The sequence below is a fragment of the Aliiroseovarius sp. genome (assembly GCF_030148435.1).
GTDB lineage: Bacteria > Pseudomonadota > Alphaproteobacteria > Rhodobacterales > Rhodobacteraceae > JASBTN01.
Window position 1 is genome coordinate 55162 of record NZ_JASBTN010000079.1, and the last position, 54922, is coordinate 110083.

Here is a 54922-nt window from a genome sequence, read left to right on the forward strand (position 1 = left end):
GGCGAGGATGATCAACAGGGTGGAAGGGGGAATGATCTGCCCCAATGTTCCGGCCGTACAGACGATGCCCGAGGCAACCCTTGGGGCATAGCCCGAGCGCAACATGGTCGGCAGGGCGATCATGCCCATGGCGACGACCGTGGCCCCGACAATTCCCGTCGAAGCTGCCAGAAGTGCTCCGACCAGCACGACCGAAATGCCGAGCCCCCCCTTGAGCTGGCCGAACAGGCGCCCCATCGTATCCAGAAGGTTTTCCGCGATCTGGCTCTTTTCCAGCACCGCCCCCATCAGGACAAAGAGCGGGATGGCAATCAGCACCTGGTTGCTCAGCAGGCCGAACACGCGCTGGCTCATGGCGCCGAGCAGCGTGATGTCCATGACCCCCAGCACCCAGCCGAGATAGGCAAAGATGATCGCAACACCCGCGATGCTGAACGACACCGGGAACCCCAAGAGGATAGCCCCCATGAGAGCCGCGAACATGATCAGGTCCAGATTCTCGCTCATTATCGGGTTTCCTCGCGCAGCAGCCGCACCAGAAAGGCGACGGATTGCAGCAGAACCAGAATGCAGAAGGCCGGGATAAGGGACTTCAACAGGAAGACCGCCTTGATCCCGCCCACGGAAAGAGGGCCTTCGAGGATGCTCCACGAGCTGCGAACCGACGGCCATGACCAGTACAGCAGGGCAACCATCGACGGGATGAGCAGGCAGAGGTGGCCGAAGATGTCGATGCGGCGCCGGGCCAGTTGGCTTAGCCGCGCATAGAACACGTCGACACGCACATGTTTGTCGACCAGCAGCGTATAACCGGCCGCCAGCATGAACAGCGTCGCATGCATGTAAAGAACGGTTTCCTGCACGGCGATGGAATTGACGCCAAACACGTACCTCCCGACCACGATCGAGAACTGGACAAGAACCATTGCCAGAGCGAGCCAGCGCACTGCCATGGCAACCGTTTGGTTTATCAGGTCGAACAGACGCGCTATTGCCGCCACTGGTTATCCTCCCCTGCCGCAACGCCCGGCAGCGCGACCCGAAGGCCGCGCTGCCAGTTTTTTCAGTAGCCCAATACGCCGGCGCGGGCGTTCATCTGGCCATTGTCCGCAAAGGTCATGTAGCCGCCGATGGAATCGCGATAGGCGACGAAGCTCTCGGTGATGCGACGCACGAGCTCGTCATCATCCTGACGCAGATCTTCAATCACTTCGGCGGCGGCCTTGCCCATTGCCGTGATGACATCCTCGGGGAACATCCTGACCTGGACACCATGCTCTTCCACCAGCGTTTTCAGCGCGAGCGCGTGCTTGGTGGTGTATTCGGTCCAGACCGGGTTGTAGAGGCTTTCGCAGGCCAGTTGGACAACCTGTTTCAGATCGTCGGGCAGTTCATTGAACTTGTCCTGATTGACCCCGGCTTCCTCTGCCGAGGAGGGTTCGCCGACGCCGGGCCAGTAGTAGTTCTTGGCCACCTGGTAGTAACCCAGGGCGCTGTCGGTCCACGGGCCGATGAACTCCCCGGCGTCCAGCGCGCCGGTTTGCAGCGCCTGGAACATGGCCGGGCCGCTCATGGCTTCGGCCGCCATCCCCAGTTTCGCGGCCATTTCCGACGCCAGGCCGGTGGTGCGGAACTTGAGGCCTTTCAGGTCCTGGGCCGAGTTGATCTCATTGCGGAACCAACCGCCCCATTGCGGGCCGGAGTTGCCGCAAAGGAACGGCTTGATACCGAAGCGACCATACATCTCGTCGTAGAGAGCCTGCCCGCCGCCATGCTGCATCCAGCCGAACTGTTCATCCGCCCGCAGGCCAAAGGGCTGCGAGCCGAACAGCAGGATGCCCTTGGATTTCGAGCCCCAATAGGCGGGAACCGCGTGGTAAAGCTCGGCGGTGCCCTCGCTGACCGCGTCAAAGACGCCCCGGCCGGGAACCAGTTCGCCCGCGGCATAGAGTTTCACCTCGATCCGCCCGCCCGACAGGGTGGTGATCCGGTCGGCCAGCATTTGTGCGGCAACGCCGGGCCCGGGCAGGTTCTTCGGCCATGCCGTGACCATTTTCCACTGGTGTTTGCCTTGTGCGAGGGCCGGGGTGGCCAGCGCGGCGGCGGTGGCACCAAGTGCCCCCGTTTTCAAAAACTGTCTTCTTTCCACTGATCTGTTCTCCCTTTCAGATAAGTTAGCCAAGGATTGCCGGCAGCCGCAGCCCGTGTTCCCGGGCGCAGTCCAGCGCGATGTCATAGCCGGCGTCAGCATGGCGCCAGACGCCGCTGGCCGGGTCGTTCCACAGGACGCGTTCCAGCCGTTTGGCCGCCTCGGGCGTGCCATCGGCGCAGATCACCACGCCCGCGTGTTGCGAAAAGCCCATGCCGACGCCGCCGCCGTGGTGCAGGCTGACCCAGGTGGCGCCGCTCGCGGTGTTGACCAGCGCATTGAGAAGCGGCCAGTCGGACACGGCGTCCGATCCGTCGCGCATCGCTTCGGTCTCGCGGTTGGGGCTTGCCACGGACCCGCTGTCCAGATGGTCGCGCCCGATCACCACCGGGGCCTTCAGCTCCCCTGAGGCCACCATTTCGTTGAACATCAGGCCGGCCCGGTGCCGATCGCCCAGGCCAATCCAGCAGATCCGCGCGGGCAGGCCCTGGAATGCGATCCGGTCGCGCGCCATGTCGAGCCAGTTGTGAAGATGCGTGTTCTCGGGGAACAGCTTCTTCATCGCCGCGTCGGTCTTGTAGATGTCCTCGGGATCACCCGAGAGGGCCACCCAGCGGAACGGGCCGACCCCTCTGCAGAAGAGCGGGCGGATATAGGCGGGAACGAAACCGGGGAAGGCAAAGGCGTTTTCCAGACCCTCTTCCAATGCCATCGGACGGAGGTTGTTGCCGTAATCCACGGTGGGCACGCCGGCCTCGTGGAAGGCGACCATCGCCTCGACCTGAACGCGCATGGAGGCGCGCGCCGCCCTTTCGACCTCTTTCGGGGCCGTTTCGGCCTTGGCGCGCCATTCGGCCACGGTCCAGCCCTGCGGCAGGTAGCCGTTGACCGGGTCATGCGCCGAGGTCTGGTCGGTCACGATACCGGGGCGCACGCCGCGCTGGTAGATTTCCGGGAAGATGTCTGCCGCATTGCCGATCAGCGCCACGGATTTCGCCTCGCCCGCCCTGGTCCAGCGCGCGATCATCTCCAGCGCTTCGTCAAGCGAGTGGGTCTTTTCATCGACATATCGTGTGCGCAGACGGAAATCGGCGGATTTCTCGTCACACTCCACGGCCAGGCAGCAGGCCCCGGCCATGACGGCGGCAAGCGGCTGTGCGCCGCCCATGCCGCCAAGACCGCCCGTGAGGATCCAGCGCCCTTTCAGGTCGCCGTCATAGTGCTGACGACCGGCTTCGGCGAAGGTCTCATAGGTTCCCTGCACGATGCCCTGCGAGCCGATGTAGATCCAGGACCCGGCGGTCATCTGACCATACATCATCAGGCCCTTCCGATCGAGCTCGTTGAAATGGTCCCAATTGGCCCAATGCGGCACGAGGTTGGAGTTCGCGATCAGAACGCGCGGCGCGTCGGAATGGGTCTTTACAACGGCAACCGGCTTGCCGGATTGCACCACCAGGGTCTCGTCCTCTTCCAGCGTCTTCAGCGTGTCGGCGATCAGGTCGAAGTCCTTCCAGGTGCGCGCCGCCCGTCCTATGCCGCCATAGACCACCAGCTCGTGCGGGTTCTCGGCCACATCCGGATGCAGGTTGTTCATCATCATCCGAAGCGGCGCCTCGGTCATCCAGCTCTTGGCGTTCAATTCCGGGCCGGTGGGGGGATAAACGTCACGGGTGTTCTTGCGGGGATCAGTCACATCGGGGCTCCTTATCGGACCAGCGCATCGGAAAGCGCGAGGCGGTTCAGGTATTGAAGAATGGTCTTGAGGTGCGGGCGCAGGCGCGCGGCACGCTCTTCGAGATAGCTCCAGGGGGGCGCTTCCTGCATGTAGGTGGACTGGGAAAGCTCCATCTGGATCGCATGGATGCCCGTCTCGGGCCGCCCGTAGTGGCGCGTGGTCCAGCCGCCCCTGAACCGGCCATTCGTCACCGAAGCAAAGCCGTCGGCATGTGTGCAGACAGCGACGGCGGCCACTTCGACCTCGGCCGCGCAGCTCGCGCCCAGATTGGTGCCGATGTTGAAGTCCGGCAGTGTGCCGTCGAACAGGAACGGGATGTGCGAGCGGATGGAATGGCAGTCGAACAGGATCGCGACACCATGTTTGTCCCGCACCCGCTCAAGTTCCGCGCGCAGCGCTGCATGGTAGGGGGCGTGATAGGCGCGGCGGCGGGCTTCGACCTCCTCCGCCGTGGGCTCCAGGCCTGCGGTCCAGATCTCCTGCCCGTCAAAATCGGTCAGGGGCACAAGCGTGGTGGTGTTCTGCCCGGGGTAGAGCGAGACCCCCTCAGGATCCCGGTTCGCGTCAATCACATATCGGTGGATGTTGGATTTCACCACCGTCGCCCCGTCGAGCAACCCGTCATAAAGCCGGGTGATATGCCAGTCGGTATCTGCAAGTTTCCGCCCGTTCGCATTCAGACGAACGCGGACGTCATCGGGTACGAAAGTCCCCCCGTGCGGCTGGCCCAGAACGATCGGGCCATCGCCACGAACCACCTCGCAGACATTCATGGTTTCAGCTCCGGCAGGGGGGTGTCGCAGGCGGTGGTCAGCGCGCCGCTGGCCACCAATCCGGCAGCGGCTTCAAGGTCGGGCGCCATATAGCGATCCGGTCCAAGCGTTTCGACATCGCGCCGCAGCCGTGCCAGCACCGCCCGCAGTGGCTGGCTGGTCGCAAGCGGCGCGCGGAACTCCACCCCCTGCGCCGCGCAGAGCAGTTCGACGCCCAGAATGCGGCTGAGGTTGCGGGTCATCTGCATCAGGCGCCGGGCGCCATGGGCGGCCATCGAAACGTGATCCTCCTGATTGGCCGATGTCGGTGTCGAATCCGTCACGCAGGGGTTGGCCAGATGCTTGTTTTCGCTCATCAGCGCAGCCGTGGTGACTTCGGCGATCATCAGCCCGGAGTTGAGCCCCGGATCGGGCGTCAGGAACAGCGGCAGGTCATGGCTCAGGGTCGGGTCCACCATCAGGGCTATGCGGCGCTGTGCAATGGCGCCGATTTCCGAGATCGCCAGCGCGATCATGTCCGCAGCGAAACCCACGGGTTCGGCATGGAAATTGCCGCCCGAAACGATCAGCCCTGCCTCGGACAGCACCAGCGGGTTGTCGGTGGCGGCATTGGCCTCGATCTCGAGCGTTGCCGCGGCCTGGCGCAACACGTCCATCGCTGCGCCCGTCACCTGTGGCTGGCAGCGGATGCAATAGGGATCCTGCACACGGGTGTCGCCGTCGCGGTGGCTCTCGCGGATTTCACTGCCTGCCAGAATGGCGCGCATTGCCGCTGCGGCCTCAATCTGGCCGGGCTGGCCGCGAAGCGTGTGGATTTCCGGCTGTAACGGTGCGGTCGAGCCCATGACAGCGTCCGTCGACAGGGCCGAGATCACCAGTGCGTTCCGCGCCGCATGCCAGGCTTCGAAGAGGCCGGCCAGGGCGAAGGCGGTCGAGAACTGGGTGCCGTTGATGAAGGCCAGGCCTTCCTTCGGGCCAAGCCGGAGCGGGGCAAGCCCGGCCTTCGCCAGCGCGTCCGCGCCGGGAAGTACCGCGCCGTCATATTCTGCTTCTCCTTCGCCGATGACTACGGCCGTCATATGGGCCAGAGGGGCCAGATCCCCGGATGCACCAACCGAGCCTTGCGCCGGAATGACCGGGGTGACACCTCGTGCCAGCATCTCTTGCAGCAGGTCCACGAAGTCCCAGCGCACCCCGCTGGCACCCCGCCCGAAGCTCAGCAATTTCAGGGACATCACCAGCCGGGCCATCCGCCGTGCAATCGGTTCGCCCACACCACAGCAATGCGACAGGATCAGGTTGCGCTGAAGCGTTGCGGTATCTTCGGGGGCGATCTTCAGACTGGCGAGTTTCCCGAACCCGGTGTTGACGCCATAGACGGCGGTCTTTCCGGCTGCGGCTGTGGCAATCCGGCTTGCGGCCTCGTCCACCGCAGTCTTGCAGGCGGGATCGAGCTTTACCGGGGTCTGGGTCCAATAGATGTCTGCCAATTGTCCAAGCGTGACGGCGCCGGGAGTGAGAGTCAGGACGCTCATGTGCGACCTCCGAAAATGCGCTTGTGAAGGGGGTTGAAACCGATGCGATAGGCCAGTTCGGCTGGATGTTCGACATCCCAGACCGCGAGGTCCGCGCGTTTGTCCACCTCGATCGTGCCGCAATCGGTCAGGCCGAGGGCGCGGGCGGCGTTGCGGGTCACGCCGGCCAGCGCCTCTTCCGGCGTCATCTGAAACAGCGTGCAGCCCATGTTCATGGTCAGAAGAAGCGAGGTCAGCGGAGAGGAGCCCGGATTGGCATCCGTGGCCAACGCGATCGGTACACCCTGCCGACGCAGGGCAGGGATCGGCGGCTTCCGGGTTTCGCGCAGGGTATAGAAAGCGCCGGGCAGGATAACGGCGGTGGTGCCGGCCTTTGCCATTGCCGTTACGCCCTCGTCGTCCAGGTATTCTATGTGGTCGGCCGACAAGGCCCCGTAGCTGGCGGCGAGTTTCGCCCCGCCAAGGTTTGACAGCTGCTCTGCGTGCAGCTTGACCGGCAGGCCCAGGTCTCTGGCCACATCGAATACCCGCGCGATCTGGTCGGGCTGAAACGCGATTCCCTCACAGAACCCGTCTACCGCATCGACCAGCCCCTCCGCGTGGGCGGCGCGCAGCGTGGGGATACAGACCTCGTCGATATAGGCGTCATCGCGCCCGGCATATTCCGCAGGCACCGCGTGTGCGCCAAGGAAGGTGGTCACGATCCGCACCGGCCGCACATCGGTGATCCGGCGCGCGGTGCGCAGCATCTTCAACTCGGTGTCCCGGTCCAGACCGTAGCCCGACTTGACCTCGATGGTGGTTGTGCCTTCCGCGATCAGGCTATCGGCCAGTTTCACCGCGGAATTCAGCAACACCTCTTGCGAGGCTTCCCGCGTTTTGGTCACGGTCGAGACGATCCCTCCGCCCGCCCGCGCGATCTCTTCATAAGAGGCCCCTTTCAGGCGCATCTCGAATTCCCGCGCGCGGTTGCCACCGTGCACGATATGTGTGTGACAGTCGATCAGGGAGGGTGTGACCAGCCGGCCTTCCAAAGACCGCGCAGGCAATCCGGCAAACCGGGACGGGCAATCCGACGCCCTCCCGGCCCATGAAATCCTGTCACCTTCGATCACAATGCAGGCGTCATGGATCAATCCATACTCCGTCGCGTCGGCGGCCATGGTCGCCACGGAGATGTCGGAAAGGCGGAAGGGCGGGGGCATCGTTTGTCCTTGAATATGTAGCTACATAAAGCTAATATGATGCTACATAATAAGTCAATGGACTCCTGTGATGCAAAAAATAGCCGCGAAACAGGCTCTTACCGAGGCCGGTTGGCAGGACAATGTCGAGATCGGTGTCGAGAAGGGCCGAATCTCTTACATCAAAGAGGCGGCAGGCCCTGCCGATGAGAGGGTTTCATTGGTTCTGCCAGCCCCTCTTAACCTGCACAGCCATGCCTTTCAGCGCGCCATGTCGGGTCTGACCGAAGCGCGGGGCCCGGATGGAAGCGACAGTTTCTGGAGCTGGCGGCGCCTGATGTACAGATTTCTGGATCAGCTCACCCCGGATCAGGTCCAGGCGATCGCCGCCCAGGTGTTCCTTGAGATGCTGGAAGCCGGATATGCCAGCGTTGCCGAGTTTCATTACCTTCATCATGATCGCGAAGGGAACCCCTACACAAACCTCGGCGAAATGTCCGGGCGGATCGTAGAGGCCGCAAAGGATGTGGGCATTGGCCTGACCCTGCTGCCGGTTCTGTACCAGTACGGCGGCTGTGATGCGCGACCGCTGAATGGCGGGCAGCGGCGGTTCGGCAACGACCCGGATCGGTTTCAGCGCCTGCATGAAGCTGCGGCGCGTACAGTCGCCTCCGGGCCTGCCGATTTTGATATCGGTGTGGCCCCCCATTCCCTGCGGGCGGTTGACGCCGAGGGGCTCGCCCGGTCGATCGCCTTGGGTGGCAATGGCCCAATTCACATGCATCTCGCGGAACAGGTTGCCGAGGTTGACGAGGTCATTGGCCACATGGGGGCCCGCCCCACCGAATGGCTGCTCGCCAATCAGGATGTCGATGCGCGGTGGTGCCTGATCCACGCGACCCAGATGACCGAAGCGGAAACCCGTGGTCTGGCAAAGACAGGCGCGGTGGCGGGTCTGTGTCCGATCACGGAATCCAGCCTCGGCGACGGGATTTTCAACGGCACCCAATATCTGGCGGACGGGGGGCGCATCGGGTTCGGATCGGATTCAAACGTGCATATTGCCCTGTTCGACGAACTCAGGACGCTGGAGTACTCGCAACGCCTGCGGGACCGCAGCCGGGCCGCACTGGCAAACCGGGACCATTCGACAGGCCGTGTGCTGTTTGACGCGGCAAATGCGGGGGGGGCGCAGGCCGGAGGACGGGAATGCGGTGTGCTTGCTCCCGGGATGCTGGCGGACATGGTCGGGCTTGATCTGGACAATGAATGGGGCGTCGGGCGCCGTGGGGACATGGCGCTGGATACGCTGATCTTCGGCGGGCATGGCCACGATTGCATCACGGATATCTGGAGCGCGGGGCGCCACGTCGTAAAAGGCGGTCGCCACGTCGCGCGGGACCGGATAACAATGGAGTTCGTCAAGGCGATGGGAGAGCTGGAGCAGGTGATATGAGCGCAGACCGGCTGTCTTGGAAAGATGTCAGGGATCGGATCCGCGATCAAATTCTCCAGCGCGCCTATGCGCCGGGTGACAAGCTGCCTCGCGATGCCGATATCGCGCAAGAGTTCGGGTGCGCCCGTTCGACCGTGCAACGGGCCATGCAGGATTTGTCTGACTCGGGCCTGATTGAACGCAAGCGCAAGGGGGGCACGCATGTCAGGGCCGACCCGGTGACGCGGGCGACACTCGACATTCCCATCACCCGGCTTGAAGTGGAGGAAACCGGCAGCGTCTACGGATATCAGCTGATTGACCGGCAGGTGCTGCCCGTTCCCCGGGAGATCGCCGCGAAGCTTGAACAGGTCGAAGCCAAGTCCATGCTGCGTGTTCAGGCGCTGCATCTTGCGGACCACAAACCGCATATCCTCGAAGATCGCTGGGTCAGTATCGAAACCGCACCGGAAATCCTCGATGTGGATCTTTCACGGGAAAGCGCCAATGAATGGTTGGTGCGCAACAAACCCTATACCCGGTTCGACCTGCGCATCTATGCCATCGCTGCCGACGCGCAAACGGCCAGGATGCTGGCCGCTGAACCCGGCGACGCATTGCTGGTCATCGACCGCACCACATGGGTCGGGGCGGACCCGATCACGACGGTTCGGTCGATCACCATTCCCGGCTACCAATTGCTGACCAAGAGCTGACCCTCAGTTTTGCACGGGAATGGGAGCAGGGGGCCCGTTTCGAAACGGCATTGCCCCGTGACCCGGATCCTTCAGAGGCATCGCCTCACGTTTGTTTGAACTTTGATCGAAATCAATGATCGAGCAGGGGTGTCGGACGAGGCTCGGTTTGTTGGTAAGGGAAAGTGCATTCAGTGCGTCCGCGAGATGCGTCATGTCCGATCTGCTCAACGGTGCTGGCAGCATTGTCAGCATCGGTCTTCCTGTCCGCTGCGCGTGAGGTCCATGGCGGTGGTGCGAGGATCGGGGCGATCACCGGGCCACGGCCCCGGGTCTTTGGCTTCGGGGGGCACGGAATGATCAATTTGTTTCGACTTTTGCAGAGCAGGCAGGCAAGCTCCGGATACGGTTCCAAGGCGTCATTCACATGAAGGTCTCGGCCATGCTCAATCTAGCCTGGAAAAACAGCATCCTGCGCCCTGGCCGCATGGTTCTGATCATCCTGTCCGTTGCCGCGGTGCTGGCCGAAATCCTGGTGTTGGAGGGGTTTCTGGCCGGCTCATATACACAGTTGCGGCAAACGGTGCTGCGCCGCGGTGGCGATGTCATGGTGGCCCAGTCGGGCGTCACGAACTTCCTCGCAACGCGTTCGATCCTGCCCCAGCAGGCCCGTGCCGCCGTCGAGGCCATCCCGGGCGTTGCCGGGACACATCCCCTGGCCGCGATCGGCCTGATTTACGAGGCCGGGGAACGGCGCTCGCCCATCATCGTCATGGTCTATGACGATGCGGGCGGTCCCTTTGCAATGGCCGCCGGCAAGCCGCCGGCCGAAGATGGCAGCATCGCAGTCGACCATGCATTGGCCGAAAAGTTCGGCTTGAGCACCGGCGACACGCTGACGCTGTCCGACTTCGAGTTTTCGATTTCCGGCATCACGCGCGGTGAATCGGCGCTGTTCACGCCATTCGCCTTCATGAATTTCGATACGCTGATCGATTTCTATTTCGAATCCGACGTGGCCTCGGACATTGCCGCATTCCCTCTGCTGAGCTTTCTTTCCGTTGACGCCGCACCGGGGACCGATCCCGCGGACCTTGCCGCGCGCATTACCGGTGAAGTCGCCGACGCGCAGGCGATGCTGCCGCGCGACCTGGCCCTGAACGACGAAGAAATGGGCCGCGAACTGTTGGGGCCGGTCCTGAACCTGCTTTTGGGTCTCAGCTACGGGATCGGCGCCATGGCGATCGGAATGTTCACCTTTGCGGCCGTGCGAAGCCGTCGCAGGTCGCTTGGGGTGATGCGCGCGCTTGGCTTCACGGCGCGGCACATCGCAACCGGCGTGGTTGCGGAAGCCGTGGTGACAGCCGTCGCTGCGATCCCCCTGGGGATCCTCATGGCCGTCGGCCTCGCCGCGCTGATCGAACGGGTCGCTCCGGTTTACCTGCTGGAAGTGCTGGAGCCGCGGGCGCTTTTGCAAACGGCTTTCGTCGCGGTGGCACTCGCTGTTCTCGGAGCTCTGGCGCCGCTTCGCATGCTGATGCGGCTCGACCCGGCTACGGCATTCAGGGAGTGAAGCGATGTTGAACTGGACCTTTCGCGAACTGATTTCCGCCCCGCAACAGCTTCTTGCCAGCGTCGCCGCGGTGGCTGGCGCCTTCGCGCTGGTCCTGTTCTTCGAAGGCGTCTTTGCCGGGGAATCCGACCAGATCGTTGCCCTGATCGAACGCACCGAAGGCGATGTCTGGGTCATGCAGAAAGGCGTCGGCAACATGCACATGGCGACGTCATTCGTTTCCGACTGGAAGATTGACGCCGTGGCGGATGTGGATGGCGTCGAAAAGGTCACGCCGATCCTGTATCTGAACTCGGCGATCGAGGCGGGCGGGCGCAACTGGTTCTCCTTCGTCGTGGGTCTGGAACCGGGCGACGGACGCGCGGGCCCGTGGCGGCACGCGGGGGGCGCGCAACTGCCCGGGGCAGGCACGGCCATCGTGCCGGACATCTTTGCCTCGGACGCGGGTCTGTCGATTGGCGACACGGTCCGGATCGCCGGTCGCGATTTCGCCGTGGCCGGTTTCTCGGGCGACACGTTCTCGATGGCAAATTCCATCACCTTTGTCACCATCGACGATCTTGCCGATACGATGTCGTCGATCGGCACCGTCAGCTACATGCTGGTCGATGCCGCGCCGGGGGTGGACCCGGCCATCCTGGCGAACCGGATCATGGGCGAGGTCGAGAAGGTCAACGCCTTGACACGTGCGGAATTCGCGGCACGTGACTATTCGATCGCCGTGCAGATGGGTTTGGAAATCGTCTGGATGATGACCCTCATCGGCGGGGCGCTGGCGATGCTGCTGACCGGTTTCATCGTCCATTCCCACATCTCCGAGCGCGAACGCGAACTGGCGGTCATGAAGGCGCTCGGGGTCCGCAACTCCGCGATCTACGGCTCCACGATGCTGCAGGCACTGGCCATTGGCGCCCTGGCCTTCCTGCTGGCGGTCGCCCTGATGCTCTTGGCCATACCGCTCACGCAGTGGCTGATGCCCAAGGTCAGCCTGGCCATGACCGGCGAGGCGCTGATCCGAACCGGATCGACCGCCTTGGTCGTCTCGCTGGTCGCCTCCGTCATCCCCGTCCGCCGGGTGCTGTCGGTCGATCCCGTAACCGCGTTTCAGCAATGAGGAAGCAGCCATGACAACACCGATCCTGAGCGCCCGGGACATCGTCAAGACCTTCGGCGAAGGGCACACGTTGGTGCGCGCCGTCGACGGTGTGTCGGTGGAGCTTCAGCCGGGCGAACTGGTGACGATCACCGGACCGTCCGGATCCGGGAAGACGACGCTGGTCTCGATCCTGGGCGCATTGCTGCGGCCCAGCTCGGGCGAGGTCCGTATCGATGGCGCGGATCTGTCCGCCCTGAGTGACGCCGAGTTGTCGCGTCTCCGGGCGCGGTCAATCGGATTCGTGTTCCAGTCTTTCAACTTGCTCGAGGCGCTGAGCGTTCGCGACAACGTGCTGTTTCCCGCGACTCTCGCGCCGGGTGGCACGCGGGCTGCCGAGGCGCGGGCCGACGCCCTGCTTGAGAAACTCGGCCTGACCGGGCGCCGGTCCGCGCTGCCGCGCACCCTGTCGGGTGGCGAAAAGCAGCGCGTGGCGATTGCGCGCGCGCTCATCAACGAACCCAAGCTGATCATCGCCGACGAACCCACCGGAAATCTGGACAGCAAAAGCGGGCAGCAGGTGGTCATGATCCTCCATGATGTGGCACGCGATCAGGGCAAGTCGGTCCTGATCGTCACCCATGACCAGCGGGTCGAGGAAGTGGCCGACCGTGTGCTCTGGCTCGAAGACGGCACGCTGCGCGATCGCAAGGCAGAGGTGCGCGACTGGGTGCGCGACCCTGTCTGCAACATGGCGCTCGACGCCTGGACATCGACCATTTTCGCCGATCATGGCGGGACGCGCTTCCACTTCTGTTCGGACCGCTGTCGCGAACGGTTCCTCGCAAAGCCCGATAAATACACCGGGCATGAATCGGGCACTGTCATCCCTCTTGAAAGGAGGCCGAAATGAAACCCTTTCTCCCGCTTCTCCTGGCCAGCCTTCTGGTGGTGCCGGTGTCGGTTTTCGCCGGCTCCGACGGCGCGGCGCGCGGCCTTGCCATAGCTCAGGAATCCGAACGCCGCGATACCGGCTGGCGCGACAGCACCGTGGACGTCACCATGATCCTGCAGGATCGTCGCGGCCAGACCCGCGAACGGATGCTGCGCCTGTCGATGCTGGAAAAACCCGGCAACGCCGGGGACAAGACCCTGACCATCTTTGATTCACCGCCCGACATGGCCGGCACGCTGTTCCTCAGCCACGCCGTTGTCGGAAATGACGACAACCTCTGGCTCTACCTGCCGTCCCTGAAACGGGTCAAACGCATCTCGTCCTCCAACAAGACCGGCGCGTTCTTCGGCAGCGAATTCGCCTACGAGGACATCTCGGCCCCGGAAATCGGCAAGTTCACCTACAATTATGTCGGTGACAAACCCTGCGGGCGGCTGACCTGTTTCGTCGTGGAACGGTTCCCCACCTACCGCAACTCCGGCTACAGCAAACTGGTAACATGGTTCGATACCGCCGAATACCGACCGCAGCGGATCGACTATGTCGACCGCTCCGGCAGGGCCCTCAAGGTGCTGACCTTTTCGGGATACAAGCGCTACGCCGGTCGGTACTGGCGGCCACAGACATTGACCATGCAGAACAACAAGACCGGCAGGACGACGATCCTGCGCTATGGAAACTACGCTTTCGGACGCGGCCTGTCGGATGCCTATTTCAGCCAGGGCAACCTGAGGAACATCCAATGACAAGAGGAACATGGTTCGCCTTGATCGCGGCGTTCGTGGCGGGACAGGCGGGGGCGCAGACATCCCTGAGCGGTTCGATCGCAGGCGAATTGCGCTATTTCCCTCAAAGCCCCGCTTTCGCCGGGCAGTCCGACGAACCTCTTCAGTTCTCCACCAGCTTCGAAGCCCGGATTTCCCACGACCTGGAAAACGGCAACAATCGGATCGTCGTCTCGCCGTTCCTGCGCTTTGGCGGCGACGGCCGCGATCATGTCGACCTGCGCGAGGCCTTCTGGCTGCACCAGCGCGACGGGTGGAGCCTGACGGTCGGCATCGACAAGGTGTTCTGGGGTGTCACCGAAAGCCGCCACCTGGTCAATATCATCAACCAGGACGACGCGCTTGAGGACATCGACGGCGAAGACAAGCTGGGCCAGCCCATGGTCAGCCTGTCATTCTACGGCGACTTCGGCGCCTTGAGTGTCTATGTGCTCCCATGGTTCCGCGAGCGCGAGTTTCTGGATTTCGGCGACCGGCTCGCAGGTCCGCTGCCGATCGGCCCCGCAACCTACGATTCCCCGGACGCGCGATCCCACGTCGACTATGCGCTGCGCTGGTCGCACTCGGTCGGGAGCGTCGATGTCGGTCTGTCCTACTTCAACGGAACCAGCCGCGAACCTCGGATGATCGCCACCGGCCCCACCCTGGTTCCGCACTACGACCAGATCAGCCAGGCCGGTCTTGACCTGCAACTCACCACCGGCGACTGGCTCTGGAAACTGGAGGCGATCCGGCGCAACGGGCATGGGCCCGGTTTCTGGGCCGCCACGGGCGGGTTCGAATGGACGACCCCCGGCTTTGCCGGAACTGGTGCCGACCTCGGGCTGATTGCCGAATACAGCCACGATGGCCGCGACCCGACCCTGGCGCCGGCCACTCTCTATGACGACGACCTGTTTCTCGGCGCGCGGCTTGCGCTGAATGATATCAGCGACACCAACCTCCTCGCCGGCGCCCTCCTGGACCGGGACACCGACGCGCGCGTGTTCCTGATCGAAGGCCAACGGCGGCTGGGCGACGACTGGCTTCTGTCGCTCGAAGGACGTTTCTTCGACGGCGCGACCGGGTCGGACCCGATCCTGGCCATCCAGAACGACGACTTCCTTTCGATAAGTCTGAAACGGTCATTCTAGGACTTCGGGCCCTCGGCCGACGTGTCGCGCGACAAGGGGCAGCACGGATAGCCGTCGCGTCCAACACCAAGAGCCGTCAAAAGTGTGTCGTCTTCAAGCAGCCCGTCCGCGTGCATCGCAAAAGCGGACTGAATTTGTAGCGGAAAACTGCGTGCGGACTGTGTACGATTTGTGTACAGATGCAGTTCGACTGCATGTTGTGGTCGATGCGCTGATTTTTGGGGAAAGATACAATATATTGGAGGCGAGTACCGGAATCGAACCGGTGTACACGGATTTGCAATCCGCTGCGTCACCACTCCGCCAACTCGCCGCCGAAGGGTGCAGGCGGTTTAGCCCATGGGCGGGGCGGGTGCAAGCCCTGATCGGCGCCGGGTTTGCCGGGATTATTAGTGGCAATCTTGCCGCAGGGCGGGGGGCGGATATTGCCGCTCCTCTCGATCTGTGGCAAGACGGGCTCGCTATAGCCACGGATGGATCGACCATGACTGATTTCGCCGCCCGCCGTACCATGATGGTGGACACGCAGGTGCGTCCCTCGGATGTGACCAAATACCCGATCATCGACGCCATGCTGTCGGTCCCGCGCGAGGCCTTCGTGCCGGATGACAAGCGCGATGTCGCTTATGCCGGGCGCAATGTCGATCTGGGCGCCGGCCGCGTCGAGATGGAGCCGCGCACGCTGGCCAAGATGCTCGATGCGCTGGATGTGCAGAATGACGAACTGGTGCTGAACGTCGGCTGCGGCCTGGGCTACGGTGCCGCGGTGCTGGCGCGCATCGCCGATTTCGTCGTCGCGGTTGAGGAAAACGAGGCGATGGCCGCGGAAGCCGAAGCCGCCCTGGCCGAAAACGGGATCGACAACGTGGCCGTGATGGCCGGCGCCCTGACCGAGGGCAACGCCAAGAACGGTCCCTATGACGTGGTGCTTCTCGGCGGCGCGGTCGAGATCATACCCGAGGCGCTGCTGGACCAGCTGAAGGACGGCGGGCGCATCGCGGCAATTTTTGCCGACGGAATGCTGGGCATCGTGCGTATCGGTTACAAGATCAACGGTGAGATCGCCTGGCGTTTCTCGTTCAACGCGGGCGCCCCGGTTCTGCCCGGATTTGAAGCCCATGAGGCCTTTGCTTTGTAAACAGGCATCCCTATATAGGGAAAATCGCATATAACAACCAGAGGGATAGCTGAAATGCTGGCAGGGCTGAAACGCAACTTCGTGAAAGGCGCTGCCACGGCCGCCCTTGTTCTGATGCCTATGAGCGCGCTGGCGGAAACGCTGACCGACGCGATGGTGTCGGCCTACAAGCATTCGGGGCTTCTGGAGCAGAACCGCGCGCTGCTGCGCGCCGCGGACGAGGATGTGGCGGTGGCCGTCGCGGGCCTGCGCCCGACGCTGAAATACATCGCGACGGCGACCTATTCCGACCCGACCAACGTCGTTGCCTCCGATGACACCCTGTCCGGCTCGATTACCCTGTCCTCCTCGCTGCTGCTCTATGATTTCGGCGCCAGCAAGCTGCGCATCGACATTGCCAAAGAGACCGTGCTGGCCACCCGCGATGCGCTGACAATGGTCGAACAGCAAATCCTGTTGCAGGCAATCGCGGCCTTCATGGACGTGCGCAAGGCGGCAGAATCGATCGCGCTGCAATCGAACAACGTGCGCCTGCTGACACAGGAGCTGCGCGCCGCCAATGACCGGTTCGACGTGGGCGAAGTGACCCAGACCGATGTGGCCCAAGCCCAGGCACGCCTGGCCGCCGCCCGGGCCGCCGAAGGGGCCGCCCGGGGCCAGATGGCAATCGCGCGCGAAGCCTACAAGGCGGCAACCGGCCGTTATCCGGGCAACCTGGCGACCCCGCCCCGTGCGCCGAAAACAGCCTCGACGCTGGAAGAGGCCAAGGCGATTGCCCGGCGCACCCATCCCGACATGCTGCGCGCCCAACGTCAGGTGACGATCGCGGAGCTTGGTGTGCAACTGGCGCTGGCCTCGATGAAACCTTCGGTCACGGCCTCGGCCAACCTGACCGGCGTGATCGGTTCTGCCTCGCCGATCGGATCGCGCGAGGACTTCCTGAGCAGAGGCGCGTCGGTGTCCGTCAGCGGTCCGATCTACCAGGGCGGCAAGCTCTCGGCGCTCTATCGCCAGGCGCTGGCCCAGGCCGAGTCGCAGCGCGCCAACCTGCATGTGGTGCGCCAGACCGTGGACCAGACTGTCGGCAATGCCTGGGCGCAGCTGGCCATTGCCACCGCCCAGATCGAAGCCACCGACCGCCAAATCCGCGCCAGCCGCGTGGCCCTGCGCGGCGCGCGGGAAGAAGCAAGCCTGGGCGCGCGCACCACGCTGGATGTGCTGAATGCCGAACAGGAACTGCTGGATGCCGAAGACGCCCGCATCAATGCCGGGGTGGACCAGTACCTTGCGGTCTACCAACTGCTCAACTCCATGGGCCTGCTGACCGCCGACCATCTGCGCCTGGGTGTCGTGACCTACGACCCCGAGGCCTATTTCAACACTGTTTCGACCGCGCCGGTGCGCCAGGTCAGCCCGCAGGGCGAAAAGCTGGATGCGGTGTTGAAGGCTTTGGGCAAGCAGTAAAATCCTTGGCCTACGCGTCAAGGCCCGGACCCGCTCCGGGCCTTTCCTTTGCCCTCTCGGCGGTCAAGTGACTGAAATAGCAAAAATTCGTGCCATCTGTTGTTCGAATCTCCACCGCCCGCTAAACTGACACCGAGGCGTAACGTAACAAGAAACAGGGGCAGGGCATGTCCGAAGCCGTGACCAATGCCGAGATTGAGGATGTCCTGTCCTCGATCCGCCGGTTGGTATCCGAAAGTGCGATGCCGGATCCGCAGGCCGCCGCGCCTGCACCCGAGCCGCCTGCACCCGAGCCGCGGGCGGAACCGCGTGACGAGGGACCGACCGTTGAACGACTGGTCCTGACCCCTGCATTCCGCGTGCATGAGGTTGCCGGGTCTGCCACCGATACAGACACCGATACCGACAACGATACTGGCCCTTCGACCGATCTTCAGACCGGTGCGAACCCCGTGTTGCTGTCCGATCCGGTGTGCGATCTCGTCACCCCGGAGGATCCGGAGGATCCGGAGGAAGCCGAGGATCCCGAGGTCGAAGAGGCCGCGCCGTCTGCGCCGTCCTGGTCCGGGGCCGAAGATCCCGCCGGGCGTTCCGAAGCCGATCCGATGGAAGCCGAAGCCGACACAAGCCTCGAAAGCCGTATTGCCGAGCTGGAAGCGGCGATCGGCGACGCCCCCGGCGACTGGGAACCCGATGGCAGCGAAGTGGAGCCAGAGGAGCCGCAGACCGTCGTTTTCGTACACGCCGCCTGGAGCGCGCGGGAAGAAGACGGACGGGAAGAAGACGAAGTCGAGGAAGCCGGGTTCGTCGAGGTCGACGAGCCGCCGGTCGACGAGGCCGAGGTCATTTCGCTCTCCCCCGCACCCGAGAGGCCGGCAGAAACCGATCCGGTTGCCGACGATCCTGTGGCCGACGACCCTGTGGCCGACCCGATTGAGGATACCACGTTCGAGGACACCCTGATCGAAAACGGTCCGGTGGAGAACGCGCCTGGAGCTGAGCTTGGAGCAGAGGATGCCGAGGCCCTGTTCGACGAAACATTCGACGAGGCGGTGATCGACGAAGACGTGCTGCGCGAGATGGTGCAGAAACTTGTCCGTGAAGAGCTTCAGGGCACGGTGGGTGAACGCATTACCCGCAATGTGCGCCGTCTGGTGCGCCGCGAAATCCAGCGCGCATTGACCCTGCGCGAGTTCGAATAGGCCAGGCTTCGGCCTGCCAGACCACGCCCGCGCCCGTCGCGGGCGTTTTCGTTTATACCGGGGGCGGCCGGTCGGCCGATTACCGTTGCTGACCCTCAGCGCGCGGCAGGGCGCGCGGCCTGCAAATCGGTCCGCTTTGCCTATGTCGCGAGCGACAGCAGCCGGTCGATGTCCAGATGGGCCTCCATATGGGCGGCCAGCGCGTCCAGTGTATCCTCGACCTGCTGATCGTGGCTGGCCCCGGCGTGTTCGGCCCCCAGCCCGGCCAGATAACCCGCCCGGAAGCGGTCTGCGCTGAACAGGCCATGCAGATAGGTGCCCTGCACAAGCCCATCTGCGCTGACAGCCCCCTCGGGCCGGTCGCCGACCGTAAGCCAGTTGCGCGCGCAATCCGGGCCCTGGGTGCGGCCGAGGTGGATCTCATAGCCCCTCACCGCATCGCCGGTTGGAACCCAGGTCGCCTCGGTCAGGGATAGGGTCTTGGCCGGTTCCAGCGTGGTGGTCACATCCAGCAGGCCAAGCCCACGGGTCGTGCCCGGCGCACCCTCCACACCCTCGGGATCGGCAATCTCGTGCCCCAGCATCTGATAGCCGCCGCAGATGCCCAGCACCCGGCCCCGCCGCCGCAGATGTGCCTTGAGATCAATGTCCCAGCCCTGCTGGCGGAAAAAGGCGAGGTCGGTGATGGTGGATTTCGACCCGGGGATCAGCACCAGCGCCGCATCGGCGGGCAGGGGGCGGCCCGGCGGCACAAGCTCGACCGTGACCTCGGGTTCGGCGGCCAGCGGGTCCAGATCGTCGAAATTGGAAATCCGCGCCAGTTGCGGCACCGCCACCTTGACCGCGCCGCCCGCGCGCGAGGCGATGTCCAGCACATCCTCGGCGGGCAGGCGCCAGCTGTCCCTGAACCAGGGCAGAACGCCCAGGGGCGCCCAGCCGGTGCGCCGGGCGATCTCGGCGTCGCCTGCCTCGAACAGGCGGGGATCGCCGCGGAACTTGTTGACCAGATAGCCCTTGATGCGCCCGGCGTCCTCGGGCGTCAGAACCGCCTGGGTGCCCACAAGCTGCGCGATCACGCCGCCCCGGTCGATGTCACCGGCCAGCACCACGGGCACGCCTGCCGCTTCGGCAAATCCCATGTTGGCAATGTCGCCGGGGCGCAGGTTGGTCTCGGCCGGGCTGCCCGCGCCTTCGACCAGAACCAGATCGGCGCCAGCTTTCAGCCGCTCGAAACTTTCCAGAACCTTCGGCAGCAGCCGCGCCTTCAGCTGCCCGTAGCCCATCGCGCCGGTGGTGCTGTAGCGCTGCCCCTGAACCACGACCTGGGCGCCGGTCTCGCTTTCCGGTTTCAACAGCACGGGGTTCATGTCGCTATGCGGCTCCAGCCTGCAAGCCATCGCCTGCAAGGCCTGGGCGCGGCCGATTTCACCGCCATCTGCGGTCACGGCGGCATTGTTCGACATGTTCTGCGGCTTGAACGGTGCGACCTTCAGTCCGCGGTTCACGCAGGCCCGTGCCAGCCCCGCCACCAGCATCGACTTGCCGACATTCGAGCCGGTGCCCTGAATCATGAGTGCTTTCGTCATGCCCGTCTTGTCCGGCGGATCGGTGCCGCGTGCAAGTCCGTTTGCGACGCCCCGGAACCGTTGCGTCACGCCCCGGTCACAGAGCCGGGGTTTGGTGCATGTGATCGAGCTGACGGGCCGTGCGGCTTTCCACCCCGGGCCAAGAAAAAAACGCGCCCGGGAGGGGCGCGTTCTTTTGCTCCGTCACCGCCGGCGGGCGGTGCGGGTATATCTTACGCGGCTTCGGCCTGGGCCCGGCGTTCGCTTTCCTCGCGGCTCAGTGCCACCGAGGTGCGCACACCTTTCGAGACGAAGTCCATCAGCCCCGAAACCACGCGTTCGTTCGGGTCGATGCCGGCACAGCTCAGCACCTCGCGGCCGTCACGCGAGCGCGCCCAGCGGGCGATCTGCTCGGGACCATTGCCGTATTTCTTGTCATCGGCGATCGCATCGTCCAGGGCGGCCAGCACCACGGCGGCAAACAATTTGCGCGCGCGGTTGCCCTGTTCGTTGTTGAATGCGGTGCCGTCCACAGAGTCCAACATTCGGCTTCCTTTGGTTCTTATTGCTCTTGCGCTTTACGGCGTGCGGGCCAATATGGCTTTTTCCGCGTGATTCGGTATCCCTCCTGACGCATGGCTGTCATGCATTTGCAGCATGGCTGGGCGCGGTTTTGCACAGCATTTGGTCAACTTGTCAGGCGAGGCCTCACAAGATATAGGGACGACCGATACTGGTTCAACCTTTCAGGGTGGTAAAGACATGCCCAAGATCAACGGCAACGAAATTCGTCCCGGCAACGTGCTGGAACACAACGACGGCCTCTGGGCCGCAGTCAAGGTCGATCACGTGAAGCCCGGCAAGGGCGGCGCCTTCGCGCAGGTCGAACTGAAGAACCTGCGCAACGGCTCCAAGCTGAACGAACGCTTCCGCTCGGCGGACAAGGTCGAGCGCGTGCGTCTGGAGCAGAAGGACCAGCAGTTCCTCTACGAAGATGACGGCATGCTGATCTTCATGGACACCGAGACCTACGAGCAGAACCAGATCCCGGCCGATCTGCTGGGCGAACGCCGCCCCTTTCTGCAGGACGGCATGACCATCGTGGTCGAGTTCTACGAGGCCGAGGCGCTGAACGCCTCCCTGCCGCAGAAAGTGACCTGCACCGTCGAAGAGACCGAGCCGGTCGTCAAGGGACAGACCGCCGCCAACAGCTTCAAACCGGCGATCCTGGACAATGGCGTCAAGGTCATGGTGCCGCCCTTCGTCGGTCAGGGCGAGGCGATCATCGTGAACACCGAAACGATGGAATATGCCGAACGCGCCTGACGGTTGGACAATCGAGCAGGCAAGGCGCGCCCTCCGGGGCGCGTTTTTTGTTGCCGGGAATGATGGCGCTCATCGCGCGTCAGGGCAGGGGGTGGCCCCGGCGCTTTTCGTGCGGAAAAGGAAAGCGCGCCCCGAGGGGCGCGCTCAGCCGTGAGTGGACTTGGTCTTTCCTGTATCCGGTCAGGCGATCAGCCTTGCCGTGCAGGCCAGCGCGCAATTGGTGGCCCGTTCGAAATCGCCGTTGCAGCCGTGCGGGCAGCTGCGCGTGCAGGGGCTGCTTTCGGTCGCCTGGCCGGTTTCCGGATCCAGAACGTCGAAAGCCGGCGTGCCGTCGGGCCGCATCGCGATCCGAGCCACCGCGTCCCCGGTGTCCGGATGCAGCACGGTCGCCCGGTCGGGCCCCTCAACGCGGGCCCGCCATTCCACCCCGGAACGCGGATCCATGCGGGAGATAAACCCGCCTGTCGTTCTACTATTGGTCATATCGCCCCCCCCCTCTGGTCAGCGCCATCAGGCGCACTTTATGGCGAATCTGTCGCAGGAGCGCTTTGATCCGGATCAAAGACGGCTCAAGTGCCCAAAGCATCAAGCCGCGCGGACAGCATGCCGTGATAGCCCGCCCCGAACAGGGACACATGCACCAGAGCGGGCCAGAGCTGGTACACCGCGCGCCGGGTCGCCCAATCCCCTTCGGGTCGCCCGTAGACCTCCCGGAAGGCCGGATGCGGGCTGCCGAACAGCTCCAGCATCGCCAGGTCCACCTCCGGGTCGCCATGGTAACTGGCCGGGTCGATCAGATGGGCGGAGCCGGCGCCGAAAAGCACATTGCCGGTCCACAGGTCGCCATGCAGCAGGGCGGGACGGGGTCGCGCGGGGATCAGTTCGGGCAGGCGCCCGGCCGCCACCTCGACACGCCGGGCAAGCGGTGCGGGCAGGGCGCGGGCCAGGGGCAGCACCTGCCGTTCGGCCCAGAAAACTGCCCAATCCTCCATCCAGCCATTCGGGATCGCCACCGGCCCGAAGGCATAGTCGTCATCCCAGCCGTAGCCTCGCGCCTCTTGCCCGTGCAATGTGCCAAGCCCCAGACCCAGGGCGCGCCAGCCCTCCGGTGTCGGCCGGGTTTCCGGCAGGTAGTCCAGCAGCAACACGTTGCCGCCGACACCCAGCACCCCGGGCACCGGCGCACCGGCGTCGCCCATGATGCCCAGCATGACAGCTTCCCGGTCCACCATCGGTCCGCGCTTTGCGACCAGCCGCGCCCCGTCCGCAAGCGTGACCAGCGTGACCTCGGACAGGTCGCCGCCATGGAGCGGGCGGGTGGCCGCTACCTGCGACCCGGTGATCCTTGCGATCAGGGCGTCCACCTCACTTTACCCATGTCACCGTGGCATCGCCTGCCTGCATCTCGCCATCGGCCCGGTCGAAGCGCAGATAGGCGATCGCCCTGTCGCCCGACCGGGAATGCAACATGCCCACCGGCCTGCCGTCCCGGGTGATCGCCGTTCCCGGCGCGGCGGAGCCATCGACCGTCACCGTCGCCAGCCCCTTCCTGAGCTCGGTCTTGTGTTTCATCCGCGCGGTGACTTCCTGGCCGACATAGCAGCCCTTGCGGAAGTCCACGCCATGGAGCCGCTCGAAGCCGCATTCCAGGATATAGCTGTCCGGCCCCAGCTCGATGCCGGTTTCAGGGATGCAATGGGTTACGCGGATCGCGTCGAAATCCGCGCCGTCGCCCGCCGCCCCCGCATAGCTGCGCCACCCCAGCGCCGGGTGGCGCGGATCGGCGAAACCGCCCTCCGGCACCGGGCCGGTGCCCCGGGTCACGGCCAGATCGGAGGCCGCAATCTGCACATCCGCCCTGAGCTTGTACATGTTCAGCCGCTGCAAGAGACCCGGCGCGAGCTCGCTCGCCACGTCGATGCCGATGGCGTCCCCCAGGCGCAGGAGGAAGAAATCGGCCAGGTACTTGCCCTGCGGTGTCAGAAGCGCGGCATAGACCAGCCCGTCCTCCAGCCCGTTCACGTCATTGGTCACAAGACCCTGCAGGAAATCTTTGCGGTCACTGCCGGTCACGGTCAGAACGGTACGGGTCATCTGCTTCTCCTGTCGCCATGAAGACAGTATAGGGGATCGAACACCGGAGAGACCACATGCGCGCGCCCTTGTCCATTGTCATTCCCACCCTGAACGCGGCCGACGAACTGCCCGGCGCGCTCGCCTGCCTGATGCCGGGAGTCGAAGCCGGGCTGGTGCGCGAGCTGGTGGTGTCGGATGGCGGGTCCACAGATGGCACCGTGGCGCTTGCCGACGAGGTCGGCGCCGAGCTCGTCACAGGTCTCCCGGGGCGCGGCGGGCAGATCGCGCGCGGCGTCGCGGCGGCACAGGGCCACTGGATCATGGTCCTGCATGCCGACACCCAACTGGGCGACGGCTGGGTCGAGGCGGTGGAACGGCTGATGGCTCGCGCCGCCGGAGGCGCACCGCGCGCCGGTTACTTCCGCCTCAGCTTCCGCGCCAGGGGGCTGATGCCGCGCATCACCTCCGGCTGGGCCAACCTGCGCGCGCGCCGGTTCGGCCTGCCCTATGGCGATCAGGGGCTTGTCCTGCCGCGCCGCCTTTACGACGCGGTCGGCGGCATGCCCGATCTGCCCCTGATGGAGGATGTGGCAATGGCGCGGCGCCTGCGGGGGCACCTGGTTGCGCTCGACGCGTCCGCCGCGACCAGCGCCGCGCGATACGAGCGGGACGGGTGGGTGCGGCGCGGCACACGCAACCTCTGGACGCTCACGCGGTATCTGGCGGGCGCGGACCCCGAGGTGCTGGCAAGGGGCTATCGGTGGTAGCGGGTTTCAAGTCGCGCGGCCAAACTCCGCCGCCTGTCCCGCGCCGCGATCACGGATCCTGAAACTGCAACCGGTAAAGCGCCGCATAAAGCCCGTCGCGGTCGATCAGTTCCTCATGGGTGCCCTGGTCGACCACGCGCCCGTGGTCCATGACGACGATGCTGTCGGCCTCGCGGATGGTGGACAGGCGATGGGCGATCACCAGGGTGGTGCGGCCCTGGCTGAGCTCCTCCAGCGCGGCCTGCACCAGTTTCTCGCTTTTGGCGTCCAAAGCGGATGTGGCCTCGTCCAACAGAAGGATCGGCGCGTCGCGCAGGATGGCGCGGGCAATGGCGACGCGCTGGCGCTGACCGCCTGACAGGTTCGCGCCGCGCGGACCGGCGGGCGCGTCCAGCCCACCCTCGATCCGCGGCAGGAAATCGGCGACATGGGCGGCCTCCAGCGCGTGTTTCAACTGGGCGTCCGAGACATCGCCACGCCCCATCAGCACATTGTCGCGCAGGCTTTCGTCGAACAGCAGCGCATCCTGAGAGACCACGGAAAACAGCCCGCGCAGCGCGTCCAGCGGCAGTTCGGTGACGGGCACGCCGCCCACGCTGACCTCGCCGCTGTCGGCATCCACCAGACGGGTGAGCAGGTTGAAAACGGTGCTTTTCCCCGCGCCGGACGCGCCGACCAGTGCCGTGGTCTGCCCCGCCCTGGCGGTAAAGCTCGCGCCCCGCAGCACCGGCGTGTCACCATAAGAGAAACGCGCGTCCCCCAGCACCACGTCGGCGGCATCGGTGGGCATCGGCAGGGCCTTTGGTTTGGCCGGGGGCAGGATGGTCGGGCGTTCGTCGAAGATGGTGCGCAGCCGCATCAGGCTGGTGCGTGCCGCCTGCCAGGCGCCGGAGATGCGGCCCACCTTGCGCATCGGGTCGAACATCATCGCCATGGCGGTAAAGAAGGACATGAACTCGCCCACGGTCTTGTCGCCGCCCGCCACCTGGGTGCCGCCGTAATAGACCACGGCGAAAAATCCGAACCCGGCGATGGTATCGACCAGACCGGAAATGCCGCGCTGGTTCGAAAAGGCGCGGATATGGGCGCGGGTGAACCCGGCGACCTCGTTTTGAATCCGGTCGGCGTCGCGCGCCTCGGTGCCCGAGAGCTTGATCGAATTGATGCCGTGAAAGCTCTCGTCCAGCCGGGTTGAAATCCGTGCAGCCGCGTTGCGGGCCTCGGTGGTGTAGCGGCGGATATACCGTTGCAGCAGCGTGATCGGCCCCAGAAACAGCGGCACCGCGATGATCGCGATCAGCGTCCAGAGCCAGTCGATATACAGCGCCACCCCAAGCAGCGCGAACAGGGACACGAAATCGCGCACCGCCGAGGACAGGGTGCTTTCCCACAGGAAGGACACCGCCTGGGTGTCGCCGCGCACCCGTTCGATCAGCGTGCCCGGTGGCGTGTCGCGGAAAAAGGCGCTGTCCAGCGTCAGCATGTGGCGCACGAGGTCCGATTGCAGGTTGGCCGAGCTTCTCTGCCCGACCTTGACCATCAGGACGCCGTGACCGAACCCGGTCGACGCGCGCAGCAGGAACAGGCCCAGGACGGAAAACGAGACAAACAGCAGGTCCGCCCGGGTGCCGCCCAGGAAAACATCGTCGAACATCGGCTCCACGATACGCGCGAGCACCGCCAGCGACAGGCCTTCGACCACCATCATCACCATGGAGGCAACCAGCAGCCATTTGAACGGGCGCATGTAGCCGCGCCAGAGCCAGCGCAGCATGTTGGAGGTCGGTTCGGGTGTGCTCATCGGCGCGGGATCCTGTCTCGGTCCTGGGAAGGGCGCCCGGGATGGGCTCCCCCGGTTTACTTACTGCGCGCGGGGGCGGCAAGAGCAGGGGGCAGGCACGACCCGGCGCCGGGGTCAGGCGGGCGTTGACCTTGCCCCGGGACCGTCCTCGCCTTGGCCATGGCTGGGCAGAGATGACTGCGGCGCAGGGGGGGGTGCAGGGCCAAGGCGCGCGGCGGACCGGCCTCCTTGCCAGCGCCGTGGGGCGGGCGACGGTTTTCCCGATCTGTCGGGGCGCCCGCGCTGCAAGCGGGGCCAAGACGTCGAACCGCGTTATTGCCGTCGCTTGCGGCGCGGGAGGAACACATTGACCAGCGCGCCGACCAGAAGGGCGGATGCAAAACCCGCCACCGCCCAGATCACCGCGAGCCACAGAAACAGGTTCACCCCCAGCGAGACCAGCGCGGGGATGGTGTAATCGGGTGCGGCGCCTGTCGGTCGGTTCTGCATGGGAACACTGTGCCACAAAGCGGCGGCCTGCGGGTTCAAATGGCGGTGAAGGCGCGGTGAGAGCGCGGTCAGCCCCGTGCCCGGGCGGCCTCCAGCGCCTCCGGCAGGGCGGCTTCGAACAGGTCCAGTTCACACCCGCGCCCGGCCGAGATGCGAATGCAGCGGTCCTGTGGCGCGACGAAGGGCATGCGCACGAAGACGTCCCGCGCGACCAGCTCGTCCAGCACCGCGCGAGCAAACACCCCGTCCGCGCCGCAATCCACCGCAACGAAATTGGTCGCCGAGGGCAGGGCGCTCAGCCCGTTCGCCGCGGCAATCGCGCCGATCCGGTCGCGCGCGCCAGCCACCTGCGTCACCACGTGGCGAAGCCAGCCCTGATCCGCAAGCGCCGCCAAAGCCCCGGCCTGGCTGATCCGGCACATGCCGAAATGGTTGCGCACCTTGTTGAAGGCCATGATCAGCTCGGGATGGGCAATCGCGTAGCCCACCCGTGCCCCCGCGAGCCCATGGGCCTTGGAGAAGGTGCGCAAGCGGATCACACGCCGGTCGGTGACATCCAGCGGCGGGGCGGTGCCCTCGGGGGCAAACTCCACATAGGCTTCGTCCAGCACCATCAGGCAGCCTTCGGGCAGGGCCTCGATCATCGCCTGCAGCCGGTCCGCCCCGTGCCAGGTGCCCATCGGATTGTCCGGATTTGCGAGGTAGACCAGCTTGGCCCCGGTGCCCTCTGCCCGGGCGACCAGCGCGTCGGGATCCTCGTGATCGCCCGCATAGGGCACGGTCTCCAGCCGCCCGCCGAACCCGGCCACGTGGTAGTTGAAGGTCGGATATGCCCCGGCCGAGGTCACAACCACGTCGCCCGGCCCCACCATCAGCCGCACCAGGTAGCCCAGCAGCCCGTCGATCCCTTCGCCCACCATGATTGCATCTGGCGGTACGCCGTGGTGCGTGGCCAAGGCCTGGCGCAGATCGTGGCTTTCCGGGTCGCCATACATCCAGGCGTCGGCGGCGGCCTCGCGCATCGCTTCGATGGCGGCGGGGGAGGGGCCGAAGATGTTCTCGTTCGCCCCCAACCGCGCGGCAAAGCTCCGTCCGCGCGCGCGTTCCTGGGCTTCCGGCCCGACAAAGGGCACTGCGGCGGGCAGGGAGGTGGCAAGCGGGGTGAGGCGGGGGGCGTGGTTCCTGGTCATGGCCGCAGTATGCCGAAGAGCGGGGCGGGGGCAAGGGATTGCGCGGCGTTCCGCAACGGGTCTGCACTGGGCATCGGGCGCGGGATGTCGGGCGCGGGACGCCGGGCGCACCCTTGGCCCGACGACTGTTTCAACCAGGGGCTGCAATTCGACCTCCAGGCTGTGCACCTTGCCGGCAAACGGGGGCAAATGTCGCATCCATCCGGCAGATGTCGCCCCTGTCCCTTGACCCGACTCGGCCCCGGGGCTAGAGCGGGGGCGCTTCGGTCCGGGCCTCGTGCCTGGTGCAAAAGGGAACGCGGTGCGCCTGTCTGGTCAACCCGCGACTGCCCCCGCAACTGTAAGCGGCGAGGCGCGTCGGACATGCCACTGTCCCCCGTAAGGGTGGGATGGGAAGGCCCGATGCGCTGCTTGAGCCGCGAGTCAGGAAACCTGCCGAGGTGATCACCCTGTATCCGGCGCGGGGCGCGTCGGGGCAACGGACCTTCCGTCGTGGTGGCACATTCACCGCCCGGAAGGTGTGCCTTCCGGTCAGACCAAAGACCCGCTATCCCCGGCCCGTTGGCCGGGAATGCCATGGAAGGCAGACAAACCATGACCCGACGCGTGCTACTTGCATCCGCCGCCACCACCGCCATTGCGGTCCTGACCACCACCCCCGCCCTGTCCCAGGAGATCTTCGATCTGGGCACGATCACCGTCTCGGCCAATGCCGAAGCGACCGAGCTGGCCCGCTCCGGCACCACCGTCGAAGTGATCGGCGGCGACGAGCTGTCGACCCAGAGCACCGGGCAGATCGCCAACTACTTTACCCGCCTGCCGGGCGTGGTGACAGTGAACAACGGCGGCCTGGGCACCAACACCACCTTCCGCATCCGCGGCCTGGGCGGCGCCTATGTTCCGGTGCTGATCGATGGCATCGACATGTCCGACCCGGCCTCGACCGGCAACGGGTTTTCCTGGGGCGGGCTGACCGGCGCGGGCATTGGCCGTGTCGAGATCCTGAAGGGCGCGCAATCGGCCCGCTACGGCCAGGGCGCCATCGGTGGTGTCGTGAACATCGACACCTGGCGCCCGGAGGTCGATGGCGCCTCGGGTCAGGCCAGCGTGGAATACGGCAGCTACAACACCCGCGCCGCCAGCGCCTCGGCGGGTTTCCGTGACGCGCGCACCGAACTGGCCTTTACCGCCTCGCGCATCCTGACCGACGGGTTCTCGACCCTGGCCGCGAACACCGAGGACGACGCCTATCGCGCCACGCGCCTCAGCTTCTCTGCCACTCATCAGGCCACCGACAACCTGCTGATCGGTGCCGCGATCCTGACCGAAGACAGCTTCGTCGAATATGACGAGACCTTCGACGGCGACCCGACCAATGACAACACCGCCACCACCGCGCGGGCCGGGCGCCTGTCCGCCGAGTTCTCGACCGGCGCCGTGGACCACGATGTGTCGTTCTCGAAGCTCGACACCGAACGGCGCGACACCGGCTGGTACAGCTTCTTCAAAGGGGAACGCGAGAAAGTCGAATACAGGGGCAATGTCGCTCTCGGCATGACCGACCTGAGCTTCGGCATCGATCACCTGGCCGAAAGCGCCACCACCGTGGATGGGCTCGCGACAACCACCACCACGACCGCGAACACCACCGGTCTCTTCGCCGAGGCCGCCTTTGCGCCCACCGATGCGCTGGATGTGGTCGTGTCGCTGCGCCATGATGACAACTCGCGGTTCGGCGGCATGTTCTCGAAACGCGTCGCCGCCGCCTGGCGTCCGGCCGAGGACTGGATCATCCGCGCCCAGGCCGGTACCGGCTTCCGCGCGCCGTCGCTGACCCAGCTCGACACGTTCTACGGTCCCGGCGATTTCGACCCCGAAGAAAGCCTGAACCTCGAACTCGGCGCGGAAAGGCGCCTCGGCGGCGAAGATTTCGTCAAGGCCACGCTGTTCTACAACGAGATCGACAACCAGATCTATTTCGATGGCGCCTCGACCAGCTGCACATCGACCTTCGGCTGCTTCGAAACCCAGAGCTTTACCGCCAAGGGGATCGAACTGTCGGGCCAGGTCGCCCTGTCCGACACGGTCGATCTGACCGGCGCCTATACCTGGACCGACGCCAAGGCCGCCGACGGCACCGAGCTGGGCCGCCATGCCGAGCACGTCCTTGCGGTGGGGCTGGACGTTCAGGCCACCGATGACCTGTCGCTGGGCGTCACCGCGCAGCGTTTTGGCGGCGTAAACCCGTCGCCCTTCGACGCGGGTTTCCCGCTGGTGGACGACTACACGCTGGTGGGCCTGAACGCGTCGTATGATCTGGGCAACGACATGGCCATTACCCTGCGCGTCGAAAACCTGCTGGACGAGCAATACCAGACTTCGGGCGGCTACAACACGGCGGGCCGTTCGGCCTACCTGGGTCTGAGTGCGTCGTTCTGATCGCATAAGACGCAGGGTCGCCCTGGCGCTTGCCGGGGCGGTCCTTGCGAGCTTCGCAGTTGCGGAGGCCGAACCGCCGCGTCGTGTCGTGTCGATGAACCTCTGCACGGATCAGTTGGCCATGCTTCTGGCATCCCCCGGCCAGCTGATTTCGGTCTCCGACGTGGCCTCGGACCCTCAGGTCTCGGCGATGATCGACGAGGCCCGCGCCTATCCGCAGAATTTCGGCCGCGCGGAAGAGATCTACCTGATGAAACCCGACCTGGTGCTGGTCGGTGAATATTCCCGCACCCAGGCCGCCGAGATGCTGGAACGCCTTGGCGTGCCGGTGCTGCGCCTGCCCTTTGCCCGCTCGATGGAGGATGTGGCCGAGGGCATCCGCCTCCTCGGGCAGGCCCTTGGGCGCGCGGCGGAGGCCGAGGCGATGGCGGCCGATTTCGAGGCCCGGCTGGCGACTCTGCGCGCCGAGGTCCGCTCGAACCCCCGTGCCGCGCTCTATAGCGCCAATGGCTATACCACCGGACGGCTGTCGCTGTCGGGCCAGATCCTGCTGGCCGCCGGGTTCTCCAACGTGGCCGACGAGGCAGGCATTCCGATCGGGGGCAACCTGCCGATGGAGCGCCTTGTCATGGCCGAACCCGACCTGTTGATCACCGCCGCGCCCTATCCCGGCGCCTCGCGCTCCGAGGACGTGCTGCGCCACCCTGCCGTGCAGGCGATGCGCGCGGCGCAGACCTCGAAGATGATTTCGTCGAACGACTGGGTCTGCGGCACGCCCTACGTGCTGCGCGCCATCGAAACACTGGCCGGCGAACGCCGCGCGCTGGACGCACAGGACAGGGCCGGGGAGGCCGGGCAATGAGGCTGCTGTTCATCATCCTGATCCTGCTGGTCGCCGGGCTTTTCGTGGCGGGTCTGACCGTCGGCCCGGCAGACACCGGGTTCACCGAGGCGCTGGCTGCGCTGGTGAATGGTGGTGACGGCCCGCTGCCCCTGGTGATGCGCGAAATCCGCCTGCCGCGCGCGCTTCTGGCGGTCATGGTCGGGGCGGGGCTGGGCCTCTCCGGCGCCGCGCTGCAGGGCTACCTGCGCAACCCGCTGGCCGAACCCGGGCTGATCGGTGTGTCGAACGCTGCCGCGCTGGGGGCCGTGGTGGTGATCCATGCCGGGCTGGTGGCCTCCGGCACGCTGGCCTTGCCCTTCGCCGCGCTGGGCGGGGCGCTGATCGGTGTTTTCCTGGTGCTGGCGCTGGCCGGCGCGCAGGGCGGATCACTGACGCTGATCCTTGCGGGCATCGCCATCTCGGCCCTGGCCGGCGCGCTCACCTCGCTGGTGCTGAACCTGTCACCCAACCCCTTCGCCGCCTCCGAGATCGTCTTCTGGATGATGGGCAGCCTCGCCGACCGGTCGATCGTCCACGTCGGCCTGCTGCTGCCCTTCGTGCTGGTCGGCGGCGCGATGATCCTGTCGCTGGCGCGCGGGTTGGACGCGCTGACCCTGGGTGAGGACGCAGCCGAGACGATGGGCTATTCACTGACCCGCCTGCGCCTGGTGCTGGTGATCGGCGTCGCGGCCATCGTCGGCGGGGCCACCGCCGTTGCGGGCGCCATCGGCTTTGTCGGCCTTGTCGTGCCGCACATCCTGCGCCCCTTTGTCGGCGCGCAGCCCTCGCGGCTCTTGTGGGCCTCGGCGCTGGGCGGGGCGGTGATGCTGCAGATGGCCGACATCCTCGTGCGTGTCATCCTGCCCGAACGCGACCTGAAACTGGGTGTGGTCACGGCCATCGTCGGCGCGCCCCTGTTTCTGCACCTGATCGTGAAAACACGCCGGGAAAGCGGAGGCGGGCTGGCATGAGCGTTCTGACCCTCGACAGGCTTTCCGTCACCCTGCGCACGCGCAGCATCTTTTCCAATGTCTCGCTGCGGGTGGCCCCGGGCGAATTCGTCGGCCTGATCGGTCCGAACGGCGCGGGCAAGACCACGCTGATGCGCGCCGCCCTGGGGCTGATCCCCAGCACCGGGCGCTCCTCGCTGGCCGCGCTCACCGCCCGCGACCGCGCCAGGGCGGTGGCCTGGATGCCGCAATCGCGCGAGATTGCCTGGCCGATCCCGGTGGAACGGCTCGTCGCTCTGGGCGCCGAAGCCGCCGGGCATTCCCCAACCGGGCGCGCGGGCCAGACGGCCATCGAGGCCGCCATGTCCCGCATGGGGCTCACGTCCTACAAGGGGCGCGCCGCCTCGCGCCTGTCCGGTGGCGAACAGGCCCGGGCCCTCATTGCCCGCGCGCTGGCGCAGGACACGCCGCTTCTGATGGCGGACGAACCCATTGCCGGGCTTGATCCGGCGCACCAGATTTCGACCATGGAGGTCTTCGCCGCGCTGGCTGCCGAGGGCCGCGCCGCGCTGGTGTCGCTACATGACCTCGGGCTTGCCGCCCGGCACTGCACACGCCTCGTCCTGCTGGCCGAAGGTGGCATCCTTGCCGATGGCACCCCTGCCGAGGTTCTGACCCCCGAAAACATGGCCCGCGCCTTCGGCGTTTCGGTCTGGCACCGTCAGACCGGGGACGGGCCGATCTTCCAACCGCTGGAGGTGCTCTGATGCTCACACTGGATGCCCCCTGGCTGGACTGGGATCTGGGCGCGGAGATGCCGGTGATCTCATGGGCGCTGAATCGCCCTGGCATTACCACCGCCCGCCACATCATCTGGCGCGAGGTGAAGAATGCCGACCTGCCGCCCGGCATGGACGTCGTGGCCTGGCTGAAGGGCGAGCTTGCCAGCCGCAACCGTGCAGAGGCCGTTGCCTTTCTGACCTCGCGCAATGTCTCCGTGCACCACGTGGCCGAGGCGACCGAAGGCCGGACTACCGCGCAGGCGGTTGCCACCGTGGGCCTGTCCAATGCCGAACGCGTCGGTGCGCGGGTGGATTATTCCCGCCGCGACTGGGGCACGATCAACGTGGCCCTGCGCCTGGATGCGGGCCTCACTCAGGCTGCCCTGATCGAGGCGCTTTCCATCGCCACACAGGCCCGCACCGCCGCCGTGATGGATGCCGATTTCCGCCTGCCCACCGGCGTGGCCACCGGGACCGGCACCGATTGCATCGCCGTGGCCGCCCCGGCGGGCGACACCGGGTTTGCCGGTCTGCACACCGACGCGGGCGCTGCCATCGGCCGCGCCGTGTATACTGCCGTTGCCGAGGGCACCGCGCGCTGGCTCGCGAAATCCTTCCGCGGCAATCATGACATCGAGGAGGCAGCGCAATGAGCCCGATCGCCATCATCGAATTCCTCTCGCGCGGTGGCCCCGCGCTCTGGGCCATCGCCGCGCTGTCGGTGCTGACCGTGGCGCTGATCCTCTGGCGCATGTTGCAATTCTGGTCGCTGGGCGTTTGGCGCGGGCAGGGGGCCGAGGCCGCCGTGAGCCTCTGGTGCGACCGGGATGTAAGCGCGGGTCACGCCGCCCTGCCAGCCCGGCCGGGCATTCGCGCCCGCCTGGCACGGGTCGCGATGGAGGCCCTTCTGAACCCGCGTTTCGACGCCGAGGCCGCTGAACGCGAAGTCACCCGTGTCGCCAAGAACGAGCTGGCCGAGCTGCGCCAGGGCCTGCGCCCGCTGGAACTGATCGCCACCATCGCCCCGCTGATCGGCCTGCTGGGCACGGTTCTGGGCATGATCGAGGCGTTTCAGGCGCTGCAGGACAGTGGCGCGGGCGCCGATCCCTCGGTGCTTGCGGGGGGCATCTGGGAGGCGCTTCTGACCACCGCCGCCGGCATGGCTGTCGCCATCCCCGCCGCCATGGCGCTGAGCTGGTTCGAAAGCGTGGTCGAACGGGTGCAGATCGACATGGAGGACATCGCCACCCGCCTGTTCACCCATGCCCCGGTGGACCGCGCCGCCTGATGTTCGCCTTCGCCGCCTCCAGGCCCAGAAGACGGCCCAGCCTGACCCCGATGATCGACATCGTGTTCCTGTTGCTGGTGTTTTTCATGCTGGCCTCGCAATTCGGCCAGGACCGGGCGCTGCCCCTGTCGCTGGGCGCGGGGGGCGGCAGCTATGAGGGCCCGCCGCGGCTGGTCTCGATCGGCCCCGACGGTCCCGCCCTGAACGGTGCCCCGATGGAGGCCGACGCCTTGGCCGAAGCACTGGCGCCGCTGATGGCTGCGCCCACGGACACGGTGGTGCTGCGTCCCGTGCCGGGCAGCGACCTGCAGGCCATCGCCGACGTGGCGACAGCGCTCAACGCCGCCGGGATCAACCGGCTGGTGGTGGTGGAGTAGGCCGATGGATTTCGCAACCGCCCCCAAACGCCGCCCCGCCGAGGCCATTCTGCCGATGATCAACGTGGTTTTCCTGCTGCTGATCTTCTTCCTCATGACCGCGCAGATCGCCCCGCGAGCCCCCTTTTCCGTCACCCCGCCCGACGCGCCGTCCGAAGGGGCGCCGGAGGGTGACGGCATCCTCTTTGCCGGGGCGGATGGAGCCCTGTTCTACAACGGTTTGCAGGGTGACGCCCTCTGGGCCGGCCTCTCGGACCGGGCCGCCGATGCCCCGTTGATCCTGCGCGCGGACAGCGCCCTGCAGGGGCCGGAATTTGCCGCGCTGCTGAGCCGCCTCGGCGCGATGGGCATTGCCTCGGTCGAGCTTGTGGTGGGGGGAAGATGAGCAAGATCGTGCAATTCTCCGGCCTGATCGGCGTTTCCGCCGCGCTGCATGTTGCGGCCTTCTGGGGGGCGGGCTCCGATGGCGGCGCCCCTTCCGGTGCGGGGGGGCAAAATGCCGTGACCCTGGCCGCCGCTCCCGCCGAACTGGTGCAGGCGGTGGCGCAATGGGACCGCGCGGCGGAGGTTGTCGAAGCGGTAAGTCAGGCGCTGCCCCCGGCGGTGGAGGACGCGCCGCCCGTGACCGAGGCATCGGCGGCCGCACTCGCACAGCCCCCGGCACCGCAGCCGGTGCCGCCCGCCCAGCAGGCGGCGCTGCCGATCCCGACGGCCCCCGCCAGACCCGCGCAACCGGAGGCCGCCGCCCCCCCGCCGCCGCAGCCCGCGCCGGAGGTGCCGCAGCTCCGCCCGACCCGGCGCCCCGAAGCCCCCGCACCCCGCACCACGCCGCCGGTCGAACTGGCCCGGCCTGCCCCGGCGCCCGTCCCGCAGACCACCGCGGAACCGCCCGCCCGCCCGGCTGCGAAACCTGCTCCCGCATCTGCCCCGCAACCCGCCGCCCGCGCGGCGGGCAATGGCGAGGACGCCCAAGCAGGCGGGGCGGCGCAATCCGGCGCCGAGGCCCCCTCGGCCGCGCGGATCAACAAGCTGATGGCGCGCTGGGGTGGCGGCATCCGCAAACGGGTCGAGCGGCGCAAACGCTACCCCTCCGGCACCCGCGCCGCCGGGCAGGTGGACCTGAGCCTGTCCGTCACCACCCGGGGCCAGCTTGCCGGGGTGCGCATTACCCGCAGCTCCGGCGATGCCGCACTGGACCGCGCGGCCCTGAAGGCGGTTCAGGGCGCGCGCCTTCCCGCCGCGCCCAAAGGCATGCCGGCGGGGACACATGCCTTTACGCTGACGCTGGCTTTCTCACGCTAAGGCTTTGGGCCCGACACGCTGCACCGTCTCAGAACATCCCGTTGTCATGTGCGCTTTCCGTCGGGATCACCTGCAACACGTCCCAGTGTTCGACCACCTTGCCGTTCGCATCGAAGCGGAAAATGTCGATACCCGCGTAGTCGTCGCTGCCCGGCCATGTCTGGTGGCAATGGAGCACGACCAGATCGCCCTCCGCCACGCTGCGCACAAAGCGGACCTGCTTGCCGGGGTATTCCGCCGCCATCCGTTCGAAATAGGCGATGAAGGCCGCCTTGCCGTCCCCCACATGCGGGTTGTGCTGGATATAGACATCCCCGGCATATTGTTCGATCGCGCCGCTCGGATCGCACTGGTTGAACATGAGGTCGTAGAAGGCCATGGCATTGGCCTTGTTGGTTTCGGTCTGGTGGGTCATGGGTGCCTTTCTTGTCCTGCGTGGAGGTTTCGCGAAGCCAAGGGCAAATCGCGGGTCTGAAAGAAAACCGGCCGCAACGGGGATTGCGGCCGGCCGGAATATCGTTTCCCGACCCCCTCAGCCCATCTGCGCGGTGGGCGTGGATTTGGAAATCGCGAGTTCCTCGTCATCCATGCCTTCCGGGATGCCCTCGAACAGCGGGGTCGACAGATAACGCTCGCCGGTATCGGGCAGCATGACAAGGATGTTTGATCCTTCGGGCGCATCCCTGGCAACCTCCATCGCCGCGGCAAAGGTGGCCCCGGCCGAGATGCCGACGAATATGCCTTCCTCGGCTGCCAGGCGTCGCGACCAGGCGATGCCGTCCGGGCCGGGGATCTTCAGCAGGCTGTCATAGCCGCCCTTGTCGATCGCCTCCTGCAGCACGAAAGGAATGAAGTCTGGCGTCCAGCCCTGGATCGGGTGCGGCTCGAACTCCGGGTGGCTTTCGGTCGGCTGGTTGGAGTCGTTACGCGCATTGGTATAGCCCGAGGACACGATCGCCGCATTGGCCGGTTCGGCCAGGATGATCCTGGTCTCCGGGCTGTCCCTGCGCAGCACCCGGCTGACGCCCGAAACCGTGCCGCCGGTGCCATAACCTGTCACCCAGTAGTCCAGCCGGGTATCGGCGAAATCGGCCATGATCTCGCGCGCGGTGGTGCTTTCGTGAATGTTCGCATTGTCCGGCGTTTCGAACTGGCTGGCCAGAAACCAGCCGTTGGTTTCAGCTAGTTCCTTGGCCTTGTCGTACATGCCGGTGCCCTTCAGCTCCTTCGGGGTCAGCACGACCTTGGCGCCAAGGAAACGCATCAGGCGGCGGCGTTCGACCGAGAAGCTTTCGGCCATGGTGACAACCAGAGGATAGCCCTTGGCGGCGCAGACCATGGCAAGCCCGATGCCGGTGTTGCCCGAGGTCGCCTCGATCACGGTCTGACCCGGTTTCAGCCGGCCGTCACGCTCGGCCGCTTCGATGATGTTCAGCGCCAGCCGGTCCTTGACCGACCCGGCCGGGTTGAAGGCTTCGGACTTGACGAAGACGTTCACGTGCTCCGGCGCAATGCGGTTCAGGCGGATCGTCGGGGTATTGCCCACGGTGTCGAGGATGCTGTCGAAACGGCGGCCGTGGCCGGTGGTGGTGCGGATGCTCATGGCTGTCCCCTTTTTCCCTGTTGGCGCGGTGTCAGGGCGTCAGCCTAGCCCAGCTTGCCGGGAAGGAACAGGGGGGGGGAGCGCCGCCCGGTGCGGGCGGCGCCGTGTCCTTCAGGTGCGGAACACCCGGTAGATCGCCGGGATCACCAGCACGGTCAGCAGCGTCGAACTGAGCAGCCCGAACAGAAGCGAAATCGCCAGACCCTGGAAGATCGGGTCGGCCAGGATCACCACCGCGCCGATCATTGCCGCAATGGCGGTCAGCAGGATCGGCTTGAAGCGGATGGCACCGGCCTCGATCAGGATTTCCAGCTTGTCCTTGGCCGGATCCGCATGGCGGATGAAATCGACCAGCAGGATCGAGTTCCTGACAATGATCCCCGCCAGCGCGATGAAACCGATCATCGAGGTGGCCGAGAAGGGCGCAGAAAACAGCCAGTGCCCGGCCATGATCCCGAGGAAGGTCAGCGGGATCGGTGTCAGGATCACCAGCGGCAGCTTGAAGCTGCCGAACTGCGCCACCACCAGGATGTAGATGGCCAGAAGCGCCACACCGAAGGCCGCGCCCATGTCGCGGAACGTGACCCAGGTCACTTCCCATTCGCCGTCCCAGAGCAGCGTGACCCCGGCTTCGCTTTCCGGCTGACCATTGAGGGAAATCACGGGTTTGGTGCCTTCTGCCCAGTCCATCCTGTCGATCTCCTCCTGCACGGCGAGCATGCCGTAGAGCGGCGCCTCATAGGCGCCGGCCAGCTCTGCCATCACCATTTCGGCGGCGCGGCCGTTGTGGCGGAAAATCGGGTAGGAGGCGCGCTCTTCGCTGATCTCGATCACGTCGCCCAGCTCCACCACGCCGCGTGCGCCGGGCAGGGTGTTGGCGGGGATCGGGGTCGACAGGAAACGTTCGTCCATCACCCGGTCGGCCTTGTCGAGTTCGACCGTGATCGGGATCGGATACCGCCCGCCCCCACGATGGGAATAGCCCACCGTCGAACCGCCGTTCAGGATGGCCATCGTGTTGAACACGTCCTGTTCCTGCACACCGTGAAACTCCAGCTTGTCGGTCGAGATCGTCGCGCGCAGCCGGCGCGGGGCGACGCCATAGCTGTCGTCCACATCCACCACGAAGGGCACCGCCTCGAAGGCTTTGCGGATCTGCGCGGCGGCTTCACGCCGGGTCTCGGGGTCCGGGCCATAGACCTCGGCCAGCAGGGTGGCGATGACCGGCGGGCCGGGGGGCGGCTCGACCGTTTTGAGCACCGTGCCCATGGGCACGTCGATCTGGCTGATCCGCTCGCGGATTTCCAGCGCGATGTCGTGGCTTTCGCGCTCACGGTGGTCCTTGGCGGTCAGGTTGATCTGCACATCGCCCAGCTCCGGCGTCTGGCGCAGGTAGTAATGGCGCACCAGCCCGTTGAAGTTGAAGGGCGCCGCCGCGCCCGCATGGGTCTGCACGGACACGACCTCCGGCAGCTCCAGCACCGCCGCCGCCACGTCCTGCGCCACGCGGTCGGTCATCTCGACCGAGGCGCCCTCCGGCAGGTCGAGGATCACGGCCAGCTCGGACTTGTTGTCAAACGGCAGCAGTTTCACCGTCACGTCGCGGGTATAGAGCGCGCCCAGTGAGCCGAAGCTCAGCACGACGGTGACAAGCAGGAAGGTCAGCGCGGTGGTTTTCGAGCGCAGCACGGGCCGGGCCACGGCTGCGTACATGCGCCCCAGCCGTCCGCCCTGTCCCCCGTCGTGCCCGCCGCCCTCATGCCCATGCGCGTCCGCCTTGCCCGCGATTTTCACCATCAGCCAGGGAGTGATCATGACAGCCACGAAGAAGGAAAAGATCATCGCGGCCGAGGCATTGGCCGGGATCGGCGACATGTAGGGGCCCATCAGCCCCGACACGAACAGCATCGGCAAAAGCGCCGCGACCACGGTCAGCGTGGCGACGATGGTCGGGTTGCCCACCTCGGCCACCGCGCGGATCGCCTTGGTGACGCGGTCGGCCTTGTCCTTCATCGACCAGTGGCGGTCGATGTTCTCGATCACCACGATGGCGTCATCGACCAGGATCCCGATCGAGAAGATCAGCGCGAACAGCGACACCCGGTTGAGCGTGTAGCCCATGACCCAGGCGGCAAACAGCGTCAGCAGGATGGTGACAGGGATCACCACGGCCACGACGATGCTTTCGCGCCAGCCGATGGCAAACAGCACCAGCCCGACGATCGACACGGTGGCAAGACCGAGGTGGAACAGCAGTTCGTTGGCCTTTTCGTCGGCGGTCTCGCCATAGTCGCGGGTCACTTCGACCTGCATCGTATCGGGGATCAGGCTGCCCTCCAACGCCTCGACGCGGTGCAGGATTTCCTCGGCCACGACGACCGCGTTGGCGCCCGCGCGTTTGGCGATTGCCAGCGTCACCGCCGGAGTGCGGTGGATATTGCCCTCGGCGTCGCGGGTCACGTTCGACACGATCTTGTCGGAGGTATCCGGCACGAAAGAGACATCCGCCACGTCGCGCACATAGACCGGGCGCCCGTCGCGGGTGGTGATCAGCAGGTTGGCGATCTCTGCCGGTGCGGTCAGGCTTTCGCCCGCGATCAGGGCAATCTGTTCGCCGCCATCACGGATGTATCCGGTTGAAAAGGCGCGGTTTGCCGCGCCGACCTTGCCGGCGAGCTGTTGCAGGGTCACGCCGTGCAGCGCCAGGCGTTCCGGGTCGGGGGCGATGCGGATCGCCTCGGGGCTTTCGCCGACCAGATAGGTCAGGCCGACATCGCCGATCTTGGCGACCTCCACCTGCAACTCGCGGGCAACGCGGGTCAGGTCATTGGCCGACAGGCTGTCCTCGCCGGGCTTCGGCGTCAGGGTCAGCGCGACGATGGCCACGTCGTCAATGCCGCGTCCGACGATCAGCGGCTCGCCGATCCCGACCGGAATGCGGTCCATGTTGGCGCGGATCTTCTCATGGGCGCGCAGCATGGCGGCATCCATCGAGGTGCCGACCAGATAGCGCGCCGTGACCATGGCATAGTCGTCCCGCGTGGAGGAATAGACATGGTCGATCCCGTTGATGCCCTGCACGATGGTTTCCATCGGTTCCGTCACCAGCTTGACGGCATCCTCGGCGCGCAGGCCCGGGGCCTGGATATGAATATCCACCATCGGGACCGAGATCTGCGGCTCTTCCTCGCGCGGCAGCGACACCAGCGCGACCAGGCCGACGGCAAGTGCTGCCAGGATCATCAGCGGCGTCAGGGCCGACTGGATGAAGGCTTTCGTCAGCCCCCCGGCAATCCCGAGCGGCGTGTTGTGGCTCTGATCACTCATGGTCTGACGCCCCTGCGTTCGTGGCAGGCTGGTAGTCCTGCACGATCGTGTCACCGGGTTTGAGGCCCGAGACCACCTCGATCAGGGCCTCGCCCTCGATGTCCTGCGGCTCGCCCAGCACCACGGCGCGTTCGGTGACGCGGCCGTCTTCCTCGACGGCGACGAAATCCAGCCCCATGCGGGTCAGCACCGCGTCTTCATGCACCAGCAGCGCCGCGTGTTCGCCCACGGGCAGGCGCACCAGCACACGTGCCCCGGTGAAGGCCTCGGACAGCCCTTCCACCTCGACATCGGCAGTGACACGGCCATGCTGAATCTGCGGATAGAGCTTGGCCAGCCGCCCCGTGCGCGTCGCACCGTTCTCGCCGATCAGGATTTCCGCGCCCTCGCGCAGGAACCCCGCGTGGCGTTCCGGCACCGCGAGGCGCAGGAAGAAGCCGCCACCGCCGATCATGGCCACCGGTTCACCGGGCATGATTACCGCGCCGGTTGTGACCGGCACGTCCAGCACCACACCGGAGAGCGGCGCCAGCACGGTGCCGTCGGCGGCCTGCTGTTCGATCACGGACCGTTCCGCGCGGGTCGCTTCGATCTGGTTGGTCAGCACATCCACCTGGGTGCGCAGCGCGTCCAGCCGCTGCACGGTCGAGACGCCCCGTTCCACCAGGTCCTCGCCCCGTTTCAGCTCGGCCTGGGCGTTTTCCAGCTGCGCCTGAAGCGCGGCCAACTGTGCGTCCACCGCGTTCAGCTGCAGGGTCAGCTTGCGATCCGAGATGGTGCCGATCGGCTGCCCCATCTCGACCCGATCCCCTTCCGAGATGCTCACCACGTCCAGCGTGCCCCCCAGTCGGGCCCGGGCGGGCACAAGGTCGCGCGTCTCGATCTGGCCGAACACGGCCTTCCATTCGGTCACAGTGACCTCGTGCAGTGGATGGGTCTCGTCAGCCTGGGCACTCACGGCACTGACAGCGGTCAGTGCGGGGATCAGCGCGGCCAGAAGCGCGGCGTTCAGCGTGGCGGGCAGGGGGAGTCTCATGGTGTTTCTCCGGGGATTCTCTGCGGTTCATATTCGTATATCTCACTTTCCAGATATATTTCAAGACCTGTTAAAACATGGCAGCGATTTTTACGGGCGGGTCAGCAGAAAAGGGCGGCCTGCAGTCACAAGGCCTTTACCCTCAGGCGAACCATACCCCTGCCCAGATTGACAGGTTAAGGGGCGGCTGACACAATTTCTCTTATGTTTTTTGACAGTTACGAGGTGCCAAAATGACTTATGAGATCTTGAAACTTCGTTTGCCCACATCGCTTGTTGCCCTCTGAGCTTCGGTGGCCGTTGCTGTGACGGCCACAACGCCGGGCCCGGCGCGCGCGGACAAGGGCGGGCTCATTGCCGGGGCCATCGTAGCCGGCGCGATCATCTGTGCCTCCAACCCCAAGGCCTGCGGCGGCAGGGATCGTGGCAACCGCGAGGCCGCAGCTGGCGGCGGCGGCGGGGATGCGATCGCGATGAACCGGGATCAGCGGATGATGGTCCAGAGCGGGCTGCAGAACCTGGGCTTCTACACCGGGGCGATCGATGGGGCGATCGGCGCGGGCTCGCGCAATTCGATCCGCAACTACCAGACCGCCGTGGGGGCTCCGGCGACCGGTGCCCTGACCGGGGTGCAGATCAATGACCTGGTGGCGCTCTCGCCGCGTTACGTGCGCTACCCGGTGAATGACACCAACCTGTTCATGGCCGACATTGCCCCGGACCTGGACCGCGATGGCGTGGCCCGGCTACAGGCGGCGCTGAACCGGGCGGGCTATAACGCGGGGCCGGTGGATGGCGTAATGGGCGGGCGCACCGGCAACGCCATTCGCCTTTACAAGGCTGACAACGGGCTGCCGGGCAATCCGCTGCCCACGCGCCGCCTGCTGGCACATCTGCACGGGGGCGAAGCCCCGCTGCCCGCCGGGGTCGAAATGGCCGCGATGCAGCCCGAGGGCTTTGACACCCAGGGCTACCTGGCCGGGATGAACAGCTCCGGCGAAGCCGGGCTGGCCACCAGTCTGGGCGGCGGCAAGGCGGCTCAGGGCAAGGAAAGTGGTGGCGCGCCGGTCGTCGTGGCCGGGGCCACCACCAATGCGCCCGCCCCCCCGCCGTACCGATGGCGATGGACCTCGAATTCGACATTCTCGGGGCCAGGCTGGGCGCGGACAATGCCACGCTGGACCAGGTGCTGAAGGTCGAACTGGGGGCAGAGCTCCTGTCCGGTGAGGCCGGCGCCGATCTGTTCGGCGGCAATACGATCCTGGCCGCGGCGCGCCAGTGGATGCAGCCCAACTGGCACGAAGCCCCGGCCGAGCAGATCATTGCCCTGTCCGACCCGGCCCGTCCCGAGCTGGGCGCGCTGGCGCTGATCCGCCTCGTCCGGCTGCCGGCCTCGGTGGACCAGGCGCTGTTCGATCAGCATATCCTGCCCGAGATGTTGGCCTATTACGGCGAGACCGGCCGCGTGGGCGACAGCCTGAGCTGGATCGGCAACGCAATGGCCCGCACGGCAGCGGCGGAGGATGCGGCGGTGCTGGACGCCTGTGGCAACCTCGAAGTGGCGTCGGTGCCCGAGGTGGGAACCGCCATTGACGGTCTGTGGAGCCGGGGGGGGCGGGGTTGCTCTGGACACCGCAAGCCTCGGCAGCGTGTCCAAACCCTGTGGCACCGTGGTCCGGGTCTCGTTCCAGCCCGGTCTGCTGACCATCGGGCTGTGGAACTCGGATGTTCTGGCCGGTCCCGCCGCGGTTCCGGTGATCAAGTTCTGAGCCCGGCGCAGCGTCGCGAACCCGACAGGTTGCGTCCCCCGGGTCGCGCCGTGTTCCCGGCCGGTCGGCCCTGGGCGACCGGGTGACGAATTGCCTTTGATGGCGCTTGGCTCGCCGCGCCGGAGGCGCTGTTCGACGCCGTATCCGGCCTTGGCCCCGACGATCTGGTGGCGGCGCAGCTCAGCTCGAAAAACTCTTTTCAACCCGGTCCAGCGTTTCCATCGCGTGGATCACGTCGGTGACGCAGCCGTTCGGCTTGCGGCCTTCCCGGATGGCCGAGACGAACTCGCGGTCGATCAGCTCGATCCCATTGTTTGACACGGCCACGTCCGACAGGTCGATCTGGTTGTCATACCCGTCATAGAGATCGTCATAGCGGGCCACATAGGTGCCCTGATCGCAGATATACCGGAAATAGGTGCCCAACGGCCCGTCATTGTTGAAGGACAGCGACAGGGTGCAGATCGCGCCGGAGGGCACTTTCATGCCGATCGTCATGTCCATCGCGATGCCCAGGTCGGGATGGGCCGGGCCTTGCAGCCCGAAAACCTCGCTGGCCGTCTCGCCGGTCTGGTACTGGAACAGGTCGACCGTGTGGCAGGCGTGGTGCCACAGCAGGTGATCGGTCCAGCTGCGCGGCTCGCCCTTGGCATTGGTGTTGCTGCGGCGGAAGAAATAGGTCTGCACGTCCATCTGCTGGATGGTCAGTTCGCCCGCGTCGATCCTGTTCTTGATCCACTGGTGCGAGGGGTTGAAGCGGCGCACCTGGCCGGCCATGCAGGTCAGACCGGTTTCCTGCGCCTTGTCCACAACGCGCTGGCTGTCCTCAAGGCTGTCGGCCATCGGAATCTCGATCAGCACGTGTTTTCCGGCCTCCATGCAGGCAATCGCCTGGTCGGCATGCATCTGCGTGGGGGTGGACAGGATCACCGCGTCCACGTCGTCGCGCGCGATGCATTCCCCCAGCGTGGTGCCCGCGTGGCCCACACCGCGTTCGGCGGCGAAAGCCTCGATCTTGTCCCTGGTCGGGCCCATGACCGAGGTGACAGTAACCCCCTCGATTTGCGCCAGCGCGTCCATGTGTTTCATCCCGAAGGCGCCATAGGCGCCGGCAACGCAGATCCTCATTGGGTTTTCCTTTCCTCAAGTGCGGCCAGGACCGCATCGGCCCGGGTGCAGAAATCCTTGTCTGCGGAGGGCAGCCCCAGCGCGCCCACCGCCTCCTGCCAGGCCGTGGTGGCCCGGCTCATGCCATTGTCCAGTCCCAGCGCGGCCACGGTCGCGGCCACTTCGCGCATCTCGGCCGCGCGGCGGGTGCCATGGGTTGTGACACGTTCCAGGTTGTACGCCGCCTTCGCCGCCCAGTCCCAGCCCGGGTGCGAGGCATCGAGCGAGGCGATCACCTGAGCCTCCACCCCGGCCTTGCGCGCCGCCAGAAGGCTTTCGAGGCAGAGCGCCTCGATCCCCTTCACCATGACCGAGCGCAGCATCTTCACCGCGCTGGCCTGGCCGACTTCGTCGCCCACGATGGCCGGCTGCATGCCGAGCGACAGACAGAGCGCCTTTGCCGCTTCCGCATGCGGTCCGGCCAGCAACACCGGCACCCGGTGCAGGCGCGGATGCACCGGTGCCATGATGGCCATGTCCACATAGCGCCCGCCTGCGGCCCCGATCACCTCGGCCGCCGCCCGTTTCGTCTCCGGCGCGCAGGAATTGCCGTCCAGATACAGCGTGCCGTCGGTAATGTGGCGGGCCTGCGTGGCCGCCGCAGCACCCGCCTGATCCGCCGTGACCAGCGACACGAGGTTCAGACCTCCGAGCCCCTCGGGCCCATCACAGCCCGCAACCTGTGCGCCCGCGTAATCGGCGCGTTTGCCCGCAGCGTCGGGGCCCTTGGTCTTGATGTCGAAAGCGTGGATCTCCAGCCCCGGCGCGTTCCGGCGCCAGCCCCGTGCAAAGGCCTGGCTCGCTTCGCCGAAGCCGATCAATCCAATCCGGGCGGGTGCATCTGTCATGTCCCCTTCCTAAGGGCGGGCGCGGGGAGGGGGAAATTCATTGCCCTTCGGCGGTATTCGTTTTCTCTATAGCACCCGTGGCGGCCTCGCGGATCAGATCGAGGAACCGGGCCTGGGTTGGCGTCGGTTTCCAGCCCTGCCGGGTGGTCAGCCCGATCGGCCGTGTGCTGTCCGGTAGGGGGATGTCCAGCGGCACCATCTGGCCTTGATGACGCTCCACCCCGATCTGGTTCAGCGAGATGATTGTCACGTAATCGCCTCGCGCCAGCAGACCACGCACCATGACCATCGAGGAGGACACGACCCGGACCGGTGTCTCGGGCAGCTCGTCGATCTTCAACACCTGATGCAGGTAGCTTCCTGCGGGCGTGGTGATCGGTGGCGCGATCCAGGGGTATCCCAGCGTGTCCTCCAGACGCACACCCTGTCGGTTCGCCAACGGGTGGCCCGGTCCGACCACCAGCGCCAGCGGATCGTCGAACAACGCCTCCTGCACCACGTCCTCGGTGGGCGCCGGATCGCGCAGCGCGCCGATCAGCAGGTCCAGGTCGCCGTGACGCAATCCTTTCAGAAGCTCGCCATAGGGCCCGTCCACATTGCGAAGCTGCACCCCCGCGCGCTCCTGCAACAGCCGGTGCATGGCATCCGGCAGGATCGCCGCGCGTGACAGCGGCATCGAGCCCACCGCGATCCGCGTGCTGTCGCGCCCCTTCAGCGCGGCAAGCTCGGCTTCGCCCTGCCGCAGCTCCGCCCCTGCCAGTTTCACCGCCCGCGCCAGCACCTCGCCCGGTTCGGTCAGTTCGATCCCGCCCCGGCGCGGCGCGAACAGCGAGATGCCCGCGAGTTTCTCCAGGTCGCGGGCGGCGCGGTGTATCGAGGGCTGGCTGATCCCCGCCGCCCGGGCGGCCAGGCTGATACTGCCCGCATCCCCCACCGCCACCAGCGCGCGCAGCTGCGCCGCCGTCACACGGGCATGGAAACCGGGATCGGGCCGCGCGCCCTCCAGCGCGCCTTTCCGCCCGGCCAGGCGCACCGCCTGTTCGGCGCCCTCCTCCAGAAGGGCGAACAGCGCCCTGATCCGCGCCGCGAAAAGCGCGCCGGTATCGGTCAGGAACATGCCTTCGGGGCGGCGGTCGAACAGCACCGTGTCCAGGCTGCGCTCCATCCCGGCGATGGCCTGGGTCACGGCGGGCTGAGACAGGTGCACCGCTTCGGCCCCCGCGCTGATCCCGCGCAGCCGCGCGGTTTCCCTGAAGGCTTTCAGGTGGCGTATGTTTGGCAAATCCACTGTCATGTCAGCGCCTTGTGATCCCGGAGGGGCAATCTGCCCAGCCTCTTATAGGCATAACTTATACCATCCCACGGGGATTGAAATGGCCCTGCGCGGGGGGCGGGCCTATGGTCGGGACAACGAGTTGAAGAGGCCACGCACCATGACCGACAAGAAAACCGCCCTCGTCATTTCCGCTCATGCCGCCGATTTCGTCTGGCGCGCCGGCGGTGCCATCGCGCTGCATCAGGAGCTGGGCTATGACGTCACCGTCGCCTGCCTGAGTTTCGGCGAGCGCGGTGAAAGCGCCAAGCTGTGGAAGCAGGACGGCATGACGATCGAACGCGTCAAGGAGGCCCGCCGCGAGGAGGCCCAGGCCGCCGCCGATGCGCTGGGCGTGCGTGACATCCGCTTCCTCGACCTCGGTGACTACCCGCTGCGTCTGGACCGCGAGGCGCAGGACCGGGTGGTCGACATCATCCGCGAGGTGCAGCCGAAATGGATGATGAGCCACTCGAAATGGGACCCCTACAATACCGACCACATGAACACGACGCAGTTCGCGCTGGAATGCCGCATGATCGCCCAGGCATGGGGTCACAATCCGGGGCAAAAGGTTTTGGGCGCGCCGCAGATGTACCTGTTCGAGCCGCACCAGACCGAGCAGATGGGCTGGAAGCCCGACACTTTCCTCGACATCACGCCCGTCTGGGAGAAGAAGAAGGCGGCGATCCACTGCATGCAGGGGCAGGAGCACCTGTGGGAGTTCTACACCAATGTGGCACGCAACCGCGCCAACCACTTCCGCCGCAACTCCGGCGGCATGGCCGGCGGGCGCAAGGCGGAATATGCGGAAGGGTTTGAAAGCATCTTCCCTCAGACCGTGGATGAGCTGGCATGAGCGTGCAACCGGGAACCACCGGCCTTGTGGTCCAGAACATAGAACGCGCCGATCCGGCTGTCATCGACGGGCTGGCCGCGCTGGGCGTCGCCACCGTGCACGAAGCACAGGGCCGCAAGGGGCTCTTGGCCGATTACATGCGCCCGATCTATGCGGGCGCCCGGGTGGCCGGGTCCGCCGTGACCATCCTCGCGCCACCCTGCGACAACTGGATGATCCATGTGGCGATCGAACAGCTTCAGCCCGGGGATATCATGGTACTGGGCACGACGTCGCCCTCGAAGGCGGGCTATTTCGGCGACCTGCTGGCCACCTCGGCCAAGGCGCGTGGCTGCCGCGGGCTGGTGATCGACGCGGGCGTGCGCGACGTGGCCGACCTGGCCGGAATGGATTTCCCCGTCTGGTCCAGGGCGGTCTTTGCCCAGGGCACGATCAAGGAGACGCTGGGGTCGGTGAACGTGCCGGTGGTCTGCGCCGATGCATTGGTGAATCCGGGTGACATCATTGTGGCCGATGATGACGGCGTCTGCGTGGTGCGCCGCGCAGAGGCCGCCGACGTGCTGGAGAAGGGCCGGGCCCGCGAGGCGAACGAGGCCGCGAAACGCGCCCGTTTCGAAGCAGGGGAACTGGGGCTCGACATATATGACATGCGCGGGCGCCTGGAGGCGAAGGGGCTGAAATATGTCTGAGGCCTGGAGGCAAAGGGTTTCGAATTGGGCGAGCGCCCGATCCGACCAACCGGGGCCTGTGCCCCCGGACCCCGAAGAACTGGGGGCGCTGCCCCCGGACCCCCGGGATATTTGGGGAAAGATGAAAGGGGGCGGGCGTGTCTGACGGCGTGCGCTGTATGTGGATGCGGGGCGGGACCTCGAAGGGCGGGTATTTCCTGGCCGAGGACCTGCCTGCCGATGTCCGGGCTCGAGATGCTTTCCTCATGCGCATTATGGGAAGCCCGGATATGCGTCAGATCGACGGCATGGGCGGGGCGGATCCGCTGAGTTCGAAAGTGGCGGTGGTGAAACGGTCCGAACGGGTGGGCGTGGACGTGGAGTTCCTGTTCCTGCAGGTTTTCGTCGACCGGCCCCTCGTGACCGACGCCCAGAACTGCGGCAATATCCTGGCAGGCGTCGGCCCCTTCGCGATCGAGCGCGGGCTGGTGTCGGCGCGGGATGGGGAAACGCCGGTGGTGATCTACATGGAGAACACCGGCCAGGTGGCCGAGGCCATGGTGCAGACGCCGGGCGGCGTCGTGCGCTATGATGGCGCGGCGGCGATTGACGGGGTGCCGGGGCGCGCGGCGCCGGTGCCGATTGCCTTTCGCGACACGGCGGGGTCGTCCTGCGGGGCGCTTCTGCCCACCGGCAATGTGCTTGATGTGGTCGAGGGCGTCGAGGTGACAATGATCGACAACGGCATGCCTTGCGTGCTGCTGCGCGCGGCTGACATGGGGATCACCGGGGCGGAAGACCCGGCCGCGCTGGAGGCGGATGAGACCCTGCGCGCGCGGCTGGAGGAGATCCGCCTGGCCTGCGGCCACCTGATGAACCTGGGGGATGTCTCCGACATGTCCGTGCCGAAAATGACAATGATTTCAGCGCCCGGACAGGGGACGATTGCCACGCGCACCTTCATTCCGCACCGCTGCCACAAGGCGATCGGCGTGTTGGGCGCGGTCTCGGTCGCCACGGCCTGCCTGGTGCCTGGCAGCGTGGCCGAGGGGCTGGCGCAGGTGGGCGAGGGGAGGGGAGGCGCCCTGTCGGTCGAACATCCGACCGGTGAAATGACCGTGGTCGCCACGGTGGAGGCGGGCGAAGTCACCCGCGCCGCAATCCTGCGCACCGCGCGCAAACTAATGGATGGAGAGGTCTTCGCATGAGTGAGACACAGGTCATGGATCCGGACTGGCTGGCGTTCCACCCGAACCCCAAAGCGCCGGGTTTCAAGCTGCCGAAAGGGGCGGTCGACGCCCATTGCCACGTGTTTGGCCCGACGCCCGAGTTTCCCTTCGCGCCGGAACGCAAATACACGCCCTGCAATGCCGGCAAGGAGCAGCTCTTTGCCCTGCGCGACCATCTGGGCTTTGCCCGCAACGTGATCGTGCAGGCGACCTGCCATGGCCGCGACAACCGCGCCATGATGGATGCCTGCCGCGCTGCCGCAGGGCTGGCGCGCGGCATTGCCAGCGTGGGCCCCGATGTCACGGATGCAGAGCTGGCCGAGATGCACGAGGCCGGTGTGCGCGGTGTGCGGTTCAACTTCGTGCGTCGCCTGGTCGACGCCACGCCGAAAGCGGTGTTTCGGGGAATTGCCGACCGCATCGCCAAGCTCGGCTGGCACATCGTGGTCTATTTCGAAGCCGCCGACCTGGACGGGCTGGTGCCCTTCCTGGAAAGCCTTCCCACCGTGATCGTGGTTGACCACATGGGACGCCCGGATGTCACAAAAGGAACATCTCACCCGGATTTTCAGCGTTTTTTGCAGCTAATGCAGGAGAATTCGAATATCTGGTCGAAAGTCACCTGTCCCGAACGCCTGACCGCCGATGGCCCGCCTTACGACGACGTGGTGCCCTTCGCCGCCGAGGTGGTGACGCGCTTCCCGGACCGTGTACTCTGGGGTACGGACTGGCCGCACCCGAACATGAAATCGCACATGCCCGATGACGGGGCGCTGGTGGATTTCATTCCGAGAATAGCACCTGACCCTGAGCATCAGCAGAAGCTTCTGGTCGACAATCCGATGCGCCTTTACTGGGCGTAAGCGCCTGCGCGCGCCGGTGAGGGCCGGAGCGCAGGCAAGATACGAGGAGGAAACCGATGCACGACATGCCCGGTCACGACTACCATATCGACATTCCCGGAACGACCATCTTTGACGGCAGACAGGCGATGAAGGGCTATGCGCTGAACAAGATGTGCTATTCCTTCAACAAGGCGGTGAACCGCGATGCCTTCAAGGAGGATCCCGAAGCCTACATGGAGAAATTTGGGCTGAACGACGCGCAGAAAGACGCGATCCGGTCCACCAATATCCTGGCCATGATCGAAGAGGGCGGCAACATCTACTACCTGGCGAAACTGGCCGGCATCTTCAAGCTGTCGGTGCAGGATGTGGGCGGGATGCAGACCGGCATGACGACCGAGGAATTCAAGGAATACCTGCTCAGCCAGGCGTAAGGAGAATGACCAATGGCCAAGATTCTCGGTGGTATCACCACGTCGCACATCCCCGCCGTGGGCAACGCGATTCAGAACGAGCTCTATGACGACCCCTATTGGAAACCGTTTTTCGACGGCTATCCGAAGGTCCATGAGTGGGTGAAGAACAACAAGCCCGACTATGTGATCAATATCTACAACGACCACGGGCTGGGGTTCTTCCTGGACCAGATGCCGACCTTTGCGATCGGTGCGGCCCATGAATACAGGAACGAGGACGAAGGCTGGGGCCTGCCCGAACTGCCGCCCTTTCCCGGCGCGCCCGAGCTGAGCTGGCACATCATCGAAAGCATGGTGGCGGATGAGTTCGACATTACCTCCTGCCAGGAACTGCCGGTCGATCACGGTTTCGTCGTGCCGATGCAGCTGTTCTGGCCCGGCGCGCCGAACAATCCGGACATGCCGCGCGCGGTTCCGGTCTCGGCCAATACCGTGCAGCACCCGATCCCGACCCTGAAACGGGCGCTGGATTTTGGCAAGGCACTGGGCCGCGCGATCGAGAGCTTCCCCGAGGAGGCCAAGGTCGTGGTTCTGGGCACCGGAGGGCTGTCGCACCAGTTGGAGGGCAAACGCGCCGGTTTCATCAACCGCGAGTTCGACGAATATTGCCTGAACAACATCGCCCACAATCCCGAAGAGCTGACCAAGATCTCCCGGATGGAGCTGGTCGAGAAGGCCGGGGCCCAGGGCACCGAGTTCCTGATGTGGATGATGATGCGTGGCGCGCTGGGGGACAATGTCACCGAGCTGACCCGCAACTACCATATCCCAATCTCGAACACCGGCGCCGGGACGCTGCTGCTGGAATGTGCCTGAGCGGGGATTAACGGCGTTCAACCTGCCCTGTTCGGCGCGTTAAACAGTTTAAACAAGGGCGGTAGGGCGCGTTAAACTCTTTAACCTTTCGCCTCCAGCGCCCGGCGGAAGTCGCGCGGGCTCTGTCCCGTGGCCCGTGCAAAGACCCGGCTGAAATAGGCCGGGTCATTGTATCCCATCTGGTAGGCGACCTCTTGAATCGACAGGTTCGAAAAGGCCAAGTTCCGGCGAGCCTCGCGGATGACCCGTTCCTCGATCGCCGCCGAGGCCGGCCGCCCGGTCGCCACCCGCATCACCCGGCTCAGATGGGTGGGGGTGACGGCCAGATCGCGGGCATAGTCCGCCACGCGCCAATGATCCCTGTAGTGGGTCTCGATCAGGGCTTCGAAACGGCGTTGCAGGCGGGTGTCCGGACGCAGGCCGCCGGACTCTGCCCCGGCCATCTCCCGGGCGACCAATCCCAGCAGCAGGGTCGACAGGCTGCGCAGGATATGTGCCCGTGCAAAACCACGGGTCGGGTATTCGGCAAAGATGCGACGGGTCAATATCCTGATATCATTTGTTGATTTCAGAATGTCCGGGCGCGACAGCACCGGGCGCAACCCCTCGCCATCACGCAGGACCTGATCCAGCAGTTCCGACGCCAGCGTGACCACCCAGCCCTGCGTTCCGGGTTCGAACCGGAACCCGTGCACGGCACCGCGGGGCATGTTTACCAGGCTTCCTGCCGACAGGGCGCGCGGTGCCTCATCGATCAGCAGCGTGCCGCTCCCCCGCTCCAGCAGCAGAACCTGGTGCAGCCGGGCGTGGCGATGGGGTCTGAACTCCCAGTCATGCACGACCGAACGTGCTTCGATCGTTTCGCAATGTACCACGTCCGGCAGGTCGGCATCCTCGCCGAAAAGGTTGAATGTCTCGATCTGATCCATGTTCGATATGTACCAGAAGTGGCCGGAAGTATCCATTCAAATCCGTGTTGGAAAGGCGCAGGATGGGATCAAAGAGGAGAACAGCGCCATGAAAACGAAAGTCGGTATCATCGGAGGCGGCCCGTCCGGCCTCATGCTCAGTCAACTGCTTGATTTAAAAGGGATTGATAACGTCGTCCTGGAAAAACACACCCGCGACTACGTGTTGGGGCGCATCCGTGCCGGCGTGTTGGAGCACGGTTTCGCAGAGCTCATGCGCGAGGCCCGCTGCGGCGACCGCATGGACGCCGAAGGCGAGATTCACGAGGGCTTCTATATTGCTGAAAACAATGAGAAAAAACGCGTCGATCTGGCCGGGCACACCGGCGGGAACTCGGTTGTCGTCTACGGTCAGACCGAGCTGACCCGCGACCTCTATGACGCGCGCGCCAAGATGAACGGCAAGGTCATTCACGAGGCGCTGGACGTCAAACCCCATGATATCAATACGCAAAACCCCTATCTGACCTACCGGCAGGGGGATGAAACCTTCCGCATCGACTGTGATTTCATCATCGGCGCAGACGGATTCCACGGGGTCAGCCGCAAGTCGATCCCCAAGGATGTGCTCAAGGAATATGAAAAGGTCTATCCCTTTGGTTGGCTTGGAGTTTTGTCGCGCACCAAGCCGGTCTCGCCCGAGCTGATCTATGCCAAATCCGATCGCGGTTTCGCGCTCTGTTCGCTGCGTAGCCAGGTGCTCAGCCGCTATTACATCCAGGTGCCGCTGACCGACAGCACCGACGACTGGTCCGACGAGGCCTTCTGGGAGGAGCTGAGGGCACGCCTGCCCGACGATGTCGCCGATCGGCTGGAAACCGGCCCTTCGATCGAGAAATCCATTGCCCCACTCAGAAGTTTTGTCGCGGAACCAATGCGTTACGGTAACATGTTCCTGGCAGGGGATGCCGCCCATATCGTGCCGCCCACCGGCGCGCGGGGGCTGAATTCGGCGGCCAGCGACATCTACTACCTCTATCACGGGCTGGTGGATCACTACCTGAACGGGGATGACAGCGGGCTCGAAAGCTACAGCGAAAAGGCCCTGGCGCGGGTCTGGAAGGCGCAGCGATTCAGCTGGTGGATGACCTCGCTGCTGCACAGGTTCCCGGATGCGATCCCTTACGATGACAAGCTGCAACAGACTGATCTGGAGTATCTTTTCAGCTCCGAGGCGGCAATGACATCGCTGGCGGAAAACTATGTGGGCCTGCCCTTCTGAGAACTTGACCCATGTCATGGCGGGCCCACTGCGGCCCCGTCAATATGCGTTCAAGAGAGACGCAAAAGGGGAAGACCCATGTACAAGAATATCCTGGTCGCCGTCGCCCTGGACCATGACCGCGATTCGAACGAGGCTCTGAACATCGCCAAGGCGTTGGGCGAGGCGGATGCGAAGATCACTGCCCTTCATGTGATGGAAGAGGTGCCGTCCTACGTCGCGCAATACCTGCCCGAAGGCCAGTTGGAGAGCAACGTGCACGAGCTGGAGGCCCGGCTGAAATCCGAACTCTCCGGCCGCAACGGAATCGAGGTTGCCGTGGTCGCGGGCCATGCAGGCCACACCATTGTCGACTGGGCCGCCCATCACGACATCGACTGTATAGTTATCGCGTCGCACCGCCCCGGCCTGCAGGATTATTTCCTGGGCTCGACTGCGGCCAGGGTCGTGCGCCACGCCCCATGCGCCGTGCATGTGCACCGCTAACGAACTGGGACGGTGAAGAAAAGGCGGGCTCTTGAGGCCCGCCTTTCGCGTTCCTACATGGGGGGGAGACCAGAGGAGGAACGCGCAAGATGAAATGTCCGATCGACCAGACCGAACTGCTGATGACCGAGCGTCATGGGGTCGAGATCGACTACTGCCCGAAATGCCGCGGCGTATGGCTGGACCGGGGCGAACTGGACAAGA

The 54922-nt window shown here is 65.6% G+C and carries 55 protein-coding genes, 1 tRNA gene and 1 riboswitch (2 of these 57 running past the window's edge); of the genes, 32 read left to right on the plus strand and 24 right to left on the minus strand.

Annotated features, from left to right (window positions below; genetic code table 11):
- The 7 genes from Q1V43_RS14020 to hutI all read right to left on the minus strand — a co-directional run.
- Nucleotides 1–507, minus strand: the 5' end (the start) of a protein-coding gene (locus Q1V43_RS14020; protein ID WP_300519200.1) for a TRAP transporter large permease subunit. It extends 1044 nt beyond the left edge of the window; 507 of the gene's 1551 nt are visible here — the first part of the coding sequence; its start codon is at nt 505–507; its stop codon lies off the left edge, out of view.
- The gene (locus Q1V43_RS14025) at nt 507–953 is read right to left on the minus strand and encodes a TRAP transporter small permease subunit (protein ID WP_300519513.1); all 447 of its coding nucleotides are present in this window, start codon (nt 951–953) and stop codon (nt 507–509) included. The genes Q1V43_RS14020 and Q1V43_RS14025 overlap by 1 nt, the downstream gene beginning before the upstream one ends.
- Before the next feature lie 110 nt (nt 954–1063).
- A complete protein-coding gene (locus Q1V43_RS14030; RefSeq protein WP_366146222.1) occupies nt 1064–2149 on the minus strand; it encodes a TRAP transporter substrate-binding protein in 1086 nt (361 codons plus the stop codon).
- A 25-nt stretch (nt 2150–2174) separates the two neighbouring features.
- Nucleotides 2175–3845, minus strand: a complete 1671-nt coding sequence (hutU, locus tag Q1V43_RS14035; RefSeq protein WP_300519206.1) for a urocanate hydratase — start codon at nt 3843–3845, stop codon at nt 2175–2177.
- Nucleotides 3846–3856: 11 nt separating this feature from the next.
- Nucleotides 3857–4660 carry an N-formylglutamate deformylase gene (hutG, locus tag Q1V43_RS14040; RefSeq protein WP_300519209.1) on the minus strand — a complete coding sequence of 268 codons (804 nt, stop codon included), beginning with the start codon at nt 4658–4660 and terminating at the stop codon, nt 3857–3859.
- Nucleotides 4657–6195, minus strand: a complete 1539-nt coding sequence (gene hutH / locus Q1V43_RS14045; protein WP_300519212.1) for a histidine ammonia-lyase — start codon at nt 6193–6195, stop codon at nt 4657–4659. Before hutH ends, hutG begins: the two co-directional genes overlap by 4 nt.
- Nucleotides 6192–7400: an imidazolonepropionase gene (gene hutI, locus Q1V43_RS14050; protein WP_300519214.1), complete on the minus strand. Its 1209-nt coding sequence runs from the start codon at nt 7398–7400 to the stop codon at nt 6192–6194. The genes hutH and hutI overlap by 4 nt, the downstream gene beginning before the upstream one ends.
- A gap of 70 nt (nt 7401–7470) precedes the next feature.
- On the opposite strand from hutI, the gene Q1V43_RS14055 reads away from it, so the two are divergent.
- From Q1V43_RS14055 to Q1V43_RS14085, 7 genes are all read left to right on the plus strand, one after another.
- The gene (locus Q1V43_RS14055) at nt 7471–8835 is read left to right on the plus strand and encodes a formimidoylglutamate deiminase (protein ID WP_300519217.1); all 1365 of its coding nucleotides are present in this window, start codon (nt 7471–7473) and stop codon (nt 8833–8835) included.
- Nucleotides 8832–9530: a GntR family transcriptional regulator gene (locus Q1V43_RS14060; RefSeq protein ID WP_300519220.1), complete on the plus strand. Its 699-nt coding sequence runs from the start codon at nt 8832–8834 to the stop codon at nt 9528–9530. The genes Q1V43_RS14055 and Q1V43_RS14060 overlap by 4 nt, the downstream gene beginning before the upstream one ends.
- 421 nt (nt 9531–9951) lie before the next feature.
- On the plus strand, nt 9952–11082 hold the full coding sequence (locus tag Q1V43_RS14065) for an ABC transporter permease (RefSeq protein ID WP_300519223.1): 1131 nt from the start codon (nt 9952–9954) through the stop codon (nt 11080–11082).
- Between the two features lie 4 nt (nt 11083–11086).
- Nucleotides 11087–12196 (plus strand): FtsX-like permease family protein, encoded by a 1110-nt coding sequence (locus tag Q1V43_RS14070; protein WP_300519226.1) that lies wholly within the window; start codon nt 11087–11089, stop codon nt 12194–12196.
- A 10-nt stretch (nt 12197–12206) separates the two neighbouring features.
- Nucleotides 12207–13088, plus strand: coding sequence for an ATP-binding cassette domain-containing protein (locus tag Q1V43_RS14075; RefSeq protein WP_300519229.1), 882 nt, complete (start codon nt 12207–12209; stop codon nt 13086–13088).
- Entirely contained in the window at nt 13085–13876 is a 792-nt protein-coding gene (locus Q1V43_RS14080; protein WP_300519232.1) for an outer membrane lipoprotein-sorting protein, read from the plus strand. The genes Q1V43_RS14075 and Q1V43_RS14080 overlap by 4 nt, the downstream gene beginning before the upstream one ends.
- Entirely contained in the window at nt 13873–15048 is a 1176-nt protein-coding gene (locus tag Q1V43_RS14085; protein ID WP_300519235.1) for a hypothetical protein, read from the plus strand. Before Q1V43_RS14080 ends, Q1V43_RS14085 begins: the two co-directional genes overlap by 4 nt.
- Nucleotides 15049–15287: 239 nt before the next feature.
- On the opposite strand, the gene Q1V43_RS14090 is transcribed toward Q1V43_RS14085, so the two are convergent.
- Nucleotides 15288–15361 (minus strand) — tRNA-Cys (locus tag Q1V43_RS14090).
- A 171-nt stretch (nt 15362–15532) separates the two neighbouring features.
- On the opposite strand from Q1V43_RS14090, the gene Q1V43_RS14095 reads away from it, so the two are divergent.
- The 3 genes from Q1V43_RS14095 (at nt 15533) to Q1V43_RS14105 (ending at nt 18852) form a co-directional block, all read left to right on the plus strand.
- Nucleotides 15533–16186: a protein-L-isoaspartate O-methyltransferase gene (locus Q1V43_RS14095; RefSeq protein ID WP_300519516.1), complete on the plus strand. Its 654-nt coding sequence runs from the start codon at nt 15533–15535 to the stop codon at nt 16184–16186.
- A 54-nt stretch (nt 16187–16240) separates the two neighbouring features.
- Entirely contained in the window at nt 16241–17650 is a 1410-nt protein-coding gene (locus Q1V43_RS14100; RefSeq protein ID WP_300519238.1) for a TolC family outer membrane protein, read from the plus strand.
- A gap of 167 nt (nt 17651–17817) precedes the next feature.
- Nucleotides 17818–18852 (plus strand): hypothetical protein, encoded by a 1035-nt coding sequence (locus Q1V43_RS14105; RefSeq protein ID WP_300519241.1) that lies wholly within the window; start codon nt 17818–17820, stop codon nt 18850–18852.
- Nucleotides 18853–18992: 140 nt separating this feature from the next.
- Here Q1V43_RS14105 and Q1V43_RS14110 read toward each other — a convergent pair whose 3' ends face one another.
- Both Q1V43_RS14110 and Q1V43_RS14115 read right to left on the minus strand, forming a co-directional pair.
- Nucleotides 18993–20438 (minus strand): cobyric acid synthase, encoded by a 1446-nt coding sequence (locus Q1V43_RS14110; protein ID WP_300519244.1) that lies wholly within the window; start codon nt 20436–20438, stop codon nt 18993–18995.
- 212 nt (nt 20439–20650) lie between these two features.
- The gene (locus tag Q1V43_RS14115; RefSeq protein WP_300519247.1) at nt 20651–20962 is read right to left on the minus strand and encodes a DUF6280 family protein; all 312 of its coding nucleotides are present in this window, start codon (nt 20960–20962) and stop codon (nt 20651–20653) included.
- Nucleotides 20963–21179: 217 nt separating this feature from the next.
- Between Q1V43_RS14115 and efp the strand changes: the two genes are divergently transcribed.
- Entirely contained in the window at nt 21180–21743 is a 564-nt protein-coding gene (efp, locus tag Q1V43_RS14120; protein ID WP_300519249.1) for an elongation factor P, read from the plus strand.
- Nucleotides 21744–21923: 180 nt separating this feature from the next.
- Here efp and Q1V43_RS14125 read toward each other — a convergent pair whose 3' ends face one another.
- The 3 genes from Q1V43_RS14125 to Q1V43_RS14135 form a co-directional block, all read right to left on the minus strand.
- On the minus strand, nt 21924–22226 hold the full coding sequence (locus tag Q1V43_RS14125) for a hypothetical protein (protein WP_300519252.1): 303 nt from the start codon (nt 22224–22226) through the stop codon (nt 21924–21926).
- An 86-nt stretch (nt 22227–22312) separates the two neighbouring features.
- Complete coding sequence (locus Q1V43_RS14130; RefSeq protein WP_300519254.1) at nt 22313–23107, minus strand: fructosamine kinase family protein; 795 nt, start codon at nt 23105–23107, stop codon at nt 22313–22315.
- A 1-nt stretch (nt 23108) separates the two neighbouring features.
- Nucleotides 23109–23837 (minus strand): folate-binding protein, encoded by a 729-nt coding sequence (locus Q1V43_RS14135; protein WP_300519256.1) that lies wholly within the window; start codon nt 23835–23837, stop codon nt 23109–23111.
- Between the two features lie 56 nt (nt 23838–23893).
- On the opposite strand from Q1V43_RS14135, the gene Q1V43_RS14140 reads away from it, so the two are divergent.
- Nucleotides 23894–24586: a TIGR04283 family arsenosugar biosynthesis glycosyltransferase gene (locus tag Q1V43_RS14140; protein ID WP_300519259.1), complete on the plus strand. Its 693-nt coding sequence runs from the start codon at nt 23894–23896 to the stop codon at nt 24584–24586.
- Nucleotides 24587–24635: 49 nt separating this feature from the next.
- On the opposite strand, the gene Q1V43_RS14145 is transcribed toward Q1V43_RS14140, so the two are convergent.
- The 3 genes from Q1V43_RS14145 to Q1V43_RS14155 all read right to left on the minus strand — a co-directional run bounded on the left by Q1V43_RS14145 (nt 24636) and on the right by Q1V43_RS14155 (nt 28066).
- Nucleotides 24636–26387 carry an ABC transporter ATP-binding protein gene (locus tag Q1V43_RS14145; RefSeq protein ID WP_300519261.1) on the minus strand — a complete coding sequence of 584 codons (1752 nt, stop codon included), beginning with the start codon at nt 26385–26387 and terminating at the stop codon, nt 24636–24638.
- A 312-nt stretch (nt 26388–26699) separates the two neighbouring features.
- Nucleotides 26700–26876: a hypothetical protein gene (locus Q1V43_RS14150; protein ID WP_300519263.1), complete on the minus strand. Its 177-nt coding sequence runs from the start codon at nt 26874–26876 to the stop codon at nt 26700–26702.
- Between the two features lie 68 nt (nt 26877–26944).
- Nucleotides 26945–28066: a pyridoxal phosphate-dependent aminotransferase gene (locus Q1V43_RS14155; protein ID WP_300519265.1), complete on the minus strand. Its 1122-nt coding sequence runs from the start codon at nt 28064–28066 to the stop codon at nt 26945–26947.
- A 247-nt stretch (nt 28067–28313) separates the two neighbouring features.
- Nucleotides 28314–28521, plus strand: a riboswitch (cobalamin riboswitch).
- A 139-nt stretch (nt 28522–28660) separates the two neighbouring features.
- Between Q1V43_RS14155 and Q1V43_RS14160 the strand changes: the two genes are divergently transcribed.
- The 9 genes from Q1V43_RS14160 to Q1V43_RS14200 all read left to right on the plus strand — a co-directional run bounded on the left by Q1V43_RS14160 (nt 28661) and on the right by Q1V43_RS14200 (nt 36087).
- Nucleotides 28661–30505: a TonB-dependent receptor gene (locus Q1V43_RS14160; protein ID WP_300519267.1), complete on the plus strand. Its 1845-nt coding sequence runs from the start codon at nt 28661–28663 to the stop codon at nt 30503–30505.
- A 94-nt stretch (nt 30506–30599) separates the two neighbouring features.
- Nucleotides 30600–31367, plus strand: a complete 768-nt coding sequence (locus Q1V43_RS14165) for an ABC transporter substrate-binding protein (RefSeq protein WP_300519269.1) — start codon at nt 30600–30602, stop codon at nt 31365–31367.
- A complete protein-coding gene (locus tag Q1V43_RS14170; protein WP_300519271.1) occupies nt 31364–32359 on the plus strand; it encodes an iron ABC transporter permease in 996 nt (331 codons plus the stop codon). Before Q1V43_RS14165 ends, Q1V43_RS14170 begins: the two co-directional genes overlap by 4 nt.
- Nucleotides 32356–33105, plus strand: a complete 750-nt coding sequence (locus Q1V43_RS14175; RefSeq protein ID WP_300519273.1) for an ABC transporter ATP-binding protein — start codon at nt 32356–32358, stop codon at nt 33103–33105. The genes Q1V43_RS14170 and Q1V43_RS14175 overlap by 4 nt, the downstream gene beginning before the upstream one ends.
- Nucleotides 33105–33773 carry an adenosylcobinamide amidohydrolase gene (locus tag Q1V43_RS14180; RefSeq protein WP_300519275.1) on the plus strand — a complete coding sequence of 223 codons (669 nt, stop codon included), beginning with the start codon at nt 33105–33107 and terminating at the stop codon, nt 33771–33773. The genes Q1V43_RS14175 and Q1V43_RS14180 overlap by 1 nt, the downstream gene beginning before the upstream one ends.
- Entirely contained in the window at nt 33770–34408 is a 639-nt protein-coding gene (locus Q1V43_RS14185) for a MotA/TolQ/ExbB proton channel family protein (RefSeq protein WP_300519277.1), read from the plus strand. Before Q1V43_RS14180 ends, Q1V43_RS14185 begins: the two co-directional genes overlap by 4 nt.
- Nucleotides 34408–34785 (plus strand): biopolymer transporter ExbD, encoded by a 378-nt coding sequence (locus Q1V43_RS14190; RefSeq protein ID WP_300519279.1) that lies wholly within the window; start codon nt 34408–34410, stop codon nt 34783–34785. The genes Q1V43_RS14185 and Q1V43_RS14190 overlap by 1 nt, the downstream gene beginning before the upstream one ends.
- Before the next feature lie 4 nt (nt 34786–34789).
- Nucleotides 34790–35170 (plus strand): biopolymer transporter ExbD, encoded by a 381-nt coding sequence (locus tag Q1V43_RS14195; protein WP_300519282.1) that lies wholly within the window; start codon nt 34790–34792, stop codon nt 35168–35170.
- A complete protein-coding gene (locus Q1V43_RS14200; RefSeq protein WP_300519284.1) occupies nt 35167–36087 on the plus strand; it encodes a TonB family protein in 921 nt (306 codons plus the stop codon). The genes Q1V43_RS14195 and Q1V43_RS14200 overlap by 4 nt, the downstream gene beginning before the upstream one ends.
- A gap of 28 nt (nt 36088–36115) precedes the next feature.
- Here the strand turns inward: Q1V43_RS14200 and Q1V43_RS14205 are convergent, their stop codons facing one another.
- The 4 genes from Q1V43_RS14205 to Q1V43_RS14220 all read right to left on the minus strand — a co-directional run bounded on the left by Q1V43_RS14205 (nt 36116) and on the right by Q1V43_RS14220 (nt 42053).
- A complete protein-coding gene (locus Q1V43_RS14205; protein WP_300519287.1) occupies nt 36116–36502 on the minus strand; it encodes a nuclear transport factor 2 family protein in 387 nt (128 codons plus the stop codon).
- A gap of 117 nt (nt 36503–36619) precedes the next feature.
- A complete protein-coding gene (gene cysK, locus Q1V43_RS14210; protein WP_300519290.1) occupies nt 36620–37690 on the minus strand; it encodes a cysteine synthase A in 1071 nt (356 codons plus the stop codon).
- 111 nt (nt 37691–37801) lie between these two features.
- On the minus strand, nt 37802–41017 hold the full coding sequence (locus tag Q1V43_RS14215; protein ID WP_300519293.1) for an efflux RND transporter permease subunit: 3216 nt from the start codon (nt 41015–41017) through the stop codon (nt 37802–37804).
- Nucleotides 41010–42053, minus strand: a complete 1044-nt coding sequence (locus tag Q1V43_RS14220; RefSeq protein WP_300519296.1) for an efflux RND transporter periplasmic adaptor subunit — start codon at nt 42051–42053, stop codon at nt 41010–41012. Before Q1V43_RS14220 ends, Q1V43_RS14215 begins: the two co-directional genes overlap by 8 nt.
- Before the next feature lie 305 nt (nt 42054–42358).
- Here Q1V43_RS14220 and Q1V43_RS14225 point away from each other — a divergent pair, with 305 nt between their 5' ends.
- Together Q1V43_RS14225 and Q1V43_RS14230 are read left to right on the plus strand one after the other, a co-directional pair.
- Nucleotides 42359–43246, plus strand: a complete 888-nt coding sequence (locus tag Q1V43_RS14225; RefSeq protein WP_300519299.1) for a peptidoglycan-binding protein — start codon at nt 42359–42361, stop codon at nt 43244–43246.
- Nucleotides 43171–43908: a hypothetical protein gene (locus Q1V43_RS14230; RefSeq protein WP_300519301.1), complete on the plus strand. Its 738-nt coding sequence runs from the start codon at nt 43171–43173 to the stop codon at nt 43906–43908. Before Q1V43_RS14225 ends, Q1V43_RS14230 begins: the two co-directional genes overlap by 76 nt.
- Before the next feature lie 94 nt (nt 43909–44002).
- Here the strand turns inward: Q1V43_RS14230 and Q1V43_RS14235 are convergent, their stop codons facing one another.
- The 3 genes from Q1V43_RS14235 to Q1V43_RS14245 are packed head-to-tail and all read right to left on the minus strand — an operon-like array spanning nt 44003 to nt 47131.
- Complete coding sequence (locus Q1V43_RS14235; protein ID WP_300519303.1) at nt 44003–44950, minus strand: Gfo/Idh/MocA family oxidoreductase; 948 nt, start codon at nt 44948–44950, stop codon at nt 44003–44005.
- Nucleotides 44947–45837, minus strand: a complete 891-nt coding sequence (locus Q1V43_RS14240) for an NAD(P)-dependent oxidoreductase (RefSeq protein ID WP_300519306.1) — start codon at nt 45835–45837, stop codon at nt 44947–44949. Before Q1V43_RS14240 ends, Q1V43_RS14235 begins: the two co-directional genes overlap by 4 nt.
- A gap of 37 nt (nt 45838–45874) precedes the next feature.
- Nucleotides 45875–47131, minus strand: coding sequence for a LysR family transcriptional regulator (locus tag Q1V43_RS14245; protein WP_300519309.1), 1257 nt, complete (start codon nt 47129–47131; stop codon nt 45875–45877).
- A 139-nt stretch (nt 47132–47270) separates the two neighbouring features.
- Here Q1V43_RS14245 and Q1V43_RS14250 point away from each other — a divergent pair, with 139 nt between their 5' ends.
- The 6 genes from Q1V43_RS14250 to Q1V43_RS14275 all read left to right on the plus strand — a co-directional run bounded on the left by Q1V43_RS14250 (nt 47271) and on the right by Q1V43_RS14275 (nt 52042).
- The gene (locus Q1V43_RS14250) at nt 47271–48008 is read left to right on the plus strand and encodes a PIG-L deacetylase family protein (protein ID WP_300519312.1); all 738 of its coding nucleotides are present in this window, start codon (nt 47271–47273) and stop codon (nt 48006–48008) included.
- Nucleotides 48005–48697 (plus strand): 4-carboxy-4-hydroxy-2-oxoadipate aldolase/oxaloacetate decarboxylase, encoded by a 693-nt coding sequence (gene ligK, locus Q1V43_RS14255; RefSeq protein ID WP_300519315.1) that lies wholly within the window; start codon nt 48005–48007, stop codon nt 48695–48697. The genes Q1V43_RS14250 and ligK overlap by 4 nt, the downstream gene beginning before the upstream one ends.
- A gap of 164 nt (nt 48698–48861) precedes the next feature.
- The gene (locus tag Q1V43_RS14260; RefSeq protein ID WP_300519518.1) at nt 48862–49884 is read left to right on the plus strand and encodes a 4-oxalomesaconate tautomerase; all 1023 of its coding nucleotides are present in this window, start codon (nt 48862–48864) and stop codon (nt 49882–49884) included.
- On the plus strand, nt 49881–50768 hold the full coding sequence (locus tag Q1V43_RS14265; RefSeq protein ID WP_300519318.1) for an amidohydrolase family protein: 888 nt from the start codon (nt 49881–49883) through the stop codon (nt 50766–50768). Before Q1V43_RS14260 ends, Q1V43_RS14265 begins: the two co-directional genes overlap by 4 nt.
- Before the next feature lie 56 nt (nt 50769–50824).
- A complete protein-coding gene (locus Q1V43_RS14270) occupies nt 50825–51184 on the plus strand; it encodes a protocatechuate 4,5-dioxygenase subunit alpha (protein ID WP_300519321.1) in 360 nt (119 codons plus the stop codon).
- Nucleotides 51185–51196: 12 nt separating this feature from the next.
- Nucleotides 51197–52042: a class III extradiol dioxygenase family protein gene (locus Q1V43_RS14275; protein WP_300519324.1), complete on the plus strand. Its 846-nt coding sequence runs from the start codon at nt 51197–51199 to the stop codon at nt 52040–52042.
- An 80-nt stretch (nt 52043–52122) separates the two neighbouring features.
- On the opposite strand, the gene Q1V43_RS14280 is transcribed toward Q1V43_RS14275, so the two are convergent.
- Nucleotides 52123–52971, minus strand: a complete 849-nt coding sequence (locus Q1V43_RS14280) for a helix-turn-helix domain-containing protein (protein WP_300519327.1) — start codon at nt 52969–52971, stop codon at nt 52123–52125.
- An 88-nt stretch (nt 52972–53059) separates the two neighbouring features.
- Between Q1V43_RS14280 and pobA the strand changes: the two genes are divergently transcribed.
- The 3 genes from pobA to Q1V43_RS14295 all read left to right on the plus strand — a co-directional run.
- Complete coding sequence (gene pobA, locus Q1V43_RS14285; protein ID WP_300519330.1) at nt 53060–54232, plus strand: 4-hydroxybenzoate 3-monooxygenase; 1173 nt, start codon at nt 53060–53062, stop codon at nt 54230–54232.
- Between the two features lie 78 nt (nt 54233–54310).
- Complete coding sequence (locus tag Q1V43_RS14290; RefSeq protein WP_300519333.1) at nt 54311–54718, plus strand: universal stress protein; 408 nt, start codon at nt 54311–54313, stop codon at nt 54716–54718.
- Between the two features lie 89 nt (nt 54719–54807).
- A protein-coding gene (locus tag Q1V43_RS14295) for a zf-TFIIB domain-containing protein (RefSeq protein WP_300519336.1) crosses the window boundary here: on the plus strand, nt 54808–54922 show its 5' end (the start). The gene runs 251 nt beyond the window's last position; 115 of the gene's 366 nt are visible here — the first part of the coding sequence; the start codon lies at nt 54808–54810; the stop codon falls past the right edge of the window.

Bases quoted from the DNA above. Each gene is read 5' to 3' on its own strand.
- Q1V43_RS14025 (WP_300519513.1), bottom strand. From the start codon at position 953: ATGGCAGTGCGCTGGCTCGCTCTGGCAATGGTTCTTGTCCAGTTCTCG.
- hutG (WP_300519209.1), bottom strand. From the start codon at position 4,660: ATGAATGTCTGCGAGGTGGTTCGTGGCGATGGCCCGATCGTTCTGGGC.
- hutH (WP_300519212.1), bottom strand. From the start codon at position 6,195: ATGAGCGTCCTGACTCTCACTCCCGGCGCCGTCACGCTTGGACAATTG.
- hutI (WP_300519214.1), bottom strand. From the start codon at position 7,400: ATGCCCCCGCCCTTCCGCCTTTCCGACATCTCCGTGGCGACCATGGCC.
- Q1V43_RS14055 (WP_300519217.1), top strand. From the start codon at position 7,471: ATGCAAAAAATAGCCGCGAAACAGGCTCTTACCGAGGCCGGTTGGCAG.
- Q1V43_RS14060 (WP_300519220.1), top strand. From the start codon at position 8,832: ATGAGCGCAGACCGGCTGTCTTGGAAAGATGTCAGGGATCGGATCCGC.
- Q1V43_RS14065 (WP_300519223.1), top strand. From the start codon at position 9,952: ATGCTCAATCTAGCCTGGAAAAACAGCATCCTGCGCCCTGGCCGCATG.
- Q1V43_RS14070 (WP_300519226.1), top strand. From the start codon at position 11,087: ATGTTGAACTGGACCTTTCGCGAACTGATTTCCGCCCCGCAACAGCTT.
- Q1V43_RS14075 (WP_300519229.1), top strand. From the start codon at position 12,207: ATGACAACACCGATCCTGAGCGCCCGGGACATCGTCAAGACCTTCGGC.
- Q1V43_RS14080 (WP_300519232.1), top strand. From the start codon at position 13,085: ATGAAACCCTTTCTCCCGCTTCTCCTGGCCAGCCTTCTGGTGGTGCCG.
- Q1V43_RS14085 (WP_300519235.1), top strand. From the start codon at position 13,873: ATGACAAGAGGAACATGGTTCGCCTTGATCGCGGCGTTCGTGGCGGGA.
- Q1V43_RS14095 (WP_300519516.1), top strand. From the start codon at position 15,533: ATGACTGATTTCGCCGCCCGCCGTACCATGATGGTGGACACGCAGGTG.
- Q1V43_RS14100 (WP_300519238.1), top strand. From the start codon at position 16,241: ATGCTGGCAGGGCTGAAACGCAACTTCGTGAAAGGCGCTGCCACGGCC.
- Q1V43_RS14105 (WP_300519241.1), top strand. From the start codon at position 17,818: ATGTCCGAAGCCGTGACCAATGCCGAGATTGAGGATGTCCTGTCCTCG.
- Q1V43_RS14110 (WP_300519244.1), bottom strand. From the start codon at position 20,438: ATGACGAAAGCACTCATGATTCAGGGCACCGGCTCGAATGTCGGCAAG.
- Q1V43_RS14115 (WP_300519247.1), bottom strand. From the start codon at position 20,962: ATGTTGGACTCTGTGGACGGCACCGCATTCAACAACGAACAGGGCAAC.
- efp (WP_300519249.1), top strand. From the start codon at position 21,180: ATGCCCAAGATCAACGGCAACGAAATTCGTCCCGGCAACGTGCTGGAA.
- Q1V43_RS14125 (WP_300519252.1), bottom strand. From the start codon at position 22,226: ATGACCAATAGTAGAACGACAGGCGGGTTTATCTCCCGCATGGATCCG.
- Q1V43_RS14135 (WP_300519256.1), bottom strand. From the start codon at position 23,837: ATGACCCGTACCGTTCTGACCGTGACCGGCAGTGACCGCAAAGATTTC.
- Q1V43_RS14140 (WP_300519259.1), top strand. From the start codon at position 23,894: ATGCGCGCGCCCTTGTCCATTGTCATTCCCACCCTGAACGCGGCCGAC.
- Q1V43_RS14145 (WP_300519261.1), bottom strand. From the start codon at position 26,387: ATGAGCACACCCGAACCGACCTCCAACATGCTGCGCTGGCTCTGGCGC.
- Q1V43_RS14150 (WP_300519263.1), bottom strand. From the start codon at position 26,876: ATGCAGAACCGACCGACAGGCGCCGCACCCGATTACACCATCCCCGCG.
- Q1V43_RS14155 (WP_300519265.1), bottom strand. From the start codon at position 28,066: ATGACCAGGAACCACGCCCCCCGCCTCACCCCGCTTGCCACCTCCCTG.
- Q1V43_RS14160 (WP_300519267.1), top strand. From the start codon at position 28,661: ATGACCCGACGCGTGCTACTTGCATCCGCCGCCACCACCGCCATTGCG.
- Q1V43_RS14165 (WP_300519269.1), top strand. From the start codon at position 30,600: ATGAACCTCTGCACGGATCAGTTGGCCATGCTTCTGGCATCCCCCGGC.
- Q1V43_RS14170 (WP_300519271.1), top strand. From the start codon at position 31,364: ATGAGGCTGCTGTTCATCATCCTGATCCTGCTGGTCGCCGGGCTTTTC.
- Q1V43_RS14175 (WP_300519273.1), top strand. From the start codon at position 32,356: ATGAGCGTTCTGACCCTCGACAGGCTTTCCGTCACCCTGCGCACGCGC.
- Q1V43_RS14180 (WP_300519275.1), top strand. From the start codon at position 33,105: ATGCTCACACTGGATGCCCCCTGGCTGGACTGGGATCTGGGCGCGGAG.
- Q1V43_RS14185 (WP_300519277.1), top strand. From the start codon at position 33,770: ATGAGCCCGATCGCCATCATCGAATTCCTCTCGCGCGGTGGCCCCGCG.
- Q1V43_RS14190 (WP_300519279.1), top strand. From the start codon at position 34,408: ATGTTCGCCTTCGCCGCCTCCAGGCCCAGAAGACGGCCCAGCCTGACC.
- Q1V43_RS14195 (WP_300519282.1), top strand. From the start codon at position 34,790: ATGGATTTCGCAACCGCCCCCAAACGCCGCCCCGCCGAGGCCATTCTG.
- Q1V43_RS14200 (WP_300519284.1), top strand. From the start codon at position 35,167: ATGAGCAAGATCGTGCAATTCTCCGGCCTGATCGGCGTTTCCGCCGCG.
- Q1V43_RS14205 (WP_300519287.1), bottom strand. From the start codon at position 36,502: ATGACCCACCAGACCGAAACCAACAAGGCCAATGCCATGGCCTTCTAC.
- cysK (WP_300519290.1), bottom strand. From the start codon at position 37,690: ATGAGCATCCGCACCACCACCGGCCACGGCCGCCGTTTCGACAGCATC.
- Q1V43_RS14215 (WP_300519293.1), bottom strand. From the start codon at position 41,017: ATGAGTGATCAGAGCCACAACACGCCGCTCGGGATTGCCGGGGGGCTG.
- Q1V43_RS14220 (WP_300519296.1), bottom strand. From the start codon at position 42,053: ATGAGACTCCCCCTGCCCGCCACGCTGAACGCCGCGCTTCTGGCCGCG.
- Q1V43_RS14230 (WP_300519301.1), top strand. From the start codon at position 43,171: ATGGCGATGGACCTCGAATTCGACATTCTCGGGGCCAGGCTGGGCGCG.
- Q1V43_RS14235 (WP_300519303.1), bottom strand. From the start codon at position 44,950: ATGAGGATCTGCGTTGCCGGCGCCTATGGCGCCTTCGGGATGAAACAC.
- Q1V43_RS14240 (WP_300519306.1), bottom strand. From the start codon at position 45,837: ATGACAGATGCACCCGCCCGGATTGGATTGATCGGCTTCGGCGAAGCG.
- Q1V43_RS14245 (WP_300519309.1), bottom strand. From the start codon at position 47,131: ATGACAGTGGATTTGCCAAACATACGCCACCTGAAAGCCTTCAGGGAA.
- Q1V43_RS14250 (WP_300519312.1), top strand. From the start codon at position 47,271: ATGACCGACAAGAAAACCGCCCTCGTCATTTCCGCTCATGCCGCCGAT.
- ligK (WP_300519315.1), top strand. From the start codon at position 48,005: ATGAGCGTGCAACCGGGAACCACCGGCCTTGTGGTCCAGAACATAGAA.
- Q1V43_RS14260 (WP_300519518.1), top strand. From the start codon at position 48,862: ATGCGGGGCGGGACCTCGAAGGGCGGGTATTTCCTGGCCGAGGACCTG.
- Q1V43_RS14265 (WP_300519318.1), top strand. From the start codon at position 49,881: ATGAGTGAGACACAGGTCATGGATCCGGACTGGCTGGCGTTCCACCCG.
- Q1V43_RS14270 (WP_300519321.1), top strand. From the start codon at position 50,825: ATGCACGACATGCCCGGTCACGACTACCATATCGACATTCCCGGAACG.
- Q1V43_RS14275 (WP_300519324.1), top strand. From the start codon at position 51,197: ATGGCCAAGATTCTCGGTGGTATCACCACGTCGCACATCCCCGCCGTG.
- Q1V43_RS14280 (WP_300519327.1), bottom strand. From the start codon at position 52,971: ATGGATCAGATCGAGACATTCAACCTTTTCGGCGAGGATGCCGACCTG.
- pobA (WP_300519330.1), top strand. From the start codon at position 53,060: ATGAAAACGAAAGTCGGTATCATCGGAGGCGGCCCGTCCGGCCTCATG.
- Q1V43_RS14290 (WP_300519333.1), top strand. From the start codon at position 54,311: ATGTACAAGAATATCCTGGTCGCCGTCGCCCTGGACCATGACCGCGAT.